Annotated in this window: 51 protein-coding genes and 1 pseudogene (1 of these 52 only partly in view); 22 read left to right on the top strand and 30 right to left on the bottom strand. The window is 72.4% G+C overall.

What is annotated here, in order from left to right:
• A pseudogene (locus tag ACWGIS_RS26185) lies at positions 1–167 on the top strand (hypothetical protein) (its annotated part extends 141 nt beyond the left edge of the window); the annotation flags it as partial.
• On the opposite strand, the gene ACWGIS_RS26180 reads toward ACWGIS_RS26185, so the two are convergent.
• On the bottom strand, positions 136–633 hold the full coding sequence (locus ACWGIS_RS26180) for a MarR family winged helix-turn-helix transcriptional regulator (protein WP_453364884.1): 498 nt from the start codon (positions 631–633) through the stop codon (positions 136–138). The pseudogene ACWGIS_RS26185 and the gene ACWGIS_RS26180 sit on opposite strands and share 32 nt — an antisense overlap.
• A gap of 106 nt (positions 634–739) precedes the next feature.
• On the opposite strand from ACWGIS_RS26180, the gene ACWGIS_RS26175 reads away from it, so the two are divergent.
• The 3 genes from ACWGIS_RS26175 (at position 740) to ACWGIS_RS26165 (ending at position 5152) form a co-directional block, all read left to right on the top strand.
• Entirely contained in the window at positions 740–1654 is a 915-nt protein-coding gene (locus ACWGIS_RS26175) for an alpha/beta hydrolase (RefSeq protein ID WP_453364883.1), read from the top strand.
• Between the two features lie 280 nt (positions 1655–1934).
• On the top strand, positions 1935–3476 hold the full coding sequence (locus tag ACWGIS_RS26170; protein WP_453364882.1) for an alpha/beta hydrolase: 1542 nt from the start codon (positions 1935–1937) through the stop codon (positions 3474–3476).
• Between the two features lie 116 nt (positions 3477–3592).
• Complete coding sequence (locus ACWGIS_RS26165) at positions 3593–5152, top strand: alpha/beta hydrolase (protein ID WP_453364881.1); 1560 nt, start codon at positions 3593–3595, stop codon at positions 5150–5152.
• 338 nt (positions 5153–5490) lie between these two features.
• Here the strand turns inward: ACWGIS_RS26165 and moeZ are convergent, their stop codons facing one another.
• The 12 genes from moeZ to ACWGIS_RS26105 all read right to left on the bottom strand — a co-directional run bounded on the left by moeZ (position 5491) and on the right by ACWGIS_RS26105 (position 21231).
• Complete coding sequence (gene moeZ, locus ACWGIS_RS26160; RefSeq protein WP_453364880.1) at positions 5491–6669, bottom strand: adenylyltransferase/sulfurtransferase MoeZ; 1179 nt, start codon at positions 6667–6669, stop codon at positions 5491–5493.
• A 99-nt stretch (positions 6670–6768) separates the two neighbouring features.
• A complete protein-coding gene (locus ACWGIS_RS26155) occupies positions 6769–7518 on the bottom strand; it encodes a spherulation-specific family 4 protein (protein WP_453364879.1) in 750 nt (249 codons plus the stop codon).
• Positions 7506–8465 carry an NAD-dependent epimerase/dehydratase family protein gene (locus ACWGIS_RS26150; RefSeq protein WP_453364878.1) on the bottom strand — a complete coding sequence of 320 codons (960 nt, stop codon included), beginning with the start codon at positions 8463–8465 and terminating at the stop codon, positions 7506–7508. The genes ACWGIS_RS26155 and ACWGIS_RS26150 overlap by 13 nt, the downstream gene beginning before the upstream one ends.
• 141 nt (positions 8466–8606) lie before the next feature.
• Complete coding sequence (locus ACWGIS_RS26145) at positions 8607–9860, bottom strand: hypothetical protein (RefSeq protein WP_453364877.1); 1254 nt, start codon at positions 9858–9860, stop codon at positions 8607–8609.
• Positions 9861–10468: 608 nt separating this feature from the next.
• Positions 10469–12229, bottom strand: coding sequence for a DUF3492 domain-containing protein (locus ACWGIS_RS26140; RefSeq protein ID WP_453364876.1), 1761 nt, complete (start codon positions 12227–12229; stop codon positions 10469–10471).
• Between the two features lie 190 nt (positions 12230–12419).
• Positions 12420–14525 (bottom strand): dipeptide ABC transporter ATP-binding protein, encoded by a 2106-nt coding sequence (locus tag ACWGIS_RS26135; RefSeq protein WP_453364875.1) that lies wholly within the window; start codon positions 14523–14525, stop codon positions 12420–12422.
• The gene (locus tag ACWGIS_RS26130; protein ID WP_453364874.1) at positions 14522–15538 is read right to left on the bottom strand and encodes an ABC transporter permease; all 1017 of its coding nucleotides are present in this window, start codon (positions 15536–15538) and stop codon (positions 14522–14524) included. Before ACWGIS_RS26130 ends, ACWGIS_RS26135 begins: the two co-directional genes overlap by 4 nt.
• A complete protein-coding gene (locus ACWGIS_RS26125) occupies positions 15535–16527 on the bottom strand; it encodes an ABC transporter permease (protein WP_453364873.1) in 993 nt (330 codons plus the stop codon). The genes ACWGIS_RS26130 and ACWGIS_RS26125 overlap by 4 nt, the downstream gene beginning before the upstream one ends.
• Before the next feature lie 4 nt (positions 16528–16531).
• On the bottom strand, positions 16532–18250 hold the full coding sequence (locus ACWGIS_RS26120) for an ABC transporter substrate-binding protein (RefSeq protein WP_453364872.1): 1719 nt from the start codon (positions 18248–18250) through the stop codon (positions 16532–16534).
• A 172-nt stretch (positions 18251–18422) separates the two neighbouring features.
• Positions 18423–18515 carry an Ms4533A family Cys-rich leader peptide gene (locus ACWGIS_RS26115; RefSeq protein ID WP_453364871.1) on the bottom strand — a complete coding sequence of 31 codons (93 nt, stop codon included), beginning with the start codon at positions 18513–18515 and terminating at the stop codon, positions 18423–18425.
• Positions 18516–18571: 56 nt separating this feature from the next.
• Positions 18572–20197, bottom strand: a complete 1626-nt coding sequence (locus ACWGIS_RS26110; protein ID WP_453364870.1) for a DUF3152 domain-containing protein — start codon at positions 20195–20197, stop codon at positions 18572–18574.
• Positions 20198–20205: 8 nt separating this feature from the next.
• A complete protein-coding gene (locus ACWGIS_RS26105) occupies positions 20206–21231 on the bottom strand; it encodes an alpha/beta fold hydrolase (RefSeq protein ID WP_453364869.1) in 1026 nt (341 codons plus the stop codon).
• A 211-nt stretch (positions 21232–21442) separates the two neighbouring features.
• On the opposite strand from ACWGIS_RS26105, the gene ACWGIS_RS26100 reads away from it, so the two are divergent.
• The 4 genes from ACWGIS_RS26100 (at position 21443) to ACWGIS_RS26085 (ending at position 23280) form a co-directional block, all read left to right on the top strand.
• Positions 21443–21661 carry a hypothetical protein gene (locus ACWGIS_RS26100; RefSeq protein ID WP_453364868.1) on the top strand — a complete coding sequence of 73 codons (219 nt, stop codon included), beginning with the start codon at positions 21443–21445 and terminating at the stop codon, positions 21659–21661.
• Between the two features lie 168 nt (positions 21662–21829).
• Positions 21830–22471 carry a TetR/AcrR family transcriptional regulator gene (locus tag ACWGIS_RS26095; RefSeq protein ID WP_453364867.1) on the top strand — a complete coding sequence of 214 codons (642 nt, stop codon included), beginning with the start codon at positions 21830–21832 and terminating at the stop codon, positions 22469–22471.
• 142 nt (positions 22472–22613) lie between these two features.
• Positions 22614–22841, top strand: coding sequence for a DUF3107 domain-containing protein (locus ACWGIS_RS26090; protein WP_355787774.1), 228 nt, complete (start codon positions 22614–22616; stop codon positions 22839–22841).
• 169 nt (positions 22842–23010) lie between these two features.
• The gene (locus ACWGIS_RS26085) at positions 23011–23280 is read left to right on the top strand and encodes a hypothetical protein (protein ID WP_355787777.1); all 270 of its coding nucleotides are present in this window, start codon (positions 23011–23013) and stop codon (positions 23278–23280) included.
• Between the two features lie 106 nt (positions 23281–23386).
• Here the strand turns inward: ACWGIS_RS26085 and ACWGIS_RS26080 are convergent, their stop codons facing one another.
• The gene (locus ACWGIS_RS26080; protein WP_453364866.1) at positions 23387–24136 is read right to left on the bottom strand and encodes a ferritin-like fold-containing protein; all 750 of its coding nucleotides are present in this window, start codon (positions 24134–24136) and stop codon (positions 23387–23389) included.
• A gap of 469 nt (positions 24137–24605) precedes the next feature.
• Here ACWGIS_RS26080 and ACWGIS_RS26075 point away from each other — a divergent pair, with 469 nt between their 5' ends.
• Both ACWGIS_RS26075 and ACWGIS_RS26070 read left to right on the top strand, forming a co-directional pair.
• The gene (locus ACWGIS_RS26075) at positions 24606–26834 is read left to right on the top strand and encodes a DEAD/DEAH box helicase (protein WP_453364865.1); all 2229 of its coding nucleotides are present in this window, start codon (positions 24606–24608) and stop codon (positions 26832–26834) included.
• 437 nt (positions 26835–27271) lie between these two features.
• Positions 27272–28207, top strand: coding sequence for an alpha/beta fold hydrolase (locus ACWGIS_RS26070; RefSeq protein WP_453364864.1), 936 nt, complete (start codon positions 27272–27274; stop codon positions 28205–28207).
• Positions 28208–28235: 28 nt separating this feature from the next.
• Here the strand turns inward: ACWGIS_RS26070 and ACWGIS_RS26065 are convergent, their stop codons facing one another.
• Positions 28236–29141, bottom strand: a complete 906-nt coding sequence (locus tag ACWGIS_RS26065; protein WP_453364863.1) for an NYN domain-containing protein — start codon at positions 29139–29141, stop codon at positions 28236–28238.
• A gap of 250 nt (positions 29142–29391) precedes the next feature.
• Here ACWGIS_RS26065 and ACWGIS_RS26060 point away from each other — a divergent pair, with 250 nt between their 5' ends.
• A complete protein-coding gene (locus ACWGIS_RS26060) occupies positions 29392–29544 on the top strand; it encodes a hypothetical protein (protein ID WP_121405831.1) in 153 nt (50 codons plus the stop codon).
• Between the two features lie 134 nt (positions 29545–29678).
• On the opposite strand, the gene ACWGIS_RS26055 is transcribed toward ACWGIS_RS26060, so the two are convergent.
• From ACWGIS_RS26055 to ACWGIS_RS26045, 3 genes are all read right to left on the bottom strand, one after another.
• A complete protein-coding gene (locus tag ACWGIS_RS26055) occupies positions 29679–30284 on the bottom strand; it encodes a MarC family protein (RefSeq protein WP_453364902.1) in 606 nt (201 codons plus the stop codon).
• 545 nt (positions 30285–30829) lie between these two features.
• Entirely contained in the window at positions 30830–31699 is an 870-nt protein-coding gene (locus ACWGIS_RS26050; protein WP_453364862.1) for a PHP domain-containing protein, read from the bottom strand.
• 379 nt (positions 31700–32078) lie between these two features.
• The gene (locus ACWGIS_RS26045; RefSeq protein ID WP_453364861.1) at positions 32079–32726 is read right to left on the bottom strand and encodes a DUF6758 family protein; all 648 of its coding nucleotides are present in this window, start codon (positions 32724–32726) and stop codon (positions 32079–32081) included.
• A gap of 162 nt (positions 32727–32888) precedes the next feature.
• Here ACWGIS_RS26045 and ACWGIS_RS26040 point away from each other — a divergent pair, with 162 nt between their 5' ends.
• Positions 32889–34160: an MFS transporter gene (locus ACWGIS_RS26040; RefSeq protein WP_453364860.1), complete on the top strand. Its 1272-nt coding sequence runs from the start codon at positions 32889–32891 to the stop codon at positions 34158–34160.
• Positions 34161–34211: 51 nt separating this feature from the next.
• On the opposite strand, the gene ACWGIS_RS26035 is transcribed toward ACWGIS_RS26040, so the two are convergent.
• Positions 34212–34796, bottom strand: a complete 585-nt coding sequence (locus ACWGIS_RS26035) for a suppressor of fused domain protein (RefSeq protein ID WP_453364859.1) — start codon at positions 34794–34796, stop codon at positions 34212–34214.
• Positions 34797–35336: 540 nt separating this feature from the next.
• Here ACWGIS_RS26035 and ACWGIS_RS26030 point away from each other — a divergent pair.
• Complete coding sequence (locus ACWGIS_RS26030) at positions 35337–36449, top strand: magnesium and cobalt transport protein CorA (protein ID WP_453364858.1); 1113 nt, start codon at positions 35337–35339, stop codon at positions 36447–36449.
• A 44-nt stretch (positions 36450–36493) separates the two neighbouring features.
• Positions 36494–37039 carry a hypothetical protein gene (locus tag ACWGIS_RS26025; protein ID WP_453364857.1) on the top strand — a complete coding sequence of 182 codons (546 nt, stop codon included), beginning with the start codon at positions 36494–36496 and terminating at the stop codon, positions 37037–37039.
• Positions 37040–37113: 74 nt separating this feature from the next.
• Here the strand turns inward: ACWGIS_RS26025 and ACWGIS_RS26020 are convergent, their stop codons facing one another.
• Positions 37114–37872: a hypothetical protein gene (locus tag ACWGIS_RS26020; protein WP_453364856.1), complete on the bottom strand. Its 759-nt coding sequence runs from the start codon at positions 37870–37872 to the stop codon at positions 37114–37116.
• A 188-nt stretch (positions 37873–38060) separates the two neighbouring features.
• Here ACWGIS_RS26020 and ACWGIS_RS26015 point away from each other — a divergent pair, with 188 nt between their 5' ends.
• From ACWGIS_RS26015 to ACWGIS_RS26005, 3 genes are read left to right on the top strand one after another with little or no spacing between them, the layout of a single operon-like run.
• Positions 38061–39359: a magnesium transporter MgtE N-terminal domain-containing protein gene (locus ACWGIS_RS26015; protein ID WP_453364855.1), complete on the top strand. Its 1299-nt coding sequence runs from the start codon at positions 38061–38063 to the stop codon at positions 39357–39359.
• On the top strand, positions 39349–39930 hold the full coding sequence (locus ACWGIS_RS26010) for a DUF1003 domain-containing protein (RefSeq protein ID WP_453364854.1): 582 nt from the start codon (positions 39349–39351) through the stop codon (positions 39928–39930). Before ACWGIS_RS26015 ends, ACWGIS_RS26010 begins: the two co-directional genes overlap by 11 nt.
• 44 nt (positions 39931–39974) lie before the next feature.
• Positions 39975–41108, top strand: a complete 1134-nt coding sequence (locus ACWGIS_RS26005) for an Mrp/NBP35 family ATP-binding protein (protein WP_453364853.1) — start codon at positions 39975–39977, stop codon at positions 41106–41108.
• A gap of 98 nt (positions 41109–41206) precedes the next feature.
• On the opposite strand, the gene ACWGIS_RS26000 is transcribed toward ACWGIS_RS26005, so the two are convergent.
• The 5 genes from ACWGIS_RS26000 to sigE form a co-directional block, all read right to left on the bottom strand.
• Positions 41207–41863 (bottom strand): hypothetical protein, encoded by a 657-nt coding sequence (locus ACWGIS_RS26000; protein WP_355794436.1) that lies wholly within the window; start codon positions 41861–41863, stop codon positions 41207–41209.
• A 263-nt stretch (positions 41864–42126) separates the two neighbouring features.
• Entirely contained in the window at positions 42127–42576 is a 450-nt protein-coding gene (locus ACWGIS_RS25995) for a sec-independent translocase (protein ID WP_453364852.1), read from the bottom strand.
• A gap of 202 nt (positions 42577–42778) precedes the next feature.
• Positions 42779–44644, bottom strand: coding sequence for a trypsin-like peptidase domain-containing protein (locus tag ACWGIS_RS25990; protein WP_453364901.1), 1866 nt, complete (start codon positions 44642–44644; stop codon positions 42779–42781).
• Positions 44645–45751: 1107 nt separating this feature from the next.
• Positions 45752–46732 (bottom strand): anti-sigma factor family protein, encoded by a 981-nt coding sequence (locus ACWGIS_RS25985; RefSeq protein ID WP_453364851.1) that lies wholly within the window; start codon positions 46730–46732, stop codon positions 45752–45754.
• On the bottom strand, positions 46729–47430 hold the full coding sequence (gene sigE, locus ACWGIS_RS25980) for an RNA polymerase sigma factor SigE (protein WP_453364900.1): 702 nt from the start codon (positions 47428–47430) through the stop codon (positions 46729–46731). The genes ACWGIS_RS25985 and sigE overlap by 4 nt, the downstream gene beginning before the upstream one ends.
• Positions 47431–47644: 214 nt before the next feature.
• Here sigE and ACWGIS_RS25975 point away from each other — a divergent pair, with 214 nt between their 5' ends.
• Positions 47645–48343 (top strand): O-methyltransferase, encoded by a 699-nt coding sequence (locus ACWGIS_RS25975; RefSeq protein WP_453364899.1) that lies wholly within the window; start codon positions 47645–47647, stop codon positions 48341–48343.
• A gap of 142 nt (positions 48344–48485) precedes the next feature.
• On the opposite strand, the gene ACWGIS_RS25970 is transcribed toward ACWGIS_RS25975, so the two are convergent.
• A complete protein-coding gene (locus ACWGIS_RS25970) occupies positions 48486–48653 on the bottom strand; it encodes a DUF3117 domain-containing protein (RefSeq protein WP_003966491.1) in 168 nt (55 codons plus the stop codon).
• 366 nt (positions 48654–49019) lie between these two features.
• Between ACWGIS_RS25970 and chcB the strand changes: the two genes are divergently transcribed.
• Positions 49020–49826 (top strand): 2-cyclohexenylcarbonyl CoA isomerase, encoded by an 807-nt coding sequence (gene chcB, locus ACWGIS_RS25965; RefSeq protein ID WP_453364850.1) that lies wholly within the window; start codon positions 49020–49022, stop codon positions 49824–49826.
• A gap of 20 nt (positions 49827–49846) precedes the next feature.
• Here the strand turns inward: chcB and ACWGIS_RS25960 are convergent, their stop codons facing one another.
• Together ACWGIS_RS25960 and ACWGIS_RS25955 are read right to left on the bottom strand one after the other, a co-directional pair.
• Positions 49847–50425, bottom strand: coding sequence for a DNA-3-methyladenine glycosylase I (locus ACWGIS_RS25960; RefSeq protein WP_453364849.1), 579 nt, complete (start codon positions 50423–50425; stop codon positions 49847–49849).
• A complete protein-coding gene (locus ACWGIS_RS25955; protein ID WP_453364848.1) occupies positions 50422–50769 on the bottom strand; it encodes a DivIVA domain-containing protein in 348 nt (115 codons plus the stop codon). Before ACWGIS_RS25955 ends, ACWGIS_RS25960 begins: the two co-directional genes overlap by 4 nt.
• A 164-nt stretch (positions 50770–50933) precedes the next feature.
• On the opposite strand from ACWGIS_RS25955, the gene folP reads away from it, so the two are divergent.
• Entirely contained in the window at positions 50934–51794 is an 861-nt protein-coding gene (folP, locus tag ACWGIS_RS25950; protein WP_453364847.1) for a dihydropteroate synthase, read from the top strand.
• 244 nt (positions 51795–52038) lie between these two features.
• Here folP and ACWGIS_RS25945 read toward each other — a convergent pair whose 3' ends face one another.
• Entirely contained in the window at positions 52039–52797 is a 759-nt protein-coding gene (locus tag ACWGIS_RS25945; RefSeq protein ID WP_453364846.1) for an LOG family protein, read from the bottom strand.
• 110 nt (positions 52798–52907) lie between these two features.
• Entirely contained in the window at positions 52908–53987 is a 1080-nt protein-coding gene (gene dapE / locus ACWGIS_RS25940) for a succinyl-diaminopimelate desuccinylase (RefSeq protein ID WP_453364845.1), read from the bottom strand.
• Positions 53988–54071: 84 nt separating this feature from the next.
• On the opposite strand from dapE, the gene ACWGIS_RS25935 reads away from it, so the two are divergent.
• Entirely contained in the window at positions 54072–55061 is a 990-nt protein-coding gene (locus tag ACWGIS_RS25935) for a heavy metal transporter (RefSeq protein WP_453364844.1), read from the top strand.
• 343 nt (positions 55062–55404) lie between these two features.
• Complete coding sequence (locus tag ACWGIS_RS25930) at positions 55405–55848, top strand: ATP-binding protein (protein WP_453364843.1); 444 nt, start codon at positions 55405–55407, stop codon at positions 55846–55848.
• Positions 55849–55953: the final 105 nt, after the last annotated feature.

Here is a 55953-nt window from a genome sequence, read left to right as displayed (position 1 = left end):
GTGCTCTGCTGCACGTTCGGGCCGCGACCGCATGGAGTCGTCAAATCGAGGCCTCGGCCGGCGGAAACCGGTTCCCGGTGATCGCGAAGCTGGTTCAGGCTGACGAGGACACCGTCCGCGACGTGATCCACCGGTTCACCGAGATCGGCCTGGCCTGCCTGGACCCTTCGCGTTCGACGAGTTCGGGCATTCGCTGGGACGGACGTCCCTTGCCGTCGCAACCGGCGAGGCGAGCATCGCGTTGAGGATGCGTTGCAGCTCAACGCGGTCCTGGGGGGTGACCCTCGCCAACCTGCGGTCGTACTCCGCCGCGAGGGCTGCAAGTGCTCGATCGCGTGCTTGCGTGCCCTCAGCGGTCAGTACGAGCCGATGACGCCGCAAGTCCGCCTCGTCGATCTCACGGCGAATGAAGCCCTTGGCGACGAGGTTGCGAACGTAGACCGTCACGCTTGCCTTGGGCAGCAGCAGCGCAGTCGCGATCTCGGCCGGGTACGGCGATGCCTCCACCTCGGCCAGGACGAAAAACTCCTTCGTCTCCAACCCGAGCTCGGCCAGCTCCCCCGTGCAGGCATCCATCACGACGCCCAGCAGCCGCTGGTTCAGCGTCCACAGCTGCGCCCCGTCGACTGACATGCGGGCCTCCATCCATGTGATACAGTTTCGTATTAGTTTCAGATCGTACAAACACTGTCTTGTACTGGACTCCTATGGAACAACAATCTCACGAAGGAAGCCAGGCATGCTTCAGCACCTCTCGATCCCGCGCGGTCGCATCAACCTCGCCGGGGACCTCCACCTGCCGGACAACGCCGACAGCAGCGCACCGCTGCGCGCCGTGGTGCTCTCCACCCCGGGCAGCAGCGTGAAGGAGCAGATCGGCGCCAACTACGCCTCCCGTCTCGCCACCCGCGGCATCGCGGCGCTCGCCTTCGACCCCGCCCATCAGGGCCAGAGCGAGGGCGAGCCCCGCGACCTCGAAGACCCCTATCGCCGCGGTGAGGACATCTCCTACGCCATCGACGTGCTCACCACGACCCCCGGCATCGACCCGCAGCGCATCGGCGTCCTCGGCATCTGCGCCGGTGGAGGCTACGCCGTGCACACCGCCCGCACGGACCACCGCATCAAAGCGGTCGGCACGGTCGTCCCGGTCAACATCGGCGCCGCGTTCCGCAGCTTCTCCCCCGACGGTCCGGCCGCTGCACTCGACTCCCTCGCGGACGCACGCACCGAAGAGGCCCGCTCCGGCGGGACGACCCGCGTGAACTGGCTGCCCGACACCCTTGAGGACGCCGCGGCAGCGGGCCTGACCGACATCGACACCACTCAGGCCGTCACCTACTACCGCACCGAGCGCGGCGGTAACGAACACTCCACGAACCGGCGCCTCTTGCGCAGCGACTCCCTCCTGCTGGGCTATGACGCCTTCCACCTGGCCGATCAACTCATGACCCAGCCACTCCAGGTCATCCTCGCCGGACGCATCGGCAACACCGGCTCCTACGACACCGGCATGCGGCTGTGGAAGCTGGCCCCCGACCCCGTCGACCTCATGGTGATCGACGGCGCCGGCCACTACGAGATGTACGACGAGCCCGAATACGTCGACGCGGCCGTCGAACGACTCGTCAGCTTCTATGCGAACAACCTGTAAGGCATACGAACCGGCGAACCTATGCGGTCACGGCACTAGACGCGGGTCGCGCGAAGTCCCGCCTGCCGCGCGACACCCGGCACGCCTTCCGGGCGAACGCCGGGACCTCGGCGGCACACCTGGGCGCGTGCCCGGGTGATCGCCCACCCGCGCGATCGCATATCCGGTGATCGCGTACCCGGGTGATCGCGTACCCGGGTGATCGCATACGCACCGGGTGCCCTCACCCGCACGGCCCGTGCCCCGAGCGTCCCGTCCGGCGCGACCTCAGGATGGGATCATGCCGACCCCGCCCCGACTGCGCGCTGCCCTGACCGCCGCCGTACTGCTGTCGTCCCTGCTGACGGGCTGCAGCGACGACGACTCCGAGGACGAGGACCTGACGGCCCAGAAGCTGAGCTGGAAGGAGTGTCCGGCGCCCTCCGAGTCCGAGGGCGGCGGCAACGCCCCCTCACCGCTGCCGGGCGGCGCGGAGTGGCAGTGCGCCACCATGAAGGCGCCGCTCGACTGGGACGACCCGAAGGGAGACACGATCGGCATCGCGCTGATCCGCGCGCGGACCAGCGGGGCCGAGAGCAAGCGGATCGGCTCACTCGTCTTCAACTTCGGCGGTCCCGGCGGCTCCGGCGTCACCACGCTGCCCGCCTTCGGGGAGGACTACGCGAAACTGCGCACCCGCTACGACCTGGTGAGCTTCGACCCCCGGGGGGTCGGCCGCAGCGCGGGGGTCGAGTGCGAGGACGACCAGCAGCTCGACGCGTACTTCCAGCAGGACGCCACGCCGGACGACGCGGCCGAGCGGACCGAGCTGCTCGACAACACCAAGCAGTTCAACTCGGCCTGCGAGAAGAACTCCGGGCGGACCCTGCCGCACGTGCGGACCACGGACGCGGCCCGCGACATGGACCTGATGCGGCAGGTGCTGGGCGACGACAAGCTGTACTACTTCGGCGTCTCGTACGGCACCGAACTGGGCGGTGTGTACGCGCACCTCTTCCCCACGAAGGTCGGCCGTGCCGTCTTCGACGCCGTCGTCGATCCGACCCAGACACCGGAACAGGGCTCCCTCGGCCAGGCCAAGGGCTTCCAGCTCGCGCTCGACAACTTCGCCGAGGACTGCGCCGGCAAAGCGGAGGGCTGCCCGGTCGGCGACTCCCCGCAGGACGTCAAGGACCGCATCGCGAAACTGCTGGCGGACCTGGACCGCAAGCCGATCCCCGGTGTCTTCCCCCGCGAACTGACCCAGACCGCGGCCACCGGCGGCATCGCCCAGGCCCTGTACTCCAAGGACTTCTGGGAGTACCTCACCCAGGGGCTGGAGGAGGCGTACGACGGTGACGGCAAGGTCCTGATGCTGTTGTCCGACTCGATGAACGGCCGCAACGAGAACGGCCAGTACAGCAACATCACCGCGGCGAACGTCGCCATCAATTGCGCCGACGACAAGGCGCGGTACACGACGGCCGACGTGGAGGCCCGGCTGCCCGCGTTCCGGTCCGCCTCCCCGCTGTTCGGCGATTACCTGGCCTGGGGCATGGTCGGCTGCAGCGACTGGCCGGTCGCGGGCGCCGCCGACCACCCCGACGTGAGCGCGCCCGGCTCGGCCCCGATCCTCGTCGTCGGCAACACCGGCGACCCGGCCACCCCGTACGAGGGAGCGAAGAAGATGGCGGACGCGCTGGGCCGGGGAGTCGGCGTCGAGCTGACGTACAAGGGCCAGGGGCACGGCGCCTACGACAGCGGGAACAAGTGCGTGCACCAGGCGGTCGACGGCTATCTCCTGGCCGGGACCGTGCCCGCCGCCGGAACCGTCTGCTCTTAGGAAGTCGCAGGTCAAAAGGTTATCCACAGGCCGTGACGGCGGTCGGGCGACGGCGCCTACTATGGCTTGCGTGTGATCCGCGACTTCCGGCGGACCACTGGCGAGGGGGGAAGCACATGGCACGTTTCGCACGGTGGACGGCGGTGACCGCCGCTGCGGCACTGCTGCTGGCCGGCTGCAGTGACGGCTCGTCCGGCGAAGGCAAGGGCGGAGCCACGGAGGACCGCTCCGACTCCTCCGCCGCCGAGTCCTCCTCGGGTACGTCGTCGCGGCTGCCGTCCTCACTGACCGCGCAGAAGCTCGACTGGGGCCGTTGCAAGGCCACGTCGGACGCCCCCGCCCCCGGAAACGCGTGGCGGTGCGCGACGCTCAAGGCGCCCCTGGACTACGCGAAGCCCGACGGCGACACCATCGACCTCGCGCTGATCCGCGCCGAGGCGACGGGCGGCCGGAGCAAGCGCATCGGCTCCCTCGTCTTCAACTTCGGCGGCCCCGGTGCCTCGGGCGTCGCCACGCTGCCCTCTTACGCGAACGCGGTCTCCAAGCTCCACCAGCGCTACGACCTGGTGAGCTGGGACCCGCGCGGAGTCGCCGCCAGCGAGGGCGTGCGCTGCCGCGGCGACAAGGAGATCCAGGCCGCCGAGTCGGTGGACGCCACTCCGGACGACGCGGTCGAGGAGAAGACCTATCTCAAGGACGCGACGGACTTCGGCCAGGGCTGCCGCAAGAACGCCGGCAAGCTCATTTCCCACGTCTCGACGACCGACACCGCCCGCGACCTCGACCTGATGCGCCAGGTCCTCGGCGATCGCAGGATGCACTACTTCGGCATCTCCTACGGCACCGAGCTCGGCGGTGTGTACGCCCACCTGTTCCCGAAGAACGTGGGACGCCTCGTCCTGGACGCCGTCGTCGACCCGAGCGCCGACACGGTGGGCCACGCCAAGAACCAGACCCGGGGCTTCCAGCGCGCCCTGGACGCCTATCTGAAGTCCACGGGCCAGGACCCGGAGCAGGGCTCCCGGAAGATCGTGGACCTGCTGAAGCGGCTCGACGCGAAGCCGCTCCCCGCGTCCCCGGGCCGCGAACTCACGCAGACGCTGGCGGTGACCGGTATCGTCCTGCCGCTCTACAGCGAGCAGGCCTGGCCCACGCTGACCAGCGCGTTGAAGGCCGCCGAGAGCGGGGACGGTTCCCAGCTGCTGGCGCTCGCCGACGGCTACAACGAACGCGACGCCTCCGGGCACTACGGCACGACGACCCACTCCCAACGGGTCATATCGTGCCTGGACGACAAGCAGCGGCTGACGCCCGAGGAGTCGAAGAAGCTGCTGCCGGAGTTCGAGAGGATCTCGCCCGTCTTCGGGGCCTTCATGGGCTGGGACACGGCGGGCTGGTGCCACGACTGGCCGGTCGCCGGTCAGTACGACACCCCGGAGGTCGGTGCGGCCGGATCGGCTCCCGTCCTGCTCGTGGGCAACACCGGGGACCCGGCGACGCCCTACGAGGGCGCCCGCGCGATGGCCGACGAGCTGGGCAAGGACGTGGGCGTGCTCCTCACCTGGAAGGGCGAGGGCCATGGGGCGTACGGGAGTGGCAGCGACTGCGTCGACTCCACGGTGAACGGCTATCTGCTGGACGGCACGGTGCCGAAGGACGGCAAGGTCTGCTCGTAGGGCGGGACTCGGCCGGCCCGTACACGACACCCGGACCGGCCGGAACCGCCCTGGGGGCACGGGCACGGGCACGGACCTCGGTACCGGAGAGGGGCCCGCTACTCGCCCCGGTACGGGAAGGAGACCCTGCACGGGCCTGGGCACGGGAAAAGGGCTCGGTCCGGACCTCGGTGCTGGAAAAGGGCCCGCTACTCGCCCCGGTACGGGAGGGAGACCCGGCACGGGGCTCGGCACCAGAAAGCGCCCCGGTACCCGCCTCGGTACGGGAAAGGGGCCCGGCACGCGTGGTGCCGAGCCCCTTTCGGAAGGCCGTACGTCCGGCGAACCGGTTCGGACGCCTAGTAGATCGGCTTGTCCGGTTCGATCTGGTTGACCCAGCCGATCACGCCGCCGCCGACGTGCACTGCGTCGGAGAAGCCCGCGGACTTCAGCACGGCGAGCACTTCCGCACTGCGGACACCCGTCTTGCAGTGCAGGACGATCTTCTTGTCCTGCGGGAGGCTCTCCAGGGCGGTGCCCATGAGGAACTCGTTCTTCGGGATCAGCCGGGCGCCGGGGATCGAGACGATCTCGTACTCGTTGATCTCGCGGACGTCGATGATGTCGATGTTCTCGCCGTCGTCGATCCACTCCTTGAGCTGCTTCGGAGTGATCGTCGAGCCGGCCGCCGCCTCCTGGGCCTCCTCGGACACGACGCCGCAGAAGGCCTCGTAGTCGATGAGCTCGGTGACGGTCGGGTTCTCACCGCAGACCGCGCAGTTCGGGTCCTTGCGGACCTTCACCTGGCGGTACTGCATCTCCAGGGCGTCGTAGATCATCAGGCGGCCGAGGAGCGGCTCGCCGATGCCCGCGAGGAGCTTGATGGCCTCGTTGACCTGGATGGAACCGATGGACGCGCACAGCACGCCCAGGACGCCGCCCTCGGCGCAGGAGGGGACCATGCCCGGCGGCGGGGGCTCCGGGTAGAGGCAGCGGTAGCACGGGCCGTGCTCGGACCAGAAGACCGAGGCCTGGCCGTCGAAGCGGTAGATCGAGCCCCACACGTACGGCTTGTTCAGCAGCACGCACGCGTCGTTGACCAGGTACCGGGTGGCGAAGTTGTCCGTGCCGTCGACGATCAGGTCGTACTGGCTGAAGATGTCCATCACGTTGTCGGCTTCGAGCCGCTCCTCGTGGAGGACGACGTTCACGTACGGGTTGATGCCGAGCACCGAGTCCCGCGCCGACTCGGCCTTGGAGCGGCCGATGTCCGCCTGGCTGTGGATGATCTGGCGCTGCAGGTTCGACTCGTCGACCTCGTCGAACTCCACGATGCCGAGCGTGCCGACGCCCGCGGCGGCCAGGTACATCAGTGCCGGCGATCCGAGGCCGCCGGCGCCCACACAGAGCACCTTCGCGTTCTTCAGCCGCTTCTGCCCGTCCATCCCGACGTCCGGGATGATCAGGTGGCGGGAGTACCTGCGGACCTCGTCTACGGTGAGCTCGGCAGCCGGCTCGACCAGGGGTGGCAGCGACACGGTTACTCCGTTAATCGGTCAATCAATGGGTGTCCCCCCGCTCGGGCGCAGCCGAGACCGGGGGAGGTCGTTCTCCCCGTAACACTGCCACGGCCATCTTCATTCCGAGACACCCGTTCCGACTCGCGAGACGATCTCGTCCCAGTAGCCGGGCATGCTCGCGTAGGGGTCGGCGCGGCCGCCGTGGTCGAGGCGGTCGGTGAAGTAGATCGTCGACGCGCCCTGCCAGCGGGCGATCCGCAGCGCCTCGTCCAGGTGGCCGCGGGGCACGCCGTGCACGAAGTGGCAGAAGCGCTCGGGCGGATGGTCGGCCGTCCACTCGGCCACCTGCGACCAGCGGTAGTCGGTCCAGGGCCCGGAGAAGGTCACCAACTGGTCGGCGTTCTCGGCGTATCCGGGGTACGGGTGCGTGCCGTGGCCGAACACGATGTGACCTTTGTCGCGCAGCGCGCGCAGTGTGGTCACCGCGCGGCGGATCTCGGGGAGCGCGGCGCGCCCGGTGGGGCAGCGGTCCAGATAGAAGCCGTCGGCCTGGTACCAGTCGAGGTACCGGTGCGCGTCGGAGACCAGTTCGCCGAAGGTGCGGGCGCCGTAGGCGGTGTCCAGGTGCCCCAGCACCCGGACTCCGGCGTTGCGCAGTCGTCCCGTCGCCTCCAGGCAGCGCGGGTCGGGGCGGGTGCCGGGCCCTTTGGCGATGTTCAGGACGACCCAGTGCAGGGGGGTGCCGGGCCGGGTCAGTTCGCCCCATTCGAGCGGGGCGACGAGGGGGTGCGCGTAGCCGGGGATGCCGAGGCCGACGTCCAGACCGGTGCGGGCGGTGCCTGCCGCGGAGCGGGTCAGATACGGCATGCCGCCTCCATCCAGATGTCGGCGAGGGATTCCTCGAGGTTGATGCGGGGCCGCCAGCCGAGCCGGTCGCGCGCGGTGCGGACGTCGGCCTGCTGCCAGCTGCCGCAGCCGTCCGGGTACGGGAAGGCGGCGGCGGGCACGTGGTCTGGTTCGCTGCGGGGGTGCACGATGGACGGCCGCAGCGGGCCGGGCGGTCCGTCGAGCTCGTGCAGCGCCCCGCCGTATCCGGCCACCCGCGCGAGGACGGCGGCGGCGTCGCGGAGGCGGACGGCGCGCCCCGAGCCGATGTTGATGACGCCCTGGGCGGCGGAGAGGGAGGCGGCGTGGACGGCGCGGGCGACGTCGCGGACGTCGATGAAGTCGCGCTGGACGCCGAGCCCGCCGAGCTTGAGTTCGCCGTCGCCGGCCTGCATGGCCCGGCGCATGGCCTCGGCGAGGCGGCCGAGGGGGGATCCGGCGGGGGTGCCGGGGCCCGCGGGCGAGAAGACGCGGAGGACGACGGCGTCGAGACCGGAGCCGAGGACCAGTTCGGTGGCGGCGAGTTTGCTGACGCCGTACGGACCGCCGGGGCGCGGTACGGCGTCCTCGGCCGTGGAGGAGCCGGGCTGGCTCGGCCCGTACTCGGCACCGCAGCCGAGCTGTACGAGCCGCGCCCCGCAGCCGCTGCGGCGCAGGGCCTCGCACACGGTGGCGACGGCGACGGTGTTGTGCCGGGTCAGTTCGCGGGCGCCGCCGCGGGTGGCGCCGGCGCAGTTGACGACGACTCCGGGGTGCACCGCGTCGAGGAAGCGGGTGAGGGCGCCGGGGCTGCCCGAGGCGAGGTCGAACCGTACGTCGGCGTCGTCGCCGCGGCCGAGCGCGGTGAGCTGGACGGCCGGGTCGGCGAGCAGCCGGTCGGCGACGAAGCGGCCGAGATATCCGTTGGCTCCGATCAGCAGGACCCTCATCGGGCGGCTCCCGGGGCGGACTCTCCGGTTCGGGAGGTGATCATTTGGAGTTCTCCTTCAGGGGTGGTGCCGTGGATCGGGAGTAAGGCCCGCGGTGTCGGCCCCGCGGGAGACAAGGGGTGCGCGGGCCGGCTGCCGGCCTCACGGTGTCGCTCCGGCCGGTGTCGCGTGGGCCGAGGCGCGGGTCAGGGTGCGGGTGGCGTGGATCAGCAGGACGAGGGCGGCCGTCCCGCAGACGACGGCCGGGACGGCCCCGGGTCCGCCCGCGACGACGACGGCCTCGACCGGTGCCGACAGGAGGGAGCAGCCGGGGAGGCGGCCGGCGAAGACGGACGACAGGGCGGTCGCCTCGGCCGCGCCCGCCGCGGCGAGCACGACGGCCGGGGCGTGGGTGAAGCCGTGGGCGGTCAGGAGCCGGGCGAGGAGGAGCAGTGCTCCGAGGGCGCCGGCTCCGGCGTACGCGGCGGGCTCCCCGAGGAGCGCCCCGCACAGGGCGAGCAGGGCGCCGAGGGCGCAGAGGAAGAGCCCGAAGGTGCCCAGCAGCAGGGGCTTCACGGAGTCGGCGAACTCCTCCAGGCCGCGGCTCGCGGTGAGTCGACGTCGGGCGCGTACGGCGAAGACGTGGGCGCACCAGGCCGCCGGGGCGCAGGAGAGGGTGAGGGCCAGGACGGGTGCGAGGGCCAGGGGCCAGGGCCCGTCGGGGCCGCCCTCGATGCCGGCGCCCAGCAGTCCGTCGCCGACCAGCGCGTAGGTGAGGAGCCAGCAGATCCAGGCGCGGGAGGTGTTGCGGTCCGGGGCGCTGAGGGGTCCCCGGCGCAGGGCCAACCGCAGGCCGATCGCGACGGCCAGGACACCGGCGGCGGCCACGGCGAGGCGCGGCTGCCCGTCGGTGAGGCGCAGTCCGGCCACGGTCGCCGCGCACAGGGCGCCCGGGAGCAGGGCGAGCGCGGCCCAGCGGGCGGGTGCGCCGGAAGCGTCGGCCGTCTCGGGCCGTGCCGTCGGCTCCCCGTCGCGGGACACGCGGGCGTACATCTCCTCCGCCAGCGAGAACACGTCGCGGTGCCGGAAGCGGGCCGCGGTGCGGTCGGTCACGCCGTGCGCCTCCAGGCCGGCGGCGATCTCGAGCGGGTCGACGGCGCGTTCGCAGAGTTCGCGGTGCCGGTGCATCAGGGCCTTCACGGGGTCGACGGCACCCCGACGGCTCGCGGCCCGCGACCCGACGCCCAGTCCCCCACGGACTCCGGGGCCCCGGCTCACTCCGGTGCGATCTTCGGCTTCGGCGCCCACTCCGACTTCGACGTTCCGGCTCACCCCGGTGCCGCTCTCGGCTTCGGCGCCCACTCCGACTTCGACGTTCCCGCTCACCCCGGTGCCGCTCTCGGCTTCGGCGCCCACTTGGACACCGGGACCCCGGCTCGCATGGGCGTCCCAGCGAGCTTCCGCGTCCCCCCTTCCTCCGGTGCGGCCTTCGAACGCGGCGCCGGACGGGACGTCGGCCGCCTGGACCGCATCCAGCCGACCGGGCTTCTTCACAGCTTCCGCCTCACCGAACCCGCCGGGCTCCCCCGCCAACTCCCCGGCGCTGAGCCCGCCGAGCACGTCGGCCACCTGACCCCCGTCGAGCCGACCGAACCTCCCCGGCTTCACCGGCCCACCAAGCCCGCCGGGCTCCCCCGCCAACTCCCCGGCACCCAACCCGCCCAGCCCGCCGAGCCCGTCAGAAAGCTGACCCCCGTCGGCGACCTGACCTCCGTCCAGCCGACCGAACCTCCCCGGCTCCACCGCCCCACCGAGCCCGCCGGTTCCCCCGGCCAACTGCCCGGTACCCAGCGACCCGAGCCCACCGAGTCCGTCGGTGACTTCCCCCGCGTCGAGCCGACTCCGGTCCTCCGGGGGCAGGACCTCACCCGCCCCGCCCGCTCGTCCGGCGCCCTCGCCCGGCTCGCTCGGTCCGCTGAACCCGCTGATGCCACCGAGGTCGGTCGCCTCGCCCGCGCCGCTCATCACACGCCCTCCCCGGCCGGGACCGCCTGGGGCGCCGGCACCGTGGCGACGGCCGGGACGGTCACCGTGGCGCGTACCGGTGCGCCCGCCGCCCAGCACGGCCGGCCCGCGGCCATCAGGCGGGACTCGGTCCAGCGGCCGGGCACATGGGCCTCGGCCGGGACGCCGAAGGGCAGCGGTTCGCCGGTCTCGTCGACGACGACCCGCCGTACCGGGGAGTGCGAGACGATCTCCAGGTAAATGCCGTGAAATGCCGCGATGTTCTGCTCAACGGTGAACAGTTCGAGGGCGCGGGCGCGGGCGGCGGCGCCGAGCCGCTCACGGCGCTCGGGGTCGCGCAGCAGCGCCACGCACGCCTCGGCGAGCGCTCGCGGATTGCGCGGGGGCACCACCAGCCCCGTGCCGCCGATGACCTCGACGACCGCGCCGACGTCTGTGGAAACCGTGGCGCGTCCGCAGAACATGGCCTCGACCAGGCTGATCGGGAAGCCTTCGACGACGCTCGACAGGACGATCACGGCGCCCGCCGCGTACGCCTCCGCGAGGCTCGGGACCTCGGGGCCGCCGATCTCCTCGAAGGACACGGGGTTGTCGCCGACCGCGTGCACGCCCTCCGCCTCGTCGGGGAAGAGCTGCGCGGCCAGGGCCCTGCAGTGGCCGAGGTAGGCGGCGCCCTCCGCGCCCGCGGCGGCGCCGACGATGCGCAGCCGCGTCTTCGGTTCCTCCCTGCGGATCTCGGCGAAGGCGTGCAGGAGGGAGATGAGGTCCTTGGCCGGTTCGATGCGGCCGACCCAGACCAGCGTGTCGGGGTCCGCGCCGGCCGCGCCCTCCGGGTTCTCGCCGACCTCCGCGAAACGGGAGGCGTCCATGCCCGGGTAGACCGTGCGCAGCTTGGCGCGGTCGGCGCCGCAGCGCTCCTGCCAGCGGCGGGCGTGCGTGTTGCCGGGCGTGATGAAGGAGGCCCGGCGGTAGACCTCGGAGGCCAGCCTGCCGTGGAAGGCGGCGAGCAGCGACCGTACCGCCGGGGGTGCCTGGGTCGAGGCGAGATAGTGGGCCCGCAGTTGGACCCCGTACTCCGTGACGAGCAGTGGGACTCCGGAGAAGTGGCGCGCCAGCAGCCCGGGCAGCGCGGCGGAGCCGCCGGCCGCGGCGTGGCAGAGGTCGGCCGAGCCGAGCCCGTCGTCCTCGTACCAGTCGAGGGAGAGGGGGCGCAGTGCCCGTTCGAAGTGGGCGGCGACGGCGAGCAGGTCGGGCACCCGGGCGGTGCGGGCCGCCCGGAGCGCGCCGGGCGCACGACAGGCGCGCTCCAGGGCGCGTACGGCGGCCTCGGATCGCAGGGCACCGATCAGTCCGCCCTCGTCCCGGGCGAGTTCGGCGAGGGCGTACAGCGCGTTGCCGAAACGGTCCGCCTCAACGCCGTCAGCGGTCTCCGGGCCCTCGGAGGACCCCGCCGCGTCGGCGCCCGCTGGTCCGGCGCAGACCAGCGCGGCCAGTTCGCCGTAGGCGTCGGCGAACCGCCTGCGTGCGCGTCGGCCGTGGACCACCCCGTCGTCCTCGGCCGTCCACAGCGGCGCGGTCCGCACCCGGCTGACCTGGGGCGGGAGCTCGATCCAGCCCTCGTCCTCCTGCTGTTCGCTGCGGCTGAGCGCGTAGATGTCGAACTCGTGCTGCCCGAGCCCGCGTACGAGCCGGTCGCACCAGAGCCTGGCGTCACCGCTCACATACGGATAGCCACCCTCCGTAAGCAGTCCGATGCGCACGAGTGCACCCCCGATCTCCCGTATGGGGAGCCGCCGTTGGCCCGGCGGCTCGCAGCGGGACGAACGTATGCGGACAAGGCGGTGGCGCGACGGACGGTTGTCCATCGCGCCACCAAAAGGGGTGAACGGTCGTAACTTTCCCGCGCGGTCGGCGTTCCGTCGCGCTAAGGGATCATGCGGTCACTTTCCGTCAGACGGCGGTCAGCTTGCGCCGAGCGGCCCGGCGTCGCGCCGCGACCTGCGGATCGAGCGCCGGTACGGCGGCGAGCAGCTGCCTGGTGTACGGGTCCCGCGGGGATTCGTACACCTCGTCGACCGGGCCCTGTTCGACGATGCGGCCGCGGCTCATCACCGCGACCCGGTCGCTGACCCGGCGCACCACGGCGAGGTCGTGCGCCACGAACACCAGGGCCAGCCCGAGTTCGCGCCGGAGTTCGCCGAGGAGGGCGACGACCTGGGCCTGCGTGGTGACGTCGAGCGCGGAGACCGGCTCGTCGCACACGATGACCCGCGGCTCGGCGGCGAGGGCCCGTGCGATGCCGACCCGTTGGCGCTGTCCGCCGCTGAACTCGTGCGGGTACCGGTCGTAGTGCGCCGGTTCCAGTCCGACGCGTTCCAGCAGCCCCCGTACGCGCCCCCTGATCAGGTCCTCGTCCCGTTCGCCCCGGGCCCGCAGCGGATCGGCGATCGACTCGCCCACGCCGCGCCGGGGGTTGAGGGAGGAGACCGGGTCCTGGAACACCATCTGCACGGCCGGGCCGACACCGGAGCGCGCACGTCCCTGGTACCGGACGGAGCCGGCCGTCGGCTCCAGGAGGCCGACCAGCATCCGGCCCAGCGTGGTCTTCCCGCTGCCGCTCTCGCCCACGATGCCCAGGGTCTCGCCCCGGTGCACGGTCAGCGTGACGTCGTCGACCGCCGTGAACCGGTGCTTCCCGCGGCCGAACTCGCGCCGCAGGCCCACCGCTTCGAGGACCACCTCACCGACCGCCTCCCTACCACCGTCAGGGAGCTCGGCCCCCGCGCCCGGCCGTCCGGTCGAAAGCTCGGCCGCCGCACCCGGCCCCCCGGCCGAAGGCTCGGCGGACGGCGCCGGAACGCGCACCCGGGACTCGCCGCCCCGGGACCCGCTCCCGCGGGGCTCGTCCGCGCCGGGCCCGCCCGCTCCCCTCCCGACGACGTGCGGCCCCTCCACACCCGGCTCGCCGGCGCCGGAATCGCCCGTCCGCGGCTCGTCCACCCGCGGGACCGCGCTCAGCAGTTCCCGGGTGTACGCCTCCCGCGGTGCCCCGAGCACCGCACCGACCGTTCCGTGTTCGACGGCGCGTCCGTGGCGCATGACGAGCACGTCGTCCACGCTCTCGGCGGCGACACCGACGTCGTGCGTGACGAGCAGCAGCCCCATGCCGGTCTCCTCCCGCAGCGTGTGCAGCAGGTCGAGGATCTGGGCCTGGACGGTGACGTCGAGGGCGGTCGTCGGCTCGTCGGCGATCAGCAGGTCCGGCTCGCAGGCCAGGGCCATGGCGATCAGCGCGCGCTGCCTCATGCCCCCGCTGAACTCGTGCGGGCGCGATCGGGCCCGGCGTGCGGCGTCCGGGATCCCGACCCGGTCGAGCACGGAGACGGCACGCGCGCGGGCGGCCCGCCGGGACGCCCGGGTGTGCACCCGGTACACCTCGGCGATCTGGTCGCCGACGGCGTAGTACGGGTCGAGGGACGACAGCGGGTCCTGGAAGACCATCGCGGCCTTCCCGCCCCGCAGGTGCCGGAGTTCCTCGTCGGAGGCCGCCCCCACGTCCACGCCGGCCACCCGCAGCCCCCCGCCGACGCGCGCACCCGTGCCGCGGTGCAGCCCCAGCAGGGCGGACGCCACCGTGGACTTGCCCGAGCCGGACTCGCCGACCAGGCCCAGCGCGGCCCCCTTCTCCAGCCGGAAGGACACCCCGTCGACGGCACGCAGGTCCCCGAACGCGACGGTGAGACCGCTGACTTCGACCAGGCCGGCGCCCGTCCCCCCGTCACGCGTGCCCGTCCCCCCGTCACGCGTGCCGGTCCCGGCGGGACTCCGCTCCCCGTCCGCCGAACGCCCACCGCCGACGGAGTCGGGGAGGTCCGCGCCGCAAGTCCCCTCCCCGCCACCGATATCGGGGACAATGCCGAGCGAACCCCCGCCGCGCATCACCGACTTACGCGCTTCCTGACCGCGCCCGCCGACGCCCCCGTCCGAACCCGAGCCGTGCACAACGGCCTTGTGGTCCTCCCCGGCCGGACCCCGGTCGGTCTTCCCAGAACTCATGAGAGCACCACCCGTCGGTCCGCCACCGCGAACAGCACGTCCGCGACGGCATTGGCCAGAACCACGAAGAAGCCCGTCACCAGGACCATGCCGACGACCACCGGCAGGTCGACGACCTTCACCGCGTGCACGAGTTCGCGCCCGAGACCGGGCAGGCCGAACATCGTCTCGGTGAGCACGGCCCCGCCGATCGCCGACCCGAAGTCGTTGGCGCTCAGGGCGATGACCGGCGCGACGGCTCCGCGCAGGGCGTGCCGCCCGATGACCGACCGTTCGCCGACGCCGTACGCGCGGAAGGTCCGCACGTGGTCCTCGGCGAGCGTCTCCAGCATGGCGGCGCGGGTCAGCCGGGCGTACTTGGCGGCCTCGATCACCGCGAGGGCCAGCCACGGCAGCAGCAGGTTCCAGGCCCACTGCTCGGGGTCCTCGGTGAAGGGCACGTACTGCGGGAAGGGCAACAGCTGGAGCTGCCCGCAGACGACGATCATCAGGACCAGGCCGATGACGAAGACGGGCGTGGCCGTGCCGGCGAGCGTGATACCGGTCAGCACCCGCTCGCTGATCCGCCCGCGCCGCCACGCCGAGAGCACTCCGGTGCCGACGCCGAGGATCAGCCACAGCACCATGGCGCCCAGCACGAGGGAGAAGGTGACCGGCAGCTTCGCCAGGATGAGCTGCGTGACCTGCTGGTCGCTCTGGTACGAGAGTCCGAGGCAGGGCGCGCCGCAGTGCTGCACGGACGTGCCCGTGGAGTAGTCCTGGCCGGCGAAGACGCCCTGGAGAAAGTGCCAGTACCGCAGGTAGAGCGGGTCGCCGAGCTTCAACTGATCGGCCACTTGCTGCACTTGGGCGGGTGAACAGCGGGGGCCGCAGGTGATCTGGGCGACGTCTCCGGGGGCGACGTAAAACACCGCGTAGATGATGACGGTGATGGCGAGCAGGGTGACGACTGCTCCGAGCAGCCGGCGCAGGGCGAAGCCCGCGAAGCCGGCCGTGAAGGGGACCGCGCTCATGCCTTCGCCTCCTGCCTGCGTCCGGTGCCGATCCGCAGCCGGGAGGCGGCGCGCGGGTCGAGCGCCGTCCGCACCCCGTCGCCGAGGACGGTCAGCGCGAGCACCGTGACGAACAGCGACCCGGCGGGGAGCAGCAGGTACTGCGGTGCCGCCTGGTACCAGACGTCCGCCGCGGTGAGCATCTGCCCCCAGGAGGGCGTCGGCGGTTTCACGCCGACGCCGAGGAAACTGAGCGCGGCCTCGACGGTGATGTTCATCGGGACGAGCAGGGCGGCGTACGTGATGACGGGCGCGGCGAGCGCGGGCAGCAGCTCGCGGCGGGCGACCCGCCAGGAGCCCCAGCCGCTGAGCCGCGCCGCCGCCACGTAGTCCAGCTCCTTGAGGGTCAGGGTGTGCGCGCGCACGATCTTCGCGATCGACCCCCAGGCCACGAGCCCGATGAGCAGCGCGACGAGGACGGGCCGCGGGAAGCCGCCGGGCACGATCGCGAGCAGCGCGAGGGACACGACCATCAGCGGCATCGCGATGATGACGTCGGTGGCGCGGCTGAGGAGCTGGTCGACCCAGCGGCCGCCGAGGGCGGCGGCGACGCCGACGACGACGCCGATGAGGACCTGTACCAGCGTCGCCGCGAGCGCGACCCCGAGGGAGACGCGGGCGCCGTACACGAGCCGCGCGAAGAGGTCGCGGCCGGTCTGCGGTTCGACGCCGAGCCAGTGGTCGCCGCTCACTCCGCCGAACGAGCCGAGCGGGACGCCGCCGCGCGCCGAGTCGATCAGCGAGGGGTGGTACGACGTCGGGTCCTGCCCCTCGACCGCCGTGAGGAGCGGTGCGGCGAGCGCGACCAGGACGAGCAGCGCCACGACGGCCGCCGCGACGAGGGCGGCGCGCCGGGCACGCAGCCGCCCCCAGAACTGTCGGGCCCCCGAGACCGCCGGGACGGACGGATCCGTCCCGGCTGCCTCCGAGACCACAAGGGCCTCACTCATCGGGCTACTTCACCGCGACCTGGGAGATGTCCAGCACGCCGGTCCAGTCGCTGATCACGATGTTCTTGACGTCCTTGCCGTACAGGCGCTTGTAGACGGGGTGGAACAGCGGCACGGTCAGCGCCTGCTCGCCGATCTTCTTGTCGAGCGCGCCCCAGCGCTTGGCCGCCGCGTCGAGGTCGGTCAGCTTGTTGATGGCGTCGATCTCGTCGTTGACCGAAGGGTCGTTCAGGAAGCCGGTGTTGAAGTTGGCGCCGTCCTTGACGATCTGGCGGCCGTCGAAGATCGGGGCGAGGAAGGGGCCGCCGGAGGGCCAGTCGGCTCCCCAGTGGGCGAGGAAGAGGCCGGGCTCGGTCCTGGCGCTGTGGACCTTGTCGGAGTAGTCGTTTTCCTCCAGGCCCTGGAGCCTGACGGTGATGCCGGCCTTCTTGAGGGCGTCCTGGACGGCGGTCGCGATCTCCGGGCTGGTCTCGAAGTCCTTGGCGTTGGAGTGGGTGAGCGTGATCGTGAGCCCGTTCTTGTGACCGGCCTCCTTCAGCAGCTCCTTGGCCTTGGCCGGGTTGCCCGACGTGCCGGCCGGGAAGTGGTCGTACGGCGTGTGGCCGAAGGACTTCTGGTTCGGCAGGTACGTCGTCGCGGCCTCGGCGAGCGAGGAACCGCCGGCCGCGTTGATCACGGACGAGCGGTCGACGGCGTACGAGATCGCCTGGCGCACCTTCGGGTTGTCGAACGGCTTCACCTTCGGGTTGAAGGCGAGGTAGTTCGTGTAACCGAAGTGCCCGGTGCCGACGCGCGAGGCGAGTTCCTTGTCGCCGCCGACCTTGGCGAGTTCGGCGGGGCCGAGGTTGGTGTCCGTGGTGACGGCGGCGCCGTCCGCGCCCTGGGACGCCGACAGCCGCTGGTTGATCACGGAGGAGTCGAGCCCGGACCGTACGTCGATCCTGTCGGGGTACGCCTTGCGCTCCTCGTCGGTCGCCGCGGACCAGTGGGTGTTGCGCTCCAGGATCAGCCGCTCGCCGTCGTTCTCGTTCTTGACGACCTTGTACGGGCCCGAGGAGACGGGGTGCTCCTCGTACTTGGTGCCGGTGTCCTCGGCCTTCGGGACGGGCGTGAACTGGGTCTGCGTGGCGAGGTAGGGGAACTCGCCCTCGGGCTTGTTGAGACGGAAGACCAGGGTGCGCTCGTCCGGCGTCTCGATCGAGTCGAGGCCCTTCTTGTCCTTGTACGGCCCCCGGTAGTCGGCGCCGCCGATCAGCCAGTCCCGCAAGTAGGGTGCGCCGCCCGAGAGTTCGGCGGCGAAGGAGCGTTCGATGCCGTACTTGACGTCGGCGGAGGTGATGGCGCTGCCGTCCTCGTACTTGAGGCCCTTCTTCAGGGTGTACGTCCACACGGTCGCGTTCTTGCTCGGGCGGCCGGTGTCGGTGGCGAGGTCGGGGACGACCTCGGCGCCGGCCGCGCCGTCCTCGCGGTTGCGGGTGGTGAGGGTGCGGAAGACGAGGGAGGGGACGTTGCCGCCGCCGGAGGTGTAGAGGCGCGCCGGGTCGAAGTCCTCCTGCGGGTTGGCGTTCAGGACGGTCAGCGTGCCTCCCTTCTGCGGCTCGGAGTCGCCTCCGGTGCCCTTGGCATCGTTGTCCTCAGGGCCGCAGGCGGCGGCACCCGCTGCCACGACGAGGCTGACGGACACCGCGGCCACGCGGCGCGCTATGAGGGACGGTTGACGCATCGGAAGACGACCTCTCGAAAAAATGTCTCGGATGGCGAGACGGAACGACACAGAGTGAGACGAACATGAGCAGAGCTCGCCCCGGGCGTCGAAGAGCGCGTCGAGAGAACGACCGTGAAGGACAGACGGAACCCGAAAAAGGGATACGTGACGCACGCGCCGGGGGCGGGCGTCAGCGACAGTGAATGTCGGCCACGCAGAGCGCGGTCACACCGATGAGCGCCAGCTCAAGGGCGGCGCAAGCGGAGGTGTGACGAGGCGACATGCGCAGAAATATGAACGAACTTTCGCCCGATGTCAACGCGGCCCCTGGGGCCGGCGTCAACTCCCGGGATACTGCCAGGGGTTGGCCCGGCAGTGGATTCCGTCGTGGTCGAGGAACTTGGTCTGCTGCTGCATGACGGGCGCGAGATCGCCGTCCTCGCCGCAGGTCACATGGCCGTAGCCGAGCCGGTGACCGACCTCGTGGTTGATCAGCATCTGCCGGTAGGAGTGGATCCGGTCACCGTAGGTCTCGGAGCCCTGGGCCCACCGGTAGGCGTTGATCATGACGCGGTCGGTCGCCGCCGAGTCGCACGACACGTTGTCCTCGGTGGTGTCGAGCCCGGACTTGGCACACCACTCCGCGGTGGTGCCGGGACTCGCCAGCGTGATCACGAAGTCCGGCTCACCGGAGGAGATCCGCTCGAACGTGCGGGCCCCGTCGTGCGCCCAACTCCGGTCGTCGTTCAGGGTCTTCTGCACGGCTTCGGCGAACAGCCCGGCGTCGAGCCCGAGGCCCTGCTCCACGTCGACCCGGTAGGTGTACTTGCGCCCCTTGCCGGGCGCCTTGTCGAAGCCCTGGACCGCGTCGAACTTCCCGGACCCCGTGAACTTCGCCCCGAGCGCGTACCTCTCCGCCATCTTCTGCTCGTACGTCAGCGGCGCCGCGCTCGGCGTCCCGGTGGGCGTGGGGCGGCGGTCGCCGCGCGAGGCGGAGTCCCTGGCGTCCCGGCCACCGGCACCGGCCGCCTGCGCGCGCACGGTCTTGTCCGCACGCCCGTCGGTGACCTGCCCTGCGACGACGACCGCCAGCACGGTCGTGACCGCGGCGGCCGCGATCCCCGCGAACGTCCGGCCCTTGCCGCCTCCGGCCTTCCGCGGAAACCCGGTCCCCGGGAGCCCCGGCCCGCCGGGACCGGTGCCCGGGACGTCGGACCCGGCCGAGGGACCGGCGCCGCGCACGCCCCTTCCGCCGGGCGCGAAGACGTCGTCGTCCTCGTCGAAGGCGTCGAGGAAGGTCTGTCGCGGGCCGCCCGTGCGGACGTCCTCACGCTGTGGCGGTATCCGCGGCCCGGACCGCCCGCCGGGCGCACCCTGCGGCATGCCGAGGGGGACACCGTGAGACGTCACGACGGGCAGACCCGGCGCCGTCCCGTACCCGGGCCCGGCGGTCGCCCGCGCGCCGGTCCGCAGCTCGCCCCAGCCGCCCCCGACCTCGTGCTGCTCGGGGTGCCCGCCGCGCACCGGGGACGCACCCCGCGCGGGCGAGCCGTCCGGGAGCCGCGGCACACCACGCGCGGGTGTGCCGTCGCTGAAACGAGGTACGCCGTGGGCGGGCGTTCCGTCGCCGAAACGAGGTACGCCGTGAGCGGGCGTCCCGTCGGGAAGACGGGGCACCCCGTGCGCCGGGGTCCCGTCGGAGAATCGCGGCACGCCGTGAGCCGGCGTCCCGTCAGGGACCCGAGGAACTCCGCGCGCGGGAGTGCCGTCAGGAAGTCGGGGTACTCCACGCGCGGGGGTGCCGTCGGGCATTCGGGGCATGCCCCGGGGCGGGGTCCCGTCCCTGCGGGGCTGCGCCGCGGCTCCGGCCGGGGGCGGCATGACTCTCGGAACGGCCTGCTTCTCGTTGGCCTTGCCGCCGGTGCCGCTCTTGTCGGCCCGCCCGCGGCGGCTGTGACGTCCCACGCCCCGCCTCAGCTCCCCGCGCTCGCGCTGCCGACCCCGTCCTTCGCGGCCGGGGTGTCCGTGACCGCCGACCCGTCCAGCTCGCCCGAGTCGACCAGTAGTTCACGGAATGCCGTGGCCACCGTATCGGGATACTCCATCATCGCGACATGACCCGCATCCGGAAGGGTCAGCAGCCGGGAGTCGCGGAAGGCGCGGGCCGCCCGCCGGGCCATGCGGTAGCCCACCAACTGGTCCCGGCCGCCGTAGACGAGCAGCGTGGGCGCGAGGACCCGTTCGGCCTGACGCCACAGCCCGTGCTGTCCGCCCAGGGTGTACGCGTTCACGACGCCGCGCGCGGAGCGGGCCATGGCGTCCCAGAAGTAGGGGAGCGCCAGGCGCCGTTCCATTTCCTCGACCGCGTTGCGGAAGCCCTCGGGCGTGACCATGGAGGGGTCCCCGTAGCAGAGGGCCGTGACGCCGCGTACGCGCTGCTCGGCGGTCCAGCCCCTGGTGAACCGGGTGAACAGGGCGGCGACGCCGGGCATCGCCAGCATCGCCGTCGGCCACGCCGAGCGCTGCGCGCGGAGTTCCGGGAGTGCGGGCGAGACGAGCGTGAGGGTGCGGACGAGGTCGGGGCGTACGGCCGCGACGCGCGTCGTGATCGCTCCGCCGAGCGAGTTGCCGAAGAGGTGCACCGGCCCGCGCCCTGAGGCGTCGAGATAGCGGATCACCGCGCGCGCGTGCCCGGTGACCGAGTAGTCGCCGTCGTCCGGCGGCGGCGAGTCCCCGAAGCCGGGCAGGTCCAGTGCCTCGCTGTCGACGAACTCGTCGAGCAGCGGCATCAGCGCCGACCAGTTCTGCGAGGAGCCGCCGAGTCCGTGCACGTACAGGGCGGGAGGCAGTCCGCTCCGGGCCGGCGGCCGCGACCGCACCGTCAGGGTGACGCCCGGCAGGCCGACCGACCGCAGCCGCTCGCCCTCCGCGACCCGTACGGAACCGACCCTCGGCGTGACGGTGGTGGCCAGCACGGACGGCAGCTCGGTCGAAGACATGCGGGCAATGTTACGAGACGATCACGCACTGGTTCATGTGTTCGCCGTCACAGGACAAGGGGTACAGGGGCCTGGCCCGGGCGCCGCGAACGGACGCCGAATCGCATCGCGTCCGGATCAGGTGTCTTCTGGGCTCGAAACAGGGCACCCATAGGTGGCCTGCTTCGCAGCGCGCAGGCAGTACGAGCACGTTCGAGGAAGGAAGCCCGCCATGGCCATCGACCCGACGGATCCGGAGACGTTCGAGGACGAGGAGACGTCTCCCGGGATCACCGAGGAGACTCCGGAGGCCGACGCCGCCGAGCAGCACAAGGAGGTGGCTCCGGACCGCGACGATCCGCTCACGGGCGCCGACCCGGCCGGCGCCAACGAGGCCGATCTCGCCGAGCAGGCACGCGTCGTCACCCTCGACGAGGACGACTACCGTTGACGGGGAGGCGGACGCACTGACCGCCGTGCCCCCTTTTGATGCCCTCTGCGCTGCTATCGCCCTTGTCCGGTCCGTGAAATTGTGCGTTCGCGACGCGCACACGGGGGTTACCGAAAAGTACGATGGCGGCGCGGCGCACACCGCATGTGGACGATTTTGGGAGGCGGCGTGACAGCCATCGAGCAGACAGAGGCGGCACGCCCGCGGGGCACACGCCTGCCGCGCCGTGCCCGACGCAACCAGCTCCTCGGCGCGGCCCAGGAAGTCTTCGTTGCCCAGGGGTACCACTCGGCCGCGATGGACGACATCGCCGAACGCGCGGGCGTCAGCAAGCCGGTGCTCTACCAGCACTTCCCGGGCAAGCTCGACCTGTACCTGGCCCTCCTGGACCAGCACTGCGAGTCCCTGCTGGAGGCGGTGCGCACGGCACTGGCCTCCACGTCCGACAACAAGCTGCGGGTCCGGGCCACGATGGACGCGTACTTCGCGTACGTCGAGGACGACGGCGGTGCCTTCCGGCTGGTCTTCGAGTCCGACCTGACGAACGAGCCGGCGGTGCGCGAGCGCGTGGACCGGGTCACGGTGCAGTGCGCGGAGGCCATCTGCGACGTGATCGCCGAGGACACCGGCCTGTCCCGGGCCGAATCGATGCTGCTGGCCTCCGGGCTGGGCGGCCTCGCCCAGGTGGTGGCCCGCTCCTGGCTGCACAGCGACCGCAGTGTGCCGCGCGACCAGGCGGTCCAGCTGCTCACGTCGCTGGCCTGGCGCGGCATCGCCGGCTTCCCGCTGCACGGCAACGAACACCACTGACGTACGGAGGGCGCGTTTGTTCCCGTCCGCTGTTCGCTGATGGCGTTCTCGGACGGAACGTGTACGTCCCCTCACCGGGCTAATGTGTGCAGCGTACGGCGCGAGGAACGCGCACATCACTGACCGTCGGAGGGACAAAGCCGTGGAGGTCAAGATCGGCGTGCAGCACGCGCCCCGCGAGATCGTTCTGGAGAGCGGTCAGACCGCCGAGGAGGTCGAGCACGCGGTGTCCGAGGCGCTGTCCGGCAAGTCGGCGCTGCTGAGCCTCGTGGACGACCACGGCCGCAAGGTCCTGGTCCCGGCCGACCGTCTCGCGTACGTGGAGCTCGGCGAGCCCACCGCGCGCAAGGTGGGCTTCAGCGCGCTCTAGAAGAGACAGCGTGGAAGGGGCCCGGCGGCATCGCCCGCCGGGCCCCTTTCTCATGAGCTGAACTGCACAGACGGAGCACATCTCCCGCACAGGAGAGGGTTGCTTTCCGGCCCCCCGGGGTAGATCGACTACGACCGATTTGCCCCAGCCGTGCGGGAGGGAACCCACGATGTTTTTGGAAGCGCTCGGCTCCGCGATCCTCGGTCTCGCTCTGGCCTGGGCGGCGGCGTACCGCCTGCCCCACCGGCTCCCCACGCGCAGCCTGGTGCTGTCGACGGGCGTCGCGGGAGCACTCTTCGGAGCCTTTCTGACCCACAGCGCGCTCGGCCCCGGCCACTTCTCGCTGACCCTCGTCGGCGCGGTCGCGGTCTCGGCCGCCTCGCTCTCGCTGCTGCTCCGTCCGGCGGAGCGATTCCGCCGCCGATCGGCGCCGGCGTAGCACCGCCCGCGGGGGCCCCGAGAGGCCGTCCGTGTCACCGTTCGTCGAGCCGCCGGAATCACCGGCGGCTCGACGGTCGTCAGCACCCGTGAGCGCCCGCAGACGCTCAGGCCGCGAGGCCCAGGGCGGCCATGCGCTTGGTGTGGGCCTCGGTGATCCGGGAGAACATGCGGCCGACCTCCGCGAGGTCGAAGCCGTCCGCGACCCCGCCGACGAGCATGGTCGACAGGGCGTCGCGGTCGGCGACCACCCGCTGCGACTGGGACAGCGCCTCGCCCATCAGGCGGCGGGCCCACAGCGCGAGCCGGCCGCCGACGCGCGGTTCGGCGTCGATCGCGGCCCGGACCTTCTCGACGGCGAAGCTGGCGTGCCCGGTGTCGTCGAGGACGGCGAGGACCAGCGCGCGGGTGTCGGTGTCGAGGCGCGCGGCGACCTCGCGGTAGAAGTCGCTGGCGATGGAGTCGCCGACGTACGCCTTGACGAGCCCCTCCAGCCAGTCCGAGGGCGCCGTCTGGCGGTGGAAGCCGTCGAGGGCGGCCACGAAGGGCTCCATGGCCCCGGTCGGCTCCGCGCCCACGGCGGACAGCCGGTCGCGCAGCTGCTCGAAGTGGTGGAACTCGGCCGACGCCATCTTGGCCAGCTCCGCCTTGTCGGACAGCGTGGGGGCCAGCTTGGCGTCCTCGGCGAGCCGCTCGAACGCCGCCAGCTCGCCGTACGCGAGCGCTCCGAGCAGGTCCACGACCGCGGCGCGGTACTGGGGGTCGGCGGAGGCCGTGTCCCAGTTCTGCGCGGCGACTCCGGTGGCCGCGGGAGTGGCTTCGGCGGGGGTGGCAGCGGCGTTGTCAGGCGTCGTCATGAAGCGCACAATAGCCCGCTCACCGCGGCACGGAAGTCCCTGGTCAATCACTGTGACGACGACCATGTGACCAAATCGGCCATCGCGTGTGCGCGTTTCCGGGGTATGGTGGTAATGCGCCCGGCGATTCATTCGACGGGCCGCGTGAATGAGGATGCCCGGTCGGTGGCCCGATCGGCTCCGACCCGACAGCCCTCCACGTCCGTACGGCACCTTGCGTACGGCCTCCGGAGGAACCCTCAGCGGTACGAGCGCTCGAGCGTCGGCAGTGGTCCCATGCCACTCGGCCAGCCCGCAAAGCGGCCGACGTCCCCGGCACGGTCCAGACACGACCCCCGCGCTCGCCTCGCACCGCGTACACAGAAGAGGCAGCACCCTGACTACGACTTTTCGAGACCTCGGAATCCTTCCCGAGACCGCCGAAGCCCTTGAGGCCGTCGGCATTCTCAACCCCTTCCCGATCCAGGAGATGACGCTCCCGGTCGCCCTCACGGGCAAGGACGTCATCGGCCAGGCCAAGACCGGCACCGGCAAGACGCTGGGCTTCGGCCTCCCCCTTCTGGAGCGCGTGACCGTCCCCGCGGACGTCGAGGCGGGCCGTGCCCTGCCCGAGCAGCTCACGGAGGCCCCGCAGGCGCTCGTCGTCGTCCCGACGCGTGAGCTGTGCACCCAGGTCACCAACGACCTGCTGACCGCGGGCAAGGTCCGCAACGTGCGCGTGCTCGCCATCTACGGCGGCCGTGCCTACGAGCCCCAGGTCGAGGCCCTCAAGAAGGGCGTCGACGTGGTCGTCGGCACCCCGGGCCGCCTGCTGGACCTCGCGGGCCAGAAGAAGCTGAACCTGAAGCACATCAAGTCGCTCGTCCTCGACGAGGCCGACGAGATGCTCGACCTGGGCTTCCTGCCCGACGTCGAGAAGATCATCAACATGCTGCCGGCCCGCCGTCAGACGATGCTGTTCTCGGCCACGATGCCGGGCGCCGTCATCGGCCTGGCCCGCCGCTACATGTCGCAGCCCACGCACATCAGCGCCACCTCGCCGGACGACGAGGGCGCGACGGTGCGCAACACCGCGCAGCACATCTACCGCGCGCACAACATGGACAAGCCGGAGATCGTCTCGCGCATACTGCAGGCCGACGGCCGCGGTCTCGCGATGGTCTTCTGCCGCACCAAGCGGACGGCGGCCGACCTCGCCGACCAGCTCCAGCAGCGCGGTTTCGCGTCCGGCGCGGTCCACGGCGACCTCGGCCAGGGCGCCCGCGAGCAGGCGCTGCGCGCCTTCCGCAACGGCAAGGTGGACGTCCTCGTCTGCACCGACGTCGCCGCCCGCGGCATCGACGTCGAAGGCGTCACGCACGTCATCAACTACCAGTCCCCCGAGGACGAGAAGACCTACCTGCACCGCATCGGCCGTACGGGCCGCGCGGGCGCCAAGGGCATCGCGGTCACGCTCGTCGACTGGGACGACATCCCGCGCTGGCAGCTCATCAACAAGGCGCTGGACCTCGGCTTCCCGGACCCGCCGGAGACGTACTCCACGTCCCCGCACCTGTTCGAGGAGCTGAACATCCCGGCCGGCACCAAGGGTGTCCTGCCGCGCTCCGAGCGCACCCGCGCGGGTCTCTCCGCCGAGGCGGTCGAGGACCTGGGCGAGACGGGTGGCCGCGGTCAGCGCGCCCCCCGCGGTGGACGTTCCGCAGCGCCGGTCGCGGAGCGCGACAGCGAGCGTGAGCGCCCGGCGCGCACGCCCCGCCGCCGCCGTCGTACGCGCAACGGAGCGCCGCTGGAGGAGACGTCCGCGTCCGCCCCGGTGACGCCCGTCGAGTCCGCCGGGACCGCGGAGGCCACCGAGCCGCGCACCCCGCGCCGTCGTCGCCGCACCCGCAACGGAGGCGCCTCGGAGCCGGTCGCCGCGGTGACCGAGGCCGTCGCCGAGCAGCCGTCGGCCGAGGCCGTGGTCGACACGGTCGAGGGCACGGAGGAGAAGCCGCGCCGTCGCCGCACCCGCAGGACCGCGGAGACGCCGGCCGCCGAGGCGCCCGCCGCCGAGGTCGCCCAGGTCACCGAGGTCCCGGAGACCACTGAGACCGAGACCAAGCCGCGCCGCCGCACCCGCAAGGCCGCCGAAGCCGTGGTCGACACGGCCGAGGCCGGCACGGAGGCCCCCACGAAGCCGCGCCGCAGCCGCGCCAAGGCCGCGACGGTGACGGAGGCCGCCGAGACCGCCGTGGACACGGCGGAGGCCGCCGAGGCCAAGCCGAAGCGCCGTACCCGCAAGGCCGCGGTCGCGACCGTCGACGCCGAGATCCCGGCGCAGACGGCCGACGAGCCCGAGGCCAAGCCGAGCCGCCGCACCCGGAAGGCCGCGGAGACCGCGGTCGACACGGCCGAGGGCGCCGCCGAGGCCCCCGCGAAGCCGCGTCGCACCCGCAAGGCCGTCGCCACGACGGCGGACGCCACGGCCGAGGCCGCCACCGAGGCCGCGGAGGCCAAGCCGCGCCGCAGCCGTGCCAAGGCCGCGACGGCGGCGGTCGCCGAGACCGCCGGGGAGCCGCAGCCGAAGCGCCGTCCGCGCAAGGCCGCGGTCGCCACCGCCGACGCCGAGATCCCGGCGCAGACGGCCGACGAGCCCGAGGCCAAGCCCCGCCGCCGCGCCCGCAAGGCCGTCGCGACCACGGAGTCCGCGGACAGCTGATCCCACCTCGAATGGCCCGGCCCCTCCCAAGGGACCGGGCCATTCGGCATTCCGGGACCAGAGCCGCACGACCACGGCTGCAAGTCGGTTATTCCCAGGCCCAGTTGAGGCAGCGGCGCCGCCGCCGACCTCGGCCTGCCACCTACTACGCTCATCACCCCGAGCGAAACGCCCACCCGCAGCCGAGACACCAGCCCGCGCCTCAGCCACCCACCACCCGCAGCCGCGACCCGGCCGAAGGGGCCGTGCCGGTACATCAGATGGCCGTCGGGTACGGGACGTACGCAACCGAGCCTGGTGACGAGGGCCGGCGACAACTACCGACGGCCGGATGTACCGGCACGGCCCCGACCCACCCCCCGGCGGGCAGCGCCCCGACGCCCACCGAAGGACCCCGCCCCGCACCGGCAGGCGTGCGTCCCGGATAGCCTCGGGGCATGAGCAGGCCGCCCAGCTTCGTCCCGCCGCCCGGTGTCCGGGCGTACCGTCTCGCGACCACGCGCGGCGACTTCGCCGTGCTCGACGCCGCCCCGACGGCGGCCCCGCCGAGAGGAACCGCCCTGCTGCTCCCGGGATTCACCGGCAGCAAGGAGGACTTCATCGCCCTGCACGAGCCTCTCGCCGCCGCCGGCTACCGCACCGTCGCCGTGGACGGACGCGGCCAGTACGAGACACCCGGCCCCCCGGACGACGAAACCCCCTACGCGCAGGGCGAGTTGGCCCGCGACGTGCTGGCCCAGGCGGCGGCCCTCGACACCCCGGTCCACCTCGTGGGCCACTCCCTCGGCGGACAGATCGCCCGCGCCGCGGTCCTGCTGGACCCGGCCCGGTTCAGGTCGCTCACCCTCATGTCGTCGGGCCCCGCCCAGGTCTCCGTACCGCAGCAGCAGCGCGTGAAGCTGCTGCGCGACGCCCTCGCGGTGATGACCATGGCCGACGTCTGGGAAGCCATCCAGGCCATGGAACCCCCGGAACCCCCGGAGACGTACGACCCGGCCACGCGCGCCGCCGCCACGAACGACCCCGCCACGAACGACCTCGATTCGGGTGACCTCGACGCCGGTCTGGACGACCGCGACGACCTGCGCCGCCGCTGGCTGGCCAACAGCCCCGCCCAGCTCATCGCGACGGGCCGGCAACTGTGCACGGAACCGGACCGCGTCGCCGAACTGGCCGCCGCACCGCTTCCGGTGCACGTGATCTCCGGCGACCGCGACGACGCCTGGCCGGTGCCCCTGCTGGACGACATGGCGGTACGGCTGGGCGCCCGGCGGACCGTCGTACGAGGGGCGGAGCACTCCCCGAACACGGACCGGCCGCAGGACACGGCAGAGGCCCTGGCTCGTTTCTGGGACGACTGTCCCCCGGCCTAGACGCGTCCACCCACCCGGACGACGGGACCTAGTACTGCGACTGCAGATGCGCCCAGAAGCCGTCCCGGAGGGACCGCCGCAGATCGGCCTGCCCGCGCAGGGAGTACTGGAGCATCCCCTCGGCCTCGACGAGCAGGTCCTGGTCGACGGACCCGGGCAGGTACGGATGCCCGGGGAGCAGCTCGACCAGCGCCTCCCGCCCCCGCGCCGCCAGCCACTTGGCGGCGATCTGCGCACCCACGAAGCGCACGTCGTCCCGGGCGGGCCGGGCCGTCCCGGCGGCGTCGTACGTGGCGGCGGTCCGCCGGGACACGTACGGCTTGAAGAAGTCGAGGTCGAACGTCCGCTGGCTGTCGACCTCCCAGAGCAGCGGCTCGGCCTGGTTGCGGCCTTCGGGCGCCTCGATCCCCCAGAGGTGGACGCGCGCCCCGTAGCCCTGGGCCGCCTCGACGGCCGACACGAGGTCCTCGTCGCCGCCGAGCAGCGCGGCGTCGCTGATGGCACGGTGCCGGGCGAGTGACTCCAGGTCGCTGCGGATGATCGAGTCGACGCCCTTCTGCTGGTTGTTGGCGTTGAGGTTGCCCAGGCGGACCTTGACGTCGGGCAGTTCGGCGATCGACTGCTGCTCGGCGGTGTGGATCCGGCGCCGGGCGCCGTCGTACCAGTAGACGCGCAGCAGTCGGCTGTCGGCGAAGATCGTGCGGGCCCGGTCGATGAGCGCCTCGATGAGTCCCTCGGCGTCGAGGTCGAAGGCCCGGCGGTCCTCGGTTCCGGCGACGAGCCGTCCGGCGGCGGCGTACAGGTAACCGGCGTCGACGAAGATGGCGTGGGTCGAGGGCGTCTTCGCCACCTCGGCGAGCATGCGCTGGAGCAGCTCGTTCGTACGGTCGATGCGGCCGCCGAGCGCCGCGAGGTCGTCGTTCATTGCGTCCATTGTCCCGGCGGTCACGCTGCGAACACAACTGCTCCCGGCCGGTCCCGCACCGCCCGCCGGGCCCCCGGCAGCCGCCCGCGGCAGACTGTTTACGCGTCAGTAATTAGGTTCTCGAAAGTTTTCCTTAGCGTAGGGAATGTTTGTAACACGCATCCCGTTGAATCCGTACGTAGCGATGGGGCACCCAAGCCTCACGCCTCACACCTCAGTAGTTCTCCTCAGGAGGATGACCAGACGAAGGGAGAAGCCCATGCGCTTCGAAATCATGCGACTCGACGATGTCGACGGCACCCCCGTGGACACGACCGTCGTGGACGCCGCCTCCGTCAACCGGATCGTTCAGCAGGCAGCCGCCATCGGGCAGCGCCTCTGGATCCGCCCGGCCGACTCGACTGCCTCGTAACACGCGGGTGTTTTCCACGTAACCCGCGAGCGCTTCGCAGACTTCGGAGCCCCCGTACGGCACACGCCGTACGGGGGCTTTGTGCGTTGCCAGGTCACGGCGCCACCGCGCCACCGCATCGCCGGGCCGCCGGCTCAGGCGCCCTGGATCACCTGCGTGACCCCGTTGATGATCTGCTGGACGGCGATGGCGGAGAGCATCATCCCCGCGAGGCGGGTCACCAGCACGACACCGCCGTCCTTGATGACGCGGATGATCAGCAGCGAGTACCGCATGACGAGCCACAGCACGACGTGGATGGCGAGGATCGCGGACCACACGGACAGCTGGGTGGACGCGCTGTCCGCCTTCTGGACGGCGAGGATCACGGACACGATCGCACCGGGACCGGCCAGCAGCGGCATGCCGAGCGGTACGAGGGCGACGTTGACGTCCTTCGTCTGCTTGGGCTCGTCGGTCTTGCCGGTCAGCAGGTCGAGGGCGATGAGCAGCAGGAGCAGTCCGCCCGCGATCATCAGCGCGGGTACGGACACGTGCAGGTAGTTCAGGATCTGGTGCCCGAGCAGGCCGAACACGGCGATGACACCCCCGGCCACGCAGACGGCCTGGAAGGCCATCCGCTTCTGCACCTTGCCGGGGCGTCCGGCGGTGAGCGCGAGGAAGATCGGCGTGATCCCGGGGGGATCCATGATCACGAAGAGGGTCAGGAAGAGCGAGCCGAAGACGGCGACGTCGAACACGGTGGTGCCTTGCTGTGTGCGGTGGAACGAGATGAACAGGACGAGGTGGCGCACCGCGAGGGCGGACGCCTCCGAGACAGAAGTCAGGACGGAGCGAACGAAGGGGGCGCATCGCGTACGGGGCACGGCGTCGCACGGCAGGCTCTCGGCACGGTCACGGACCAGCGCGGCACGCGCGCCGCGGCCACGACAACGCGAGACCGCAGGGTTCGAGACGGCCCCCGGCGACCGACCGGACCGAGGCAGCCTCGCGGCACCTGACCGCCTTTGCGGCAGCCGGACCCCAACAGCACCCGGCACCTGACCGCATCGAGACAGCCGGACCACGACCGGCCGGCAACCGAGAAGGAACCCGGACCGCAGCAACCGAGACCCGGCCGCACCCGCGACCGACCGAACGGACTCACCGCCCGGCAGCCCCGGCGCCCCGCATCCCCGAGACCCAGCCGAACCACCACCGGGCGAATACGTCACCCGGCAGCCCCGGCCTCCTCAGACCCGCGATCCCGCGACCCCGCGGCACGGCGACCGAGCGACCCCTTCGCCTAGCGGGGGCGGCGGCTTCCCCCCGCCCCCGGGACGGGGAACGCCCCGGTGGCCCGCCGGGTGATCTCCCCGTAGACCTCGGGGTCGGTGGTGTACTCGCCGAGCGAGCAGTTCTTGCGGCTGCCGTGGTAGTCGGAGGACCCCAGGGTGAGCAGCCCCAGCTCGCTCGCCAGCCCGCGCAGCCGCGCCCGGGTGGCCGGCTCGTGGTCCATGTGCTCGACCTCGATGCCGTCGAGACCCGCGGCGGCGAGTTCGGCGATGGCGGAGTCCGGCACCGTCCGCCCGCGCTTGGCGGCGCCCGGGTGCGCGAAGACGGCGACCCCGCCCGCGCCCTTGATCAGCCTGATCGCCTCGAAGGGGTCGGTCTCGTGCTTGGGGACGTGGCCCCGGCCGCCGTCGGCCAGCCACTCGCCGGTGAAGGCGTCTCCCACGGTCGGTACGACACCGAGCTCGACGAGGGCGGAGGCGACGTGGGGCCGGCCGACCGAACCGTCGCCCGCGATCCGGGCGACCTGCTCCCAGCTGATCGGGACGCCCAGTTCGCTGAGCTTGGCGACCATGGCCCGGGCACGCGGCACGCGGTCGTCCCTGACCAGTTCGCGCTCGGCGAGGAACGCGGGCTCCTCGGGGTCGAAGAGGTAGGCCAGGACGTGCATGCTGATGCCGTCGAGGCGGCAGGAGAGTTCGGCGCCGGTGACCAGCGTCAGCCCTTCGGGCAGGGCGGCGATCGCCTCCGCGTGACCCCGGGTCGTGTCGTGGTCGGTCAGCCCGACGACGTCCAGTCCGGCGGCCGCGGCCTTGCGGACCAGCTCGGCCGGCCGGTCCGTACCGTCGGAGGCGGTGGAGTGGGTGTGCAGGTCGATGCGCACGACGCGGACTCCAAGCGGTGACGGTGACGGAAGGGACTGCTCAAGGATAACGGGAGTCCCACGCTCCCCTGTCACACCCGCAGCGCCCGAGCACCCCCTACGCGAGCGCCCTCCCGGCAGCCCGGAAACGAGCCCCGACCGCCCTCACGTACGGCTTGCGCAAGGCCCGACCACACGCACCCGCCCGCCTCCTCGGACCGCCGCCGCACGCCCCTCAGCCCACAACGGCCCTACGGCTCACAGCTCACGCACCCGCCGGCCGACTCCGACGCCTGACCCTCCGAGCCGACCCTTCCGAGCCGACGCCTGACACCGCGCGCCCGCCGGCCACACCTGAGACCCACACCCAGCGCGTCACTCGCGCCTCACGGCTGACGCCTCACGCGTCAGGCTCGAGAATCCGGGGCGACAGCGCCCCGCACGGCAGCAGGTCCACCTCGGCGCCCGCGTCCCGCAGATCCGTCAGCACGAGTTCGTCGTACATCAGCAGGCCCGACTGCTCCGGCCACACGACGGCCCACAGCCACAGCCCGAGCGCCTCGCCCGCGAACACGGCGCGGTCGTCCGGGGAGCCGGAGACGAGCCAGAGCGGGGTCGGGCGGCCTGCCGCGAGGACCTTGGCCTGCGGCGGCTTCCCGACGTTCATGTACGGGCCGGGGTCGGGGCCGTCGACGCCCGCGTACCGGGCGCCGAGGCCGACGCCGAGCTCCTCGGCGACCAGCACGAGCTCCCCTATGCCGCCCAGCGGGCCGGGCCCCGAACAGGCGACGACGGTCGCGCGGCCGCCGCTGCGGTCGTCGCCCGCGCAGCCCACGCCCGTGAACAGCCAGCCGACGGGCAGGGGCCACGGCATCCACACCGGGACCTTCGCGCGGTGCACCACGACACTGAGAGCCTCGACGCTGGGCGGGATCACGGGCTGCAGTGGATGCACCGTCCCGTGGACATCGCACTGCCAGGAGTCGGAGAAGAGTCCGGGAGCCCTGACCCGGCCACCACACTTCGGGCAACTGGGTTCGCCCCTCATAGGCCCCAACGGTCCTCCCCGTCCTTCGCCGCGTCAAGGACGATCACCCGTCCGGCGTGTGCCCGTCACCCGGACAACTAGATGGCACTTGCATTAATTAGCTGCGCTAACTTATTGTGTGCATACGTCAACGATCTCCCCGCGAGCCGCGAAGGAGCAGGCATGAGCAGCAGCACAGGAGGACCCGCCCAGGCGGACCCGTTCGACTCCGGGGCCGGCGGCATCCTGCGTCAGCCGAAGGCCGTCTGGGCGACCGCGGGCGCGTCGGTCGTCGCCTTCATGGGCATCGGGCTCGTCGACCCGATCCTGCCCTCCATCGCCAAGGGCCTCGACGCCACGGCCGGCCAGGTGTCGCTGCTCTTCACCTCGTACTTCCTGATCACGGCCGTCGCCATGCTGGTGACGGGGTTCGTCTCCAGCCGGGTGGGCGGCCGCAAGACGCTGCTCGCCGGGCTCGCCCTGGTCGTGGTCTTCGCCGGGCTCGCGGGCACCTCGGGCTCGGTGGGCGAACTGGTCGGCTTCCGCGCGGGCTGGGGCCTCGGCAACGCCCTCTTCGTCTCGACGGCCCTCGCGGTCATCGTCGGCGCGGCGGCGGGCGGCAGCGCCGCGGCGATCCTGCTGTACGAGTCCGCGCTCGGCCTCGGCATGGCGTGCGGGCCCCTGCTCGGCGCGCTGCTGGGCGACGCGAGCTGGCGCTACCCGTTCTTCGGGACCGCGTTCCTGATGGCGGTCGGCTTCCTGTGCATCACCGTGTTCCTGAAGGAGCAGCCGAGGCCCGCGCGCAAGACCTCGCTGCTGGACCCGATCAGGGCCCTCGGCCACGGCGGGCTGGCCTCGGCCGCCGCCTCCGCGTTCTTCTACAACTACACGTTCTTCACGGTGCTGGCCTTCACGCCGTTCGTGCTGGACATGAGCCCTTACCGGTCCGGGGCCGTCTTCTTCTGCTGGGGCCTGCTGCTCGCCGTCTTCTCGGTGATCGTCGCGCCGCGCCTGCAAGCCCGGTTCGGTTCGCTGAAGGTGCTCGGCGGCTCCCTCGTGCTGCTCGCCGCCGACGTGCTCGTGCTCGGCTACGGCAACCACGCCACGGCCGTGATCTGCACGGTCCTGTCCGGTGCCTTCATCGGCGTCAACAACACGGTCTACACGGAGCTGGCCCTCGGCGTCTCGGACGCGCCGCGCCCGGTGGCGAGCGCCGGCTACAACTTCGTGCGCTGGTTCGCGGCCGCGGCGGCCCCCTACTTCGCGCCGAAGATCGAGGAGTGGAGCGACGTCCACATCCCGTTCGTGGTCGCGGCGGTCACGGCGGTGCTCGGCGCGCTGGTGGTCCTCGTACGGCGTGGCGCGCTCACCCACGAGGCCGAGGAGCTGGAGCCGCGCCACGCCGCCGAGGACGGCGTCTCGGTCTTCGCCGACCGGACGGCGACCGGCAACTGACGGCGCCCCAGCGGGCGTCGACCGGGAACTGACGGAGTCTCAGCGAGCGGATCAGTCCAGCGGGACGGACCTGCGCAGCGGATCACGCAGGTCCGTCCCGCCGTTCAGCCAGCGCTCCTGGAGGGCTCCCGCGCCGTGCACGCGCTTCCAGGCGGCCTCGTTCGGGGTCATCGGCAGCAGCGGCAGGAACTGGACGGGGTCGGCCGGCGCGTCCAGGTCAAGGTCCTCGACCAGGCCGCCCGGCTCGGCCACCAGCACGGACGTGAACGGCGCCCCGGGCCACAGCGGTTCCCCCACGTCGAGCGAGGCGCCCGGTGCCACGACCAGGCCCTCCACCTGCGGGGATGCGGCCAGCACGGCGAGCGGGCGGAGCACCTTGTCGGTGTCGGCGCCCCCGGCGCGCACCGACAGGACCAGCTCGGCGCGCGGGCCCTTGACCGGGTCGGCGAGGACCGCGGTGGGGTCCGCCATCGGCTGCGCCGACATGCCGAGCGTCGCGTAGCGGACGATGTCGCCCTCTGTGAAGCGCAGCACTTCGATGCGGTCGGTGCCGAGGAAGGTGACCGCGGCGCGCGCGTCCGGCTCACCGAAAGCGGAGCGCAACCGGGCCTCGACCAGGGGAAGAACATCTGCCATACGCCGAGCATAGGCGGCGTTTTCGCGGCCGGGGCACCCCGGCCCGCGCGGTCAACAACGGGCAAAGCGGGGCCTTGACGGTTCGGTGCGCTGATAGTCTTGGCCGCTGGTCGGGGCAGCACGCAGAAGCGTCGCTCTCGAGCCTCGACGCATGAGACTCCCCTACGGGGGATGGATCGTCCCCCACGGGGGACCGGCCGGAGGAGGTGGGGCTGCAATGGACCGAAGTCGACCGTGCAGTACCACCCGCTCTTCCGGCCGCTGACGTAGCTCTGGTTCTGCCTGCTGCCGCCTCTCGCGCTCGCATCTTTGTCTGTCCGGTGCACCGACGGAAGAGCACTTCGTTCCGCCTGATCCATCCGACTGATCCGTCTGATCTGCATCAGTAGCGAAGCTGTCACCGCGACGGTGCGGTGCTCCCCGCTTTGTGGACGTGCCAAACATCCCTGCCGCACACGGCCGGGAGATTCCTGGTCAGGACGTCCCCATTCCGGGCAGTTCCACCCGTCGCCGGCGGCCTCCGTTGTTAAGGAGCCTGGCATGTCGATGATCCGTGACCTCCGAGCGGCGGTCCGTCCGCGGCCCTCCCTGCGCAAGGAGAGTGGCTCGTACGACGCCACCCGCGACCCGGCCACCCCCTCCGCCGTGGTCGACTGCGCCGTCTACCTCGACGGCGCCCGCGTCGAGGCCTCGGAGCAGCTGACACCGCACGCGGCGATGCGCCGGGTGCGCCGCGACGGCGGCTTCGTCTGGATCGGCCTGCACGAGCCCACGGAGGCCGAATTCGCCGGTATCGCCAGCGAGTTCGGGCTGCACCCGCTGGCCGTCGAGGACGCCGTGCAGGCCCACCAGCGGCCCAAGCTGGAGCGGTACGACGACACGCTCTTCACCGTCTTCAAGACCATCCACTACGTCGAGCACACCCAACTCACCGCAACCAGCGAGGTGGTGGAGACCGGCGAGGTGATGTGCTTCACCGGGCGGGACTTCTTCATCACCGTCCGGCACGGCGGGCAGGGCTCGTTGCGGGCGCTGCGCCACCGGTTGCAGGAGGACCCGGAGCTGCTGGCCAAGGGGCCCTCGGCGGTGCTGCACGCCATCGCGGACCACGTGGTCGACGGCTACATCGCGGTCGCCGACGCCGTGCAGGACGACATCGACGAGGTCGAGACCGAGGTGTTCTCGCCGGGCCGCAAGGGCACGCCGCGCGGTACGGACGCCGGGCAGATCTACCAACTCAAGCGCGAGGTACTGGAGTTCAAGCGGGCGGTGTCGCCGCTGCTGCGTCCCATGCAGCTGCTGAGCGAGCGGCCGATGCGGCTCATCGACCCCGACATCCAGAAGTACTTCCGCGACGTCGCCGACCACTTGGCGCGGGTACAGGAGCAGGTCGTCGGCTTCGACGAGCTGCTCAACTCGATCCTCCAGGCCAACCTGGCGCAGGCCTCCGTCGCGCAGAACGAGGACATGCGCAAGATCACGTCCTGGGCGGCCATCATCGCCGTGCCGACGATGGTGTGCGGGGTGTACGGGATGAACTTCGAGCACATGCCGGAGCTGCACTGGCGGTTCGGCTACCCCGTGGTGATGGGCATCACCGTGGTCATCTGCCTGGGCATCCACCGCACGCTGAAGCGCAACGGCTGGCTCTGAGCGGGCCGGCCGGCCGCGTGGCGCCGCTGGATAGTCTTGCCCCCATGACGGAGAAGCTGCTCGACCAGGCCCTCGTCGAGGAGGCCACCAAGAAGTCCGGGCTGATCTGGGTGACGGGCGCGGACGTGCCGGCGCCGGAGCACCGGGAGGGCCACGCGGCGCCCTCGCGGCCCCTGTGGCACGTCTGGCACGAGGGCGCGGCGTGCCTGGTCGGCGACGGGCCCGGCGAGCAGCCGCTGCCGGGGCTGGTCGACGGGGGCGACGCGGTGGTCACCGTACGCAGCAAGGACAAGGGCGGGCGGCTGGTGTCCTGGTCCGCGAGGGTCGTGGAGCTGGCGCCCCGCTCCGCGGAGTGGGAGGCGGCCGTCGCCGACCTCAAGGGCAAGCGGCTGAACGCGCACGACGGGGAGGCCATGCCCGAGCGCTGGGCGGCCGAGTGCCGGGTGCTGCGGCTGGAGCCGAAGGGCACCACCGGCGCCCTCCCGGACGGCTCCCTGGCGGCCCGGCCCGTCCCGACCTCCGCGACCACGCGCAGGGCGGCCCCCGCAGGGCTGCCGCGCCTCCTCTTCAAGAAGCGCAAGCGTTCCTAGGAGCGCTCTCCGCAGAAGCGCGGGCGCTCCTGGGCCGGACGCGCCCCAGGGCGGCCGGGTGAGCCACGGGACGGTTACGAGGCGGGCAGCTGCTGCCCGTAGTCGACCGTCTCCTTCTTCGACGGCTCCTCCAGGGCGAAGTCCTTGCCCCAGTCGGTGAGCCGCAGGGTGCCCGCGTCCCCGGCGCGCACCAGGAGCAGGGGGTACGGCTTCCCCTCCAGCGAGACGTCGAGGCTGCCGCCCGAGCCCTTGTCCGCGGTGATCCGGACCGTGCGCGTGCCGTCGACCTCGTGGCGGCCGTCCGTCGCGAGGGCGCCGTGCAGGGTGAGCAGCCCGTCGAGCAGGACGTCCTTGTCGGTGAAGCCGCTGAAGCGCTTGTAGGCGGGATCCCCGGTCGGGACCTTCACGTACATGCCCTCCAGCTTGTCGGCGGCCTCGGCGTCGGATCCGGCGTCGTCGGCCGAACCGTCCTGGTGGCTCCAGAACTCCGCGTCGGCCTTCAGGAAGAGGTGCTCCCCCACCCGCAGCAGCCGGAACGTCGCCCCCTTGGAGGTGACCGACCCCGTGCCGCCGTCGCCCTTGAGGCGCATGTCGAGCCGGTAGGTGCGCCCGTTGGTCACCACGGTTCCCGAGAGCCGTACCGCCTCCGCCGCGTCCGCCGCCGACCGCGTCCTGCTCTGGATCTTGGCGGCGGACAGCTTGCCCACCCCGTTCGTGCCCGCGTCGGGGTCCTCGCTGCTGCACCCCGTCAGCCCCGTCCCCGTCACGACCAGTGCGCAGACCGCGCTCAGCAGTACGGCGCTGCGGGTGCGGCCCTGGGGAATTGCAGTCACAGGTGGCGCTGCCTCTCGTGCGGGGGTCCTCAACGGCAACGGCAGCGTACCGGGGCCGGGCAAGCCCTTCGGAGGCAGTCCGTCCGCACCGCCCACCAGGGCGTATCCGACCGGGACGGGCTAGCCTGAACCCCATCCGAGCGGACATCGCACGACATGACGTCCCGTAAGAGAAGGAGGTCCCCGGTATGGCGGCAGGCGCCCCGAGGATCTTCGTCTCGCACCTCTCCGGCACCGCCGTCTTCGACCCGAACGGCGATCAGGTGGGCCGCGTGCGCGACCTGGTCGCCATGCTGCGCGTCGGCCGGCGCCCGCCCCGGCTGCTGGGCCTGGTGGTCGAACTGTCCACGCGCCGCCGCATCTTCCTGCCGATGACCCGGGTCACCGGCATCGAGTCCGGCCAGGTGATCACCACCGGGGTGCTCAACGTGCGCCGCTTCGAACAGCGGCCGACCGAACGGCTCGTGTTCGGGGAGCTGCTCGACCGGCGGGTCCGGCTCGCCGAGAGCGGCGAGGAGGTGACCGTCCTGGACGTGTCGGTGCAGCAACTGCCCGCGCGCCGGGACTGGGAGATCGACCGGGTCTTCGTGCGCAAGGGCAAGAGCGGGACCTTCCGGCGGGCCAAGGGCGAGACGCTGACCGTCGAGTGGTCCGCCGTCACCGGCTTCTCCCTGGAGGAGCACGGACAGGGCGCCGAGAGCCTCCTCGCCACCTTCGAGCAGCTGCGCCCCGCCGACCTCGCGAACGTCCTGCACCACCTGTCGCCGAAACGGCGCGCCGAGGTGGCCGCCGCCCTGGACGACGACCGCCTCGCCGACGTCCTCGAAGAGCTCCCGGAGGACGACCAGATCGAGATCCTCGGCAAGCTCAAGGAGGAGCGCGCGGCCGACGTCCTGGAGGCGATGGACCCGGACGACGCGGCCGACCTGCTGGGCGAGCTGCCCGAGGCGGACAAGGAGCGGCTGCTCGCGCTGATGCGCCCGGACGAGGCGGCGGACGTGCGGCGGCTGATGGCGTACGAGGACCGCACGGCGGGCGGTCTGATGACCACCGAGCCGATCGTGCTGCGCCCGGACGCGACCGTCGCCGACGCGCTCGCCCGGGTCCGCAACGCCGACCTCTCCCCCGCGCTCGCCGCCCAGGTGTACGTGTGCCGCCCGCCGGACGAGACGCCGACCGGGAAGTACCTCGGCACGGTGCACTTCCAGCGGCTGCTGCGCGACCCGCCGTACACCCTGGTCGGCTCGCTCGTCGACGACGACCTCCAGCCGCTGGCGCCGGGCGCGGAGCTGCCCGTGGTGGCCGGCTTCTTCGCGACGTACGACATGGTCGCGGCGCCCGTGGTCGACGAGAGCGGCTCGCTGCTGGGCGCGGTGACCGTGGACGACGTACTGGACCACATGCTGCCCGACGACTGGCGCGAGACGGAGTTCCACCTCGACGAGGAGCCGGCCGCCGAGGGCACGGGGGCCGCGCATGGCTCCTGAACGCGACCGCGAGCGGACGCCCGCCGGGACGGCCGCGGCCCCCCGGCCGCGCACCCGGCTCGACCAGCCGCTGCCGCGGCGGCGCAGGCTGCTGCCCGAGTGGGACCCGGAGGCGTTCGGGCGGCTCTCGGAGCGGATCGCGCGGTTCCTCGGCACCGGGCGGTTCATCGTCTGGATGACCGCGGTCGTCGTGGTGTGGGTGGTGTGGAACATCGCCGCGCCCCGCGACCTGCGCTTCGACCAGTACCCGTTCATCTTCCTGACGCTGATGCTGTCGCTCCAGGCCTCCTACGCGGCCCCGCTGATCCTGCTCGCGCAGAACCGCCAGGACGACCGCGACCGGGTCAATCTGGAGCAGGACCGCAAGCAGAACGAGCGGTCGATCGCGGACACCGAGTACCTGACCCGGGAGATCGCGGCGCTGCGCGTCGGCCTGGGCGAGGTGGCCACCCGCGACTGGATCCGGTCCGAACTCCAGGACCTGGTCAAGGAGCTGGAGGAGCGGCACGGGGACGGGCGGGTCGTATTCCCGGCGGAGCACGTGCGGGGACGTGACGTAGACGACCGGTGAGAGGGCTTTCCGGCTCCCCCGTCCGGCGCCGTACCATCGTGGCTATGGCTACGGAAGACGCGGTGCGCGAAGCGCTGGCGACGGTGAACGACCCCGAGATCCAGCGACCCATCACCGAACTGGGGATGGTCAAGTCCGTGGAGATCGGTGCGGACGGAGCGGTCGCGGTCGCGGTGTACCTGACCGTCTCCGGCTGCCCGATGCGCGACACCATCACGAAGAACGTGACCGAGGCGGTCGCCGCGGTCGAGGGCGTCACCCGCGTCGACGTCACGCTGGACGTGATGAGCGACGAGCAGCGCCGTGAGCTGGCGGGCGCGCTGCGCGGCGGCCAGGCCGAGCGCGAGGTCCCCTTCGCCAAGCCCGGCTCGCTGACCCGGGTGTACGCGGTCGCCTCCGGCAAGGGCGGCGTCGGCAAGTCCTCGGTGACGGTGAACCTGGCGGCGGCCATGGCGGCCGACGGGCTGAAGGTCGGTGTCGTGGACGCCGACATCTACGGCCACTCGGTGCCCCGCATGCTGGGCGTCGACGGCCGCCCCACCCAGGTCGAGAACATGATCATGCCGCCCTCCGCGCACGGCGTGAAGGTCATCTCGATCGGCATGTTCACCCCGGGCAACGCGCCGGTCGTCTGGCGTGGCCCGATGCTGCACCGCGCCCTCCAGCAGTTCCTGGCGGACGTGTACTGGGGCGACCTGGACGTCCTCCTCCTCGACCTGCCCCCGGGCACCGGCGACATCGCGATCTCGGTCGCGCAGCTCGTCCCGAACGCGGAGATCCTCGTCGTCACGACCCCGCAGCAGGCCGCGGCCGAGGTCGCGGAGCGGGCCGGCTCCATCGCCGTGCAGACCCACCAGAAGATCGTCGGCGTGGTCGAGAACATGTCCGGGCTGCCCTGCCCGCACTGCGGCGAGATGGTCGACGTGTTCGGCACCGGCGGCGGCCAGACCGTCGCCGACGGCCTCACCCGCACGACGGGCGCGACCGTGCCGGTCCTCGGCTCCATCCCGATCGACGTCCGGCTGCGCGAGGGCGGCGACGAGGGCAAGCCGGTGGTGCTCTCCGACCCGGACTCGGCGGCGGGCGCCGCGCTGCGGGCCATCGCGGGCAAGCTGGGCGGCCGTCAGCGCGGCCTGTCGGGCATGTCGCTGGGCATCACCCCGCGCAACAAGTTCTAGGCCCGTACGGGGCCGCCCGCCCCGTACGCCGGCAGGCACGCACCGCGAAGGGGGCGCCGTCCATGACGGCGCCCCCTTCGGTGTCGCTGCGGCCGTGCCTAGGCGTACGCCGCGATGTCCTTGATCATCGAGAAGCCGAGCCCGTACGCGCTCATCCCGCGCCCGTACGCGCCCACGTGGACGCCCTCCTGGGTGGAACCGGCGAGGACCCAGCCGAACTCGGACTCCCGGTAGTGGAAGGGCGTGGGGACACCGTCCACGGGGAGCGACAGCGTGGACCAGTCGGAGCCGGTCAGGTCGTCGGCGAGGACCCAGGCGGTCTCGGTCTGCTGGTCCAGCCAGTCGTCGCGCAGCGTGTGGTCCATCTGCCCCGGCCAGGTCAGCGAGAGCAGGCCCACCCCGGCGAGCCAGGCGGCGGAGGACACCGAGGTGGCCTCCAGCATCCCCGTGCCGTCGGCACTACGCCGTACGGGGTTCGCGGCGACGGTCACCACCACCGCGAACCGTTCCTTGTCCTCGGTGGACTCGCTGCGCACCGTGGGCTCGTCGCCGTGCCCGATCGACCCGTGCTCGACGGAACCGTCCGCCGAGGTGCCGACCTGCATCAGCCAGCGCGGACCCGTGAAGGCCTCGTCGAGGCCGTACCACGGGAAGGGCGCGAGCAGGTAGCCGTCGACCGTGCGCCGGGCGGAGGGGACCTGTTGTCCGCCCTCCGCGGCCGGCGCCTGCGCGCCTACCCGACTTGTCGTCTCCATCTCCCGGACGCCTCCTCGCTCTTGTTGGACCCGAGCGGCCCGCCCCCCGCGGGCGTCCTCGCTCACACCTGGTCCGCACAACAACTGGGCAGCATAGCCACACCATTGCGGGCAGCCGGGAAGCCGCCCGGCGCGTGAGCCGTGTGCGCGGCCGGTTCAGGCCGTGAACGAGGGCGTACGTGTATGACTCATATCACGTACGCCGAGGGGGTGCGGCACGGACGCGCGACCGGGGGACCCCGCCCGGGACACCGGAGTACGGCTCAGGTGGCGTCGGCGTCGAAGGGCGGGCGCTCGTCCGCGTCGAGCTTCTCGCGCTTCTTCGTCATGTCGACGGAGCCGCCGGCGCTGCCGTTCGCGGTGCCGGCGGGCAGGTCCGGGGAGTCGCTCTCGCGGCCGTGGACCGCGTCCGTGACCTCGGCCATCTCCTTCTTCAGGTCGAAGCCGTTGCGGATCTCCTTGAGCCCCAGCTCGTCGTTGTCCAGCTGCTTGCGCAGGAACGTCTTGGGGTTGAGGTCCTCGAACTCGAAGTCCTTGAACTCGGGGCCGAGCTCCTCGCGGATGTCCTGCTTCGCGCTCTCCGAGAACTCACGGATCTTGCGGATCGTGCGCGTGACGTCCTGGATCATCTTCGGGAGCTTCTCCGGGCCGAACACGAGCACGGCGAGGACGACGAGCGTGACCAGCTCGAGCGCACCTATGTCATTGAACACCTGAAGCTCCTTGCGATGTCCTCGGCCCTCGGGAGGTCTTCCGTGGTCCGGGCCGCATCCACGGTACCCGGCCATCGTGTCCGTCCGGTACTGTCCCGGGCCTTCCGGATTCGTGTACACGGCGGGTTCGCCGGGATGTCCTCCGTTGGTCGCGGTACCGGGCGGGCCGCGTGCCGTCCGTGCGGGCCGCGGACGGTCGCCGTCAGTCGCCGTCCGCCGAGCCGAGGACCAGGGTGAGCGGCTTCTCGGTGCCGTCGCGTTCCAGCGTCAGCTCCAGGCGGTCGCCGGGACGGTGGGCGCGGATCCTGACGATGAGTTCCTCGCCGGAGTGGACGGGCTTGCCGTCGACCTCGGTGATGACGTCGCCCGCCCGGATGCCGGCCCGGTCGCCGGGGCCGCCGGGGGTGACCGGGGCGCCGCCGCCGTCGGCCTTGGTGCCGACCCGGGCGCCGTCGCCGCCGTAGTCCATGTCGAGGGTGACGCCGATGACCGGATGCGTCGCCCTGCCAGTGTTGATCAGTTCCTCGGCGACGCGCTTGCCCTGGTTGATCGGGATGGCGAAGCCGAGCCCGATCGAACCGGACTGGCCGCCCTCCAGGTCGGTGCTGCTGTCGGCGGACCTGATGGCGCTGTTGATGCCGACGACGCGGCCCTGCGAGTCGAGGAGGGGACCACCGGAGTTGCCGGGGTTGATGGGCGCGTCGGTCTGCAGGGCGTCCACGTACGAGACGTCGCTGCTGTCGCCCTTCTCGCCGCCCGCGGTGATCGGGCGCTCCTTGGCGCTGATGATCCCGGAGGTGACGGTGTTGGGGAGGTCGAAGGGCGCTCCGATGGCGACGACGGCGTCACCGACCCGCACGTTGTCGGAGTTGCCGAGCGGCAGGGGCTTGAGCCCGCTGACCGAGCTGACCTTGACGACGGCGAGGTCGTAGCCGCTGTCCCGTCCGACGACCTCGGCGGTGGCGCTCTCGCCCCCGCTGAAGGTCACGGATATCTCCCCGCCCTTCCCGGCGGGCTCGACCACGTGGTTGTTGGTGAGGATGTGGCCCGCGCCGTCCAGCACGAATCCGGTGCCGGTGCCCTGGGCCTCCGAGCCGCTCACGTGCAGCGTGACGACGCTGGGCAGCGCACCGGCGGCGATCCCGGCGACGGTGCCCGGCGCCCGGCCGTTCGGCTCCTTGCCGGCCTGCGGCAGCTCGACGTCCACCATCCCGCCGTTACGCTCCAGGTAGGCGCCCACGAGGCCGCCGACGCCGCCGGACAGCAGCGCGATGAGGAGGGCGCCGCCGATCAGGATCCGTTTCGCCTTCCTGCGGCGCTGGGCCCGTGACGGGACGGCCGCCCCGTTCAGTTGGAGCGGCGCGGTCGCGGCCCAGGGATCGTAGTTCCGCCAGGGCCCGGCCCCCTCGCCTCCGTCCACGGCGGGTGCGGAAACGGTCCCCTGCGGGACGGCGGGATGCGGCACGCCTTGAGCGGGGGCGGTCCCCTGCGGGACGGCGAGGTGCGGCACGCCTTGAGCGGGGGCAGTTCCTTGAGCGGGGGCAGTTCCTTGAGCGGGGGCAGTCCCCTGCGGGACGGCGAGGTGCGGTGCCCCCTGGGCGACCGGCGGTGCGGGCTGGGTCGCCGCGGGCGGTACGGCAGCCCCCGGCGGTACGGCGAGCGGGGTCGCCGCGGTGCGCGGGTGCTGGACCGGCGGGGCGGGCGCCCAGGGGCCGGGCTCGCCGTAGGGCGGGGTGCTGTAGGGGTCGGGTGCGTGCAGCGGCCGGGGACGCTCGGCAGGAACGCCCACGGCGGGTACGGCCGCGTCGGCGGGCGGAGCCGCGTGAGACGCGTCCGCCGAGGCATGCGGTGCCGCGTGAGACGCGTCCGCCGAGGCATGCGGTGCCGCGTGGGGAGCCTCCGCCGAGACGTCCGGTGCCGCGTGAGACGCCTCCGCCGAGACGTCCGGTGCCGCGTGAGATGCCTCCGCCGAGACGTCCGGTGCCGCGTGGAGCGCCTCCGTAGAGGCGGGCGGGGAAACGGGGTCCGGCGCCGACGCGGGCGCGGCCTGCGACGCCTGGGCGGACACGTCGGCCACCTGCGCGGACGTCCCGGGGCCCGCCCCGGGACGCGCCAGCTCGAAATCGCCGTCAGCACCGGCATCGGATGCCGGGACAGCAGCGCCCGCCGTACCGCTGTGAGCCTCCGTCCCGCCCACGGAGACGGGACGGCTCAGCTCGAAGTCGCCACCGGAGTCGGATTCGGTACCGGACGCCGGGACAGCATCGGTCGGCTCGGCGTCACCGCCGTCACCGGCACCGGTCGCGGGGGCGGGGGTGGGACCGCTCAACTCGAAGTCGCCACCGGCGTCGGATTCGGTACCGGACGCCGGGACAGCATCGGTCGGCTCGGCGTCACCGCCGTCACCGGCACCGGTCGCGGGGGCGGGACCACTCAACTCGAAGTCGCCACCGCAGTCGGCGCCGGAGCCCGCGCCGGACGCCGGGACGGCACCGCTCCGCTCCGAGTCGCCACCCGTGTCGGCCGCTCTGGGCAGGGGGCGTTCCAGTTCGAAGTCACCGTCGTCGTGGGCGGTCCCGGTCCCGGGGCGGGTTTCCGCGGCCCCCTCCGGGTCGGAGGGCACCGTCGCGGCGGCCTCCGGCGGGGCCGGGCTCACCGCCCGGTCCGTGACCGGGTCGCTCTCCGCACCGTCCGGCCGGGGCCTGCTCCACCACTTCGTCTTCGCGGGCTTCCCCTGGTCCATGCTCTCCCCACACCCGGCCCGCGGCACGACGGCACCGGCGGTCACCGCAGATTGTCGACTCCGCGCCCGGATCCCTCCCACGGCGCGGCCCACCCCGGATTCAACCAGGTTCCCGGACCGCCGCGCAGAGATCGGCAGGCCCCGGTGTCCGCCTGGCCGATCGGGTCCGTCCCAGTGGGCCGGTCTCGCCGTCCCGGGGCCGGGGCGTCGGGCGGGCGCCTGCCGGGGGCGAGGGCGTCGGGCGGGCGCCTGCCGGGGTGTCAGGGCGCCGGGCACGGGACATCGTGCGCGTGCGCGGCCACACCCCGGTCAGCGCGTACGTGCCCCGATCCGCACGGCCTCACCCGGCGTTGGCGCACGCGCCCGGATCCGCGCGAGTGCGGGAGGAGTACGAACACGCGCGCGGGGCAGACGGGAGCAGTCGGGTGGGCTCTACGGGGTGCGGGAAGAGGACGGAGAGGGAGTGGGGGACGCGGTCTGCGGCGGGGCGGTCAGCAGGCCCGGTCTCACGACGTCCCAGTCCGCCGACCAGATGGCCGGCTCGACGGTCTGGGCGGTGGCGAGCGGACGTATCAGCGGGGACATGGCGGCGGCACCGGCCACGATGGGCGTGGTCAGCGTGTGCATGGCCTCCTGCCCCGGGGACGGAGTGGGGACTCCGGGCAGCAGGGGCGCGGACAGCGAGGCCGGTATGACGGGGCCGTCACCCGGCGTCCGCTGGCCTTGGGCGAGCATCGGGCCGACGGACCGACGGCGCTGGGAGTCGGGAGTCGTCGCCCCGCCGCCGCCCTGGGTACGCAGCGGTGTGACGTTGCTCCCGGAGCCGGAACCGCCGCGGGCGTCCGTGGTGTCGCCGGGCACGCCCGTGGACACCCCGCCGAGCGCGACGGCGGCGAGTGACACCGCGCCCGCCGCGGCGAACGCGAACCGCAGTCCGCGCGAGGCCGGGCGGTCGGTCTCGTGCCGGCCGACGTCGTGGATGCGGAAGCCGCGTCCGGAGGACGGGGGGAGCACGTCGGCGTGCGGCCGGGCGGGCACGTAGCCGAAGGACTCACCCGTCACTCCGAAGACCCCGGCGACGCCTGAGTGCCGGTCGGAGCCGGGAAGTCTTCCGAAGAACGCGCCGCCGCCGGGCGGTGAGCCGCCGTCGTCCGGGTCGCCTCCTCCGGGAAGCCCTTGCAGCCGGGCCAGGAAACTCTCGGAGGGGGGTGGTGGTGCGACTTCCGCGAACACGTTCTTCAGGCGGCGCTGGGCGTCCGCCTCGGCCTTGCACTTCGCACAGGTGGCGAGGTGGGCCAGGACGCGCTCGCGCGAATCATGACCGAGTTCTCCGTCCACGAGGGCGGAGAGCCGGTCTCCCAGGTGCTGGTCTGCCACGCGCCGTTCGGCGGGGTCGGGCCGGGTTCCACTCACGCGGTCGCGCCCCCTCCTCCCAGCGCGGGGACTCCCGTGACTGCGAAGCCGCGGCGCTCGGCGCGGGCTTCCGGAGAGCGGTGTGCGAGGGCCTTGCGCAGCTGGGAGCGGCCGCGGTGGATGCGGCTGCGGACCGTGCCGAGCTTGACGCCCAGGGTCGCGGCGATCTCCTCGTACGAGAGGCCCTCGATGTCGCAGAGGACGACGGCGGCGCGGAACTCGGGCGCGAGGGTGTCCAGCGCCTGCTGGACGTCGGCGTCGAAGTGCGCGTCGTTGAAGACCTGTTGGGGCGAGGGCTCGCGGCTGGGGAGGCGCTCGGCCGCGTCGTCGCCGAGGGCGTCGAAGCGGATGCGCTGCTTGCGGCGCACCATGTCCAGGAAGAGGTTCGTGGTGATGCGGTGCAGCCAGCCCTCGAAGGTGCCGGGCGTGTACGTCGACAGTGAGCGGAAGACGCGGACGAAGACCTCCTGCGTGAGGTCCTCGGCGTCGTGCTGATTGCCCGTCAGGCGGTAGGCGAGCCGGTAGACCCGGCCGCTGTGCGTGCTGACGATCTCCTCCCAGGTGGGCGGAGTCCACGCCTGCGTGTCCGCGTCGGTGGCGAAAGTCGCGGTCTGCGCGGAGTCAGCGGTGTGGAAACGGTCAGCGGTGTCAATCACGGATTTCGGCTCACCCGCCGACCTGAGAAAGCGCCGCAGCACTCCTCCCCGATCCACAGGCGCTGCCGCACCTCCCCTGTCGGCTCTGGTGGTGTCCAGTGGAGCCCCTACCATAGCCACCTCGCCCGTTAGCTCCGGATAAGCGGTTTTACGAGAAATTGATGCGGCCTTCTGCGGCTGCGTCAGCACTTGCTCGGTGTCCCGATCCATCAGCGTCCCCCCACTGCCTTCCCCACTCTCCTAAACGCCTGGTCCCATCTGCGGGTTCCCGACGGCAACGGATACAGTCACGGCCAGGCAACTACGGGGACAGGAGAGGGTCATTACCGGCAACCGGCAGACGAGCTGGGCGTTCGCCGACGCCTTTGTCGCCGAGGAAGAGGCGCTGCGCTGGGCCCGGGAGCGGGCCCGGGAAGCAGGGCTGCGCTCGGTGTCGCCCGGCACGGGTGCCGCGCTGCGGTTGCTCGCCGCCACCGTGGACGCGAAAGCGGTGGCGGAGATCGGTACCGGCACCGGAGTCTCCGGGATTCATCTCCTGCACGGCATGCGGCCGGACGGGGTACTGACCACCGTGGACCCGGAGCCGGAGCGCCAGCAGTTCGCCCGCCAGGCCTTCCGGGCCGCCGGTTTCGCCAGCAACCGCGCCCGTTTCATCCCGGGCCGCGCCCTGGAGGTCCTGCCCCGGCTCGCGGACAGCGGATACGACCTCGTCTTCTGCGACGGCGACCGTCTGGAGTGCCTGGACTATCTCGCTGAATCGTTGCGCCTGTTGCGGCCCGGCGGGCTCGTGGTCTTCGAAGGCGTCTTCGCGGACGGCCGCACGGTGGACTCGGGACCGCAGCCCGCGGAGGTCGGGCGGCTGCGGGAACTGCTGCGCGCGGTGCGCGAGAGCCAGGAGCTGGTGCCCTCGCTGCTCCCGGTGGGCGACGGGCTGCTCTGCGCCGTCAAGCGCTGACCCGGGACCCGCTTCACGGCGCTGACCAGGCTGAACATCACATGCGGAGCTGCGGGCGACGTCGCCGCCACCCGCGAAAAAACAGTGTCCCGGCACCGCGTACGGTGCCGGGACAGCTGTAAAGATAGGGTCGCGTTCCGCGTCAGCCGACGACCTTCTTGAGGGCGTCGCCAAGCGCGTCGGCCTCGTCAGGGGTCAGCTCGACGACGAGCCGACCGCCGCCTTCGAGCGGAACGCGCATGACGATGCCCCGCCCCTCCTTGGTCACCTCGAGCGGGCCATCGCCCGTCCGCGGCTTCATGGCCGCCATGCTCGTTCCCCTTCCTGAAACCAGCTCATCGTCGCCGACGGCCCCTTAGGAGGGCACGCACGTCCCCTCATAGGACACACGTCACCGGCATCGAACACATTGCTTCCAGGCCATTATCCCGCATCTCAGGACCCGATGACCAACATCAGTCGGCATCGCTTGCGCAACGCGCTTGAGCAAAACCACTCAATTCGGCGATGTGACTGCGATACTGCGCCGCCGCACGGACTTTCCCGCGGCGTATTTCTTTGACGCAGGTCACATGTCGGGCTCGCACCACCGTCGGCGATCTCCGCCATGCTGTCCTCGGAAGCAGTGCGTACCGACCGGTACGACGGAGCCGCGAACACCGGAGGGGACCCCACCATGGCCGACACCGTGCTCTACGAGGTGAGCGACGGACTCGCGACGATCACGCTGAACCGCCCCGAGGCGATGAACGCGATGAACACCGAGGCCAAGGTCGCCTTCCGGGACGCCGCGCAGGCCGCCGCCGCGGACGACTCCGTACGGGCCGTGCTGCTGACCGCCGCCGGGAACCGTGCGTTCTGCGTGGGCCAGGACCTCAAGGAGCACGTGGGCGGGCTGCTCGCGGCGCGCGAGTCCGGCGCCGGCGACGGGGTCATGAGCACGGTGCACGAGCACTACAACCCGATCGTGCGGGCGCTGACCGGTGCGGCGAAGCCGGTGGTGGCGGCGGTGAACGGCGTCGCGGCCGGTGCGGGCTTCGGTTTCGCGCTCGCCGCGGACTACCGGATCGTCGCGGACACGGCGGCCTTCAACACCAGCTTCGCCGGGGTCGCCCTGACCGCCGACTCGGGCATCTCGTGGACGCTGCCGCGGGTCGTGGGTGCCAGCCGCGCCGCCGACCTGCTGCTCTTCCCGCGCAACGTCTCCGCGCAGGAGGCCTACGAGCTGGGCATCGCCAACCGGATCGTGCCCGCCGCCGAGCTGGCCGCCGAGGCCGTGAAGCTGGCCCGCACGCTCGCCGAGGGCCCGACGCTCGCGTACGCGGCCCTCAAGGAGTCCCTCGCGTACGCCCTCTCCCACTCCCTGGACGAGTCCCTGGAGAAGGAGGACGAGCTCCAGTCCCGGGCGGGCGCGTCCGAGGACCACACGATCGCCGTGAAGGCGTTCCTCGCCAAGGAGACGCCGAAGTACCTGGGCCGCTAGGCCCGCGCTCCCGGGGCGGCTCAGCGGCCCCGGGACGCGCAGTCGGCGAGGTGGTCGTCGACCAGGCCGCACGCCTGCATCAGGGCGTACGCCGTCGTCGGCCCCACGAACCGGATGCCCCGCTTCTTGAGCGCCTTGGACAGCGCGGTCGACTCGGGGGTGACGGCGGGGACGTCCGCGAGCGTGCGCGGCGCGGGGCGGGACGCCGGGTCGGGAGCGAAGGACCAGATCAGCTCGTCCAGCTCGCCCGGCGCCCAGTCGGCCAGCACGCGCGCGTTGGCGAGCGTCGCCTCGATCTTGGCGCGGTTGCGGATGATGCCGGGGTCGGCGAGGAGGCGCTCGGCGTCCGCCTCCGTGAAGGCCGCCACCTCGGCGATCTCGAAGCCGGCGAAGGCGGCGCGGAAGCCGGGGCGCCGCCGCAGGATGGTGATCCACGACAGGCCCGACTGGAAGGCCTCCAGGCACAGCCGCTCGTACAGGGCGTCGTCGCCGTGCACCGGGCGGCCCCACTCCTCGTCGTGGTAGGCCACGTACTCCTCGGTCGACAGCGCCCAGGGGCAGCGCGGCGTCCCGTCGGTGCCGGGGAGGGCGGCGCTCAACGGTCCTCCTCGGGGTGTTTGCGCAGCGACGTGGCGGCGGAGGCGCGGGCGCCGGCGAGCGCGGACTCCAGGTCGGCGATCCGGGCGTCCCGCTCGGCGATCTCGGCGCCGAGGCGGCCGAGGGCGTCGTCGACGTCGGCCATGCGGTAGCCGCGGACGGCGACCGGGAAGCGCAGCAGGTCCACGTCGGCGCGGTTCACCGGGCGGTGCGGCGGGAGGGGGTCCTCCAGCCGCTCGGGTGCGGCGTCGGTCAGGGGGCCGCTCTCGCCGCCGCCCACCACGGCCAGGGTGACCGCGGCGACCACGACGGCGAGCGCGACGACCAGGAACAAGAACATGAACATCGCTGAGGTCCCCACGCTCTGGTGCCGACGCGGGGCGCGCCGACGTGGAAAGTATCGGAAGTGTCAGGGTCCGATCGTGCCATGCGACTCCGACAGCTAGGGTCGCAGGCGGTCGATCAGCGGAAACCACGAGTACACGAGGACACGAGGAGAGGTCTCAGGGGATGCTCAGGCTGGGCAGGCGTGAATTCGGCGCGCACGAGCCGGTGATCATGGCGATCGTGAACCGGACCCCGGACTCCTTCTACGACCAGGGGGCCACGTTCCTGGACGAGCCGGCGCTCGCCCGCGTCGAGCAGGCGGTGGCCGAGGGTGCCGCCATCGTGGACATCGGCGGGGTCAAGGCCGGACCGGGCGAGGAGGTCACGGCCGAGGAGGAGGCCCGCCGGACGGTCGGTTTCGTCGCCGAGGTGCGGCGCCGGTTCCCGGACGTGGTGATCAGCGTGGACACCTGGCGGCACGAGGTCGGGGAGGCGGTCTGCGAGGCGGGCGCCGATCTGCTCAACGACGCCTGGGGCGGGGTCGATCCGCGGCTGGCGGAGGTGGCCGCGCGGTACGGGGCGGGGCTCGTGTGCACGCACGCGGGCGGTTCGGAGCCGCGGACGCGTCCGCACCGGACGACGTACGCGGACGTCATGGACGACATCCTGCGGGTGACCGTGGGGCTGGCCGAGCGCGCGGTGGCGCTGGGGGTGCCGCGGGAGTCGGTGCTGATCGACCCGGGGCACGACTTCGGGAAGAACACCCGGCACAGCCTGGAGGCGACCCGGCGGCTGGGCGAGATGGTGGACACGGGCTGGCCCGTGCTCGTCTCGCTGTCCAACAAGGACTTCGTCGGGGAGACCCTCGACAAGCCGGTCAAGGAGCGGGTGGTGGGGACGCTGGCCACGACCGCGGTGTCGGCGTGGCTGGGCGCGCAGGTGTACCGCGTCCACGAGGTCGCGGAGACCCGGCAGGTGCTCGACATGGTGGCGTCGATCGCCGGCCACCGGCCGCCGGCCGTGGCCCGCCGGGGCCTGGCCTAGGGCGGCTGCCCGGCCGAGGGGCCGGGTGCCGGTCCGGGGCCGCACGGAGGCGCTGGGCCCCGGGTGCCGGTCCGGGGCCGCAGTGGGGCCTGGTGCCCAGAAGCGCCGGTCGGGGGCGGCGGAGGGGCGTTGAGCGCCGGGTGCCGGGCCGGGGCCGACGGGGAGGGGCGTGGCCCACGCCTCCCAGCGCTGCCCGGCCCAGTCCCGTCCGGCGGCCCCCGTCCGTGTGCCGCGCCGTCCCGCGCTAGCGGCCCGCCTCCTTGGAGACCAGGGCCACCGCCTCGTCCACGTCGTCCGTGAGGTGGAACAGGAGCAGGTCCTTCTCGCTGGCCTTGCCCTGGGCGATCAGGGTGTTCTTGAGCCAGTCGACGAGGCCGCCCCAGTACTCCGTGCCGAAGAGGACGATGGGGAACTGCGTGACCTTCTGGGTCTGGACGAGGGTGAGCGCCTCGAACAGCTCGTCCAGGGTGCCGAGTCCGCCGGGAAGGACCACGAATCCCTGGGCGTACTTCACGAACATCATCTTCCGCACGAAGAAGTAGCGGAAGTTCAGGCCGATGTCGACGTACTTGTTGAGCCCCTGCTCGAAGGGCAGCTCGATGCCGAGTCCGACGGAGATGCCCTTGGCCTCGCAGGCACCCTTGTTGGCGGCCTCCATGGCGCCGGGCCCGCCGCCGGTGATGACGGCGAAGCCCGCCTCGACCAGGCCGCGGCCGAGCTCCACGCCCGCCGCGTACTCCGGGGAGTCCACCGGGGTGCGGGCCGAGCCGAACACGCTGATCGCGGCCGGAAGTTCGGCCAGCGTGCCGAAGCCCTCGATGAACTCCGACTGGATGCGCAGGACCCGCCAGGGGTCGGTGTGCACCCAGTCGGACGGGGCGCGCCCGTCGAGGAGCCGCTGGTCGGTGGTACTCGCCTGCACCTGGTCCCGCCTGCGCAGCACCGGTCCCAGCCGCTGCTCCTCCGGTGGCCGCTTCTTGCCCTCGGGGTTGCCGGTAGCCATGTCCGCTCCCTCCGCTTGCGGTAGTTCCACCCCAGCGTAGATCTACGCGGGTTACGGAGGGGGGACCTGGGCATGTCCGCCGTGAACCGCCGTGGCGGCGGCCGGGGCTGTCAGGCCGTCAGCCAGGCGCGCAGCCGCTCCTCGGCCTCGGGGATCAGGGAGGCGGTGACCCGCTCGTCGACCTTGTGGGCCAGCAGGGGTTCGCCGGGTCCGTAGTTCACGGCGGGCACCCCGAGCGCGCTGAAGCGGGCGACGTCGGTCCAGCCGAACTTGGGACGGGCCTCGCCGCCGACGGACGCCAGGAAGGCGGCGGCGGCCGGGTGGGTCAGCCCGGGGCGGGCACCCCCGGTGTGGTCGTCGACGACGAACTCGTCGACCCCGCAGTCGGCGAAGTAGTCGCGCACGAACGCCTCCGCCTCCGCCTCGGTGCGGTCCGGGGCGTACCGGAAGTTGACGACGACCGTGCAGGCGTCGGGGATCACGTTCGTGGCGACACCGCCCTCGATGCGCACGGCGTTGAGGCCCTCGTGGAACCGCAGGCCGTCCACGACGGGCCGGCGCGGTTCGTACGCGGCCAGCCTGGCCAGGGCCGGGGCCGCCGCGTGGATCGCGTTGGAGCCCATCCACGCGCGCGCGGAGTGCGCCCGCTCCCCCGTGAACCTGAGCAGCATCCGCAGGGTGCCCTGGCAGCCGCCCTCCACCTGGCCGTCCGTCGGCTCCAGCAGGATCGCGAAGTCGCCCGTCAGCCAGTCGGGGTGCGCCTCCGCCACGTGCTTGAGGCCGTTGAGGTGCGCGGCGACCTCCTCGTTGTCGTAGAAGACGAAGGTGAGGTCGCGGTTGGGCTCGGGGACGGTGGCCGCGATGCGCAGCTGCACCGCCACGCCCGACTTCATGTCGCAGGTGCCGCAGCCCCACAGGACGCCGTCCTCGTCGAGCCGGGACGGCACGTTGCCCGCGATGGGGACGGTGTCGATGTGACCGGCCAGGACGACCCGCTCGGCGCGGCCCAGGTTCGTCCGGGCCACCACGTTGTTGCCGTACCGGTCGACCGTCAGGTGCGGCAGGGCGCGCAGCGCGGCCTCGACGGCGTCCGCGAGCGGCTTCTCGCTGCCGCTCTCCGAGGGGAAGTCGACGAGCCGCGCGGTGAGCTCGGCGGCGTCCAGCGTGAGGTCAAGCGGGGTATCGGCCATGCGGCCGAGCCTAACGCGCCGCCCGCGGCCCCACGGTCCACAGGGCCATCGCCCGTCACAGCGGCCTCCAGTACCTTGTACGACGTGCCAGAGCCGTCCCCCACCTCCTCCCGGCGCGGCCGCCTCCTCCGGTTCGGGGCGGCCGTGGCCGTGCTGCTCGCGCTCGCGGGCTATCTCGTCGTGCAGTACGTGACCGGCGGCACGGGTGCGCCCCGCTGCAAGGTCGTCTCGGGGAAGGGGGACGGCGCCTCGTACGAGTTCACCCCCGAGCAGGCGGTGAACGCGGCGACGATCACCGCGGTCGGCACCACGCGCGGCATGCCGGAGCGGGCGGTCACGATCGCCCTCGCGACGGCCCTCCAGGAGTCGGGCCTGCGCAACATCCGGCACGGCGACCGGGACTCCCTCGGCCTGTTCCAGCAGCGGCCCTCGCAGGGCTGGGGCACGCGGAAGCAGATCATGGACCCGACGTACTCGGCGGGCGAGTTCTACCGGCATCTGGCCAAGGTGCCGGGTTACTCGCGGCTGCCGCTGACGGTCGCCGCGCAGCGGGTGCAGCGCAGCGGTTATCCGCAGGCGTACGCGAAGCACGAGCCGGACGCCACACTGCTGGCGGCGGCCCTGACCGGGCGCGCGGCGGCCACGCTGACCTGCGAGGGGCGGCCCGGCGCGACCCGCACGGGGGGCCCGGACGCCGTACGGGCCGCGCTCGTGCGCGACTTCGGGCGCGACGTGCTCCAGGTGGCCGGCGCCGAGGTGGACACCGGGGCGGACGCCGGGTCCGGCCGGGTGTCGCCCTCCGCGGCGGCCTCGCCCTCGCCGGGGGCGGGCACCGCGGTGACCGTGCCCGTGCCGGAGGGGACGGCGGCCGAAGGCAGCCGTCGGCAGCGCGGCTGGGAACTCGCCCACTGGGCCGTCGCCAACTCGTCCGCGCTGCACATCGCGCACGTCTCGTACGCGGGCCGCGAGTGGTCGGCCGGGCGGTCCGAAGGGGAATGGAACGCGGGCGGGAACGCGGGCTCGCGGAGTTCCGCGAAGTCGGCGTACGAGGTCCGGATCGTCACTGGTCAGTAGTACGGGCGCTCACCCGTTGGGGGGACCGGACCCGAGTCGGACGCGGTGTCGGCACACGTTTTTGCGCGGTCACCCCGAAATCCGCCAAAACCCTTGAGAACAAAGGGCGGTAAGGATTCAGCAGACTTTCCGACCGGGCGGCCTTTGCCCGTTTTTATCCGCAGCCGATAATGCGACGCATTGCCAACTCTTTACGTTGGGCCACCGCAACCTTCGCGGACTTCGAGCGGTAGTCACTGCGTCCGGTGCCCGGGACGATCACAGCCGTTCGGTCGACAGCCAGTCGGTCAGCCACCGGGACACGTCGGACACACCACTGTTCTTCTCCCGTCTAAGGAGCATCATGTCCCTCCCCCTGACCCGCCGGATCGCCCGTGTCGCGCTGCTCATCGCAGCGGGGGCGGCGCCCGTGGTCGGTGCGGCCGGCTCCGCCAGCGCGGCGGCCGAACTGCCGGCCACCCCGAACCTCGGCGGGCTGACCGCCCTGGACGGCGCGCAGGCCGGCAACACCGTGGACAGTGCGGCGCAGAAGACCACCGACCTGGCCGGCGACGCCGGCGCCAAGGCCGTCAAGAAGGCCGTGCCCGCCGCGGGCAAGACCGGCGGCAAGGTCGCCAAGACCGCCACCCCCGCCGCCCAGAAGACGGCCGGGGACGCGGCCGGCTCCGCCGGCGGGCTGCTCGGCGACACCGCCAAGGCGACGGGCGGCGGCCTGCCGACGGACTCCGTCACCAAGGGCGGCCTGCCCACCCAGGGGCTGCCGACCCAAGGCCTGCCGCTCGGCTGACACCGGCACGGTACGGCGACGGGGCCCGGGGAACGACCCGGGCCCCCGCCCCCGGGGGGCGGGGGGGACCGGCGCGCCGGCCCGGCCGCCCCCCGCCCCCGCCCA

The organism is Streptomyces sp. NPDC054842 (assembly GCF_053611025.1).
The sequence above is the reverse complement of the archived record's forward strand: the minus strand, read 5'-3'. Positions and strand labels throughout refer to the sequence as shown.

Coding starts and splice junctions, on each gene's coding strand:
- ACWGIS_RS26180 (WP_453364884.1), bottom strand. CDS start 633: ATGTCAGTCGACGGGGCGCAGCTGTGGACGCTGAACCAGCGGCTGCTG.
- ACWGIS_RS26175 (WP_453364883.1), top strand. CDS start 740: ATGCTTCAGCACCTCTCGATCCCGCGCGGTCGCATCAACCTCGCCGGG.
- ACWGIS_RS26170 (WP_453364882.1), top strand. CDS start 1,935: ATGCCGACCCCGCCCCGACTGCGCGCTGCCCTGACCGCCGCCGTACTG.
- ACWGIS_RS26165 (WP_453364881.1), top strand. CDS start 3,593: ATGGCACGTTTCGCACGGTGGACGGCGGTGACCGCCGCTGCGGCACTG.
- ACWGIS_RS26155 (WP_453364879.1), bottom strand. CDS start 7,518: ATGCCGTATCTGACCCGCTCCGCGGCAGGCACCGCCCGCACCGGTCTG.
- ACWGIS_RS26150 (WP_453364878.1), bottom strand. CDS start 8,465: ATGAGGGTCCTGCTGATCGGAGCCAACGGATATCTCGGCCGCTTCGTC.
- ACWGIS_RS26135 (WP_453364875.1), bottom strand. CDS start 14,525: ATGAGTTCTGGGAAGACCGACCGGGGTCCGGCCGGGGAGGACCACAAG.
- ACWGIS_RS26130 (WP_453364874.1), bottom strand. CDS start 15,538: ATGAGCGCGGTCCCCTTCACGGCCGGCTTCGCGGGCTTCGCCCTGCGC.
- ACWGIS_RS26125 (WP_453364873.1), bottom strand. CDS start 16,527: ATGAGTGAGGCCCTTGTGGTCTCGGAGGCAGCCGGGACGGATCCGTCC.
- ACWGIS_RS26120 (WP_453364872.1), bottom strand. CDS start 18,250: ATGCGTCAACCGTCCCTCATAGCGCGCCGCGTGGCCGCGGTGTCCGTC.
- ACWGIS_RS26115 (WP_453364871.1), bottom strand. CDS start 18,515: ATGTCGCCTCGTCACACCTCCGCTTGCGCCGCCCTTGAGCTGGCGCTC.
- ACWGIS_RS26105 (WP_453364869.1), bottom strand. CDS start 21,231: ATGTCTTCGACCGAGCTGCCGTCCGTGCTGGCCACCACCGTCACGCCG.
- ACWGIS_RS26100 (WP_453364868.1), top strand. CDS start 21,443: ATGGCCATCGACCCGACGGATCCGGAGACGTTCGAGGACGAGGAGACG.
- ACWGIS_RS26085 (WP_355787777.1), top strand. CDS start 23,011: ATGTTTTTGGAAGCGCTCGGCTCCGCGATCCTCGGTCTCGCTCTGGCC.
- ACWGIS_RS26080 (WP_453364866.1), bottom strand. CDS start 24,136: ATGACGACGCCTGACAACGCCGCTGCCACCCCCGCCGAAGCCACTCCC.
- ACWGIS_RS26075 (WP_453364865.1), top strand. CDS start 24,606: ATGACGCTCCCGGTCGCCCTCACGGGCAAGGACGTCATCGGCCAGGCC.
- ACWGIS_RS26070 (WP_453364864.1), top strand. CDS start 27,272: ATGAGCAGGCCGCCCAGCTTCGTCCCGCCGCCCGGTGTCCGGGCGTAC.
- ACWGIS_RS26065 (WP_453364863.1), bottom strand. CDS start 29,141: ATGGACGCAATGAACGACGACCTCGCGGCGCTCGGCGGCCGCATCGAC.
- ACWGIS_RS26060 (WP_121405831.1), top strand. CDS start 29,392: ATGCGCTTCGAAATCATGCGACTCGACGATGTCGACGGCACCCCCGTG.
- ACWGIS_RS26045 (WP_453364861.1), bottom strand. CDS start 32,726: ATGAGGGGCGAACCCAGTTGCCCGAAGTGTGGTGGCCGGGTCAGGGCT.
- ACWGIS_RS26040 (WP_453364860.1), top strand. CDS start 32,889: ATGAGCAGCAGCACAGGAGGACCCGCCCAGGCGGACCCGTTCGACTCC.
- ACWGIS_RS26035 (WP_453364859.1), bottom strand. CDS start 34,796: ATGGCAGATGTTCTTCCCCTGGTCGAGGCCCGGTTGCGCTCCGCTTTC.
- ACWGIS_RS26030 (WP_453364858.1), top strand. CDS start 35,337: ATGTCGATGATCCGTGACCTCCGAGCGGCGGTCCGTCCGCGGCCCTCC.
- ACWGIS_RS26025 (WP_453364857.1), top strand. CDS start 36,494: ATGACGGAGAAGCTGCTCGACCAGGCCCTCGTCGAGGAGGCCACCAAG.
- ACWGIS_RS26015 (WP_453364855.1), top strand. CDS start 38,061: ATGGCGGCAGGCGCCCCGAGGATCTTCGTCTCGCACCTCTCCGGCACC.
- ACWGIS_RS26010 (WP_453364854.1), top strand. CDS start 39,349: ATGGCTCCTGAACGCGACCGCGAGCGGACGCCCGCCGGGACGGCCGCG.
- ACWGIS_RS26005 (WP_453364853.1), top strand. CDS start 39,975: ATGGCTACGGAAGACGCGGTGCGCGAAGCGCTGGCGACGGTGAACGAC.
- ACWGIS_RS26000 (WP_355794436.1), bottom strand. CDS start 41,863: ATGGAGACGACAAGTCGGGTAGGCGCGCAGGCGCCGGCCGCGGAGGGC.
- ACWGIS_RS25970 (WP_003966491.1), bottom strand. CDS start 48,653: ATGGCGGCCATGAAGCCGCGGACGGGCGATGGCCCGCTCGAGGTGACC.
- chcB (WP_453364850.1), top strand. CDS start 49,020: ATGGCCGACACCGTGCTCTACGAGGTGAGCGACGGACTCGCGACGATC.
- ACWGIS_RS25955 (WP_453364848.1), bottom strand. CDS start 50,769: ATGTTCATGTTCTTGTTCCTGGTCGTCGCGCTCGCCGTCGTGGTCGCC.
- folP (WP_453364847.1), top strand. CDS start 50,934: ATGCTCAGGCTGGGCAGGCGTGAATTCGGCGCGCACGAGCCGGTGATC.
- ACWGIS_RS25945 (WP_453364846.1), bottom strand. CDS start 52,797: ATGGCTACCGGCAACCCCGAGGGCAAGAAGCGGCCACCGGAGGAGCAG.
- dapE (WP_453364845.1), bottom strand. CDS start 53,987: ATGGCCGATACCCCGCTTGACCTCACGCTGGACGCCGCCGAGCTCACC.
- ACWGIS_RS25930 (WP_453364843.1), top strand. CDS start 55,405: ATGTCCCTCCCCCTGACCCGCCGGATCGCCCGTGTCGCGCTGCTCATC.